This is a genomic window from Priestia sp. BR_2 (assembly GCF_041954005.1).
Classification (GTDB): domain Bacteria; phylum Bacillota; class Bacilli; order Paenibacillales; family Paenibacillaceae; genus Paenibacillus_AQ; species Paenibacillus_AQ lautus_A.
In genome coordinates this window covers 57,250-114,920 of record NZ_JAVFHM010000194.1, presented here as the reverse complement: position 1 = coordinate 114,920, position 57,671 = coordinate 57,250, and the positions used below count along the sequence as shown (strand labels likewise).

The window sequence follows — 57,671 nt, the reverse complement described above, 5'->3', positions numbered from 1 at the left end:
TTCGGTGCGGGACGTATTCCCATTTCCTTGAGCTGCCTGTGTACCGGCAAGAATAACAGGTTTAAATACGTCCCGTACGCCATATCCCCACCCTCGTTGTATGCCCTTTGCAGTTTTTCCCGGTTATCGGTAAGCACCTTTTCCCAGTTCTGTTCAATATGTTCGGAAATATAGCTTCCGATGGCTTCGATCGGTTTGTCCTGCTGTGCTTCCAAAAATGCTTGCAGCGGTTTCAATGGATTCATATTAACCCCTTTCCATTTCATGGATTTTTGGATGTACCTCTCCAGCTTACAACATTCATGCAAATTGTAAGATTTGCTGGATATATGGCCCATATTAGGGGTGAACCTTATCATGTGCTTTAAACCTTTAAAGCCTGAATCCCTGCAGCATGCCGGCAATCACATGCATGGTTTCCTCGATGCCCTTATCCGTTTCCGGCATTTGTGCCACCAACAACGAGCATTCGTTTAAGGCTCCGGACAGGGCATGCGTCAAGGCATCAACCGGAGCGGCCTTCATCATTCCCTGATGCTGCATCAAGGCCAACTGTTCCCTCAGGTGGCTCATCGAATTCTGCTCGTCCATCTCGCGCCATGACTCCCAGCCTGCAACACTCGGGCCGTCAATAAGCATAATGCGCTTATTCCGCGGTTCGACCACGGTCGCAATAAAGGCCCGACATCCAAACAGCAGCTGATCCCAAGGATCCACGTAACGGTCGGCTTCCGCCTCCACGCGCTGCCCAATTTCCGTCTGCACTAATTCGAGTACGGCGAGAAACAGCCCTTGTTTATTCTTAAAATGATGATACAGCGCGCCGCGGGTAACATGAGCTTCGTCGGCAATCTCTTCTAAAGCCGCATGGGCATAGCCTTTTTCCGCAAACTGTGCCCTGGCCACCTTTAGCAGCAGCTGTATGGTTTCGTTCGCTTCGCTTTTGGTTCTTCTCATGATTGCGTTATTCTCTCCTATGCATCATTCGGATGCTGTTCTCAAGGACGACGGAAGCCCCAGCATTTCCTGGTCTTACACCCTTCGCCATGGAGCTTAGCGAATGCTGACGGATCCATGGACGGTATTATCAGATGATTCCGGATGTAAAAGTCAGCGGCTTGCGGCTTTTAATAAATGCCCCCGAGGAAGCTCCGGTACATGCGGCTTACCTCAATCTGACAGAAAATCCGCAAGCTCTCTTACCGAAGTAATCCTTCTGCGCGAAAGGCTGTACTCATTCGCCGGTGCCGTCATCCTTCGTGGACCACACCTCTTCATTATACTGCTCCATAAAGGCTTGGGAAGGTGGAATGATCTTAATCATATCGATCAGCACCCCATTCGGGTCACTGATAATAAAATGCCGCTGGCCGAACTCCTCATCACGAATGTCCAGATGAAGCGGCAGCTTTTCATGGATGACCAGCCTTTCGTACTCGGCATCCACATCCTCCACCTCAAAATTGAGTATCAGCCCCTGTACACGCTGCTGATAAGCAGAGGGAACCGTCGGGTGATCTTTGGACAGGATCGCCAGCTCGTAAGCGACGGGTCCCTCGATTCCCTTCTTCAAGCTTACATACCAATCCGCTTCAAAAACAACCTCAAAACCAAACAACCGTGTGTAAAAGTCTGCGCTTTCGGCAATCTGTTCTGTCATGATGACGGGATAAAATCCTTGAAGTTTCATATGGAAAACATCTCCTTGTATATGGAATGATCCCAATTTAACATACATACAGCATGTATGTAAATAATATTTTTTGAAATTTTTCATAAAAAAAGAACCTGCGGACCGCAGGTTCTTCGTTGGCTACCACAACAAGCTGACTGCCAATAGATTGAACAATGCTAAAGGCAATACGACATTAGGATTGGGGCCGTACGGCACAAATGGAGGGTATCCCGGGTAGAAACCTCTGTTGCCTTGTTCTACAAGAATGTACACATTCTTTGCATCGACATTTATGACGATACCTTCAACGGCTTCATCATCCATCGTATGCACCCTTACCTTGCGATTCACCACGTTTTTCATGGCCGAATGGGCGCTTTCTCTATGTTTCTTCATGGAATGTACCAACTGGTGATCGCATTGAAACAGCATTTGCGGTTGAGTTGAATATTGGTTCATGTTGCTCCTCCTTCATTCTCTTCTACCCGCATTGTATGCAATTGCCCTCTCAAGGGTGTTCGCCTATCCGCAATCCGTTTAATGCACCGCCGATACGGGTATAGTACAACCAGATGAAGGAGGTTAGACATCAATGGACAAACGAAATATACAAACGGGGCCAAGCAGCTTTTACATTGAGGACAACGGCAAAAAAGTAGCCGAAATTTCCTACTCCCCACAAGGAAACGGAGTGATCAGCATCGATCATACCTATATTTCTCCAGGGCTACGGGGTCAAGGCATTGCCGATGAGCTCGTACGAAAAGTGATCGGATACGCCAGGGAAGAAAACTTGAAAATCATCCCCGCTTGCTCCTATGCCGGGCATTATTTTGATAAAAACCTCGACGATCGCGTACTTCTGCACAAATAAATATGCTATTAAACAACCTTGGCAAACATGCAATCAAAAATGAAGCATCTGTTAGTTTGAACTTGGCCAGCCATAAGAATGCTCCCCTTATCGGTTGGCTTTCGCGCGCCCGGATTTTCAGTCAGTATTTAACTTTGGTATTTTCTATTGCGATAGAGCGATCCTATCCTCTATGATCAAATGGTATAGCTTAGCTTAGGGAGGCAATTATTAACATGATGCAAACAGCGGAGAATTGGGTCTGGGAACAGATGTTTGACAAATTGCCTTTTGGGGCGATCCTGATTTCTGCGGTTGACGAGCCTGTTGCGATGGTGAACGACCGATTCTGCGAAATAACGGAATCCAAGCGTTCTGACCTGCTACAGCTCAAACCTTCCGAAATCCAAGTTCTATCCAACCTATCTTTTCAACAAATATTGCAATCATTGATATATGGCCCAACGTCCACTCTCTCAAGAGAATCTTATTTTATTCGCCAGGACGGGCGCCAAGTGCATGTCGCCGTGAGTATCTCCCTGCTGGAGCCCCCCTCACAAGACAGGACACCGTGGATCATGTGCTGCCTGGAACCCGGGACCGTGCAGGAGGGGACTGCTTTGCCGCCGATCATCAAGAATGACGAGCTGCTGGCACTGATTTCAAAAAGCGGACAAGACCTCATATCCATCAGCAGCGCCGACGGCATCATCGAATACATCTCACCTTCTGCCACTGACATACTGGGATACACCCAAGAGGAAATGTTGGGCCAACACCGCGGTAAATACTACCATCAAGTCGATTCCGAGCAAATGAAGGAACCAGGCAAACTATTTTCGGAGAAAGATAGTTTTGTTCGACGCATTCGCCATAAGGAAGGACATTATTTATGGTTTGAAACGTCGTTTCAGCTCATTCGGGGTGCTCAAGGTGAAATTGACAAGGTACTGGCCATAGGACGAAACATAACCAAACGTAAAACGGATGAGGATACGCTGGCCCATGCGCAGCGGATTGCCAAGATCGGTTCCTGGCGCTGGGACTTGATCACGCATACGCTTACCTACAGCGATGAAATGAGGCGAATTTACGGGTATCAGATCAATGCCATCGAGCCGAATCATGACGCGCTGATGTCCCTGGTCATTCCGGAGGATCGCGAACGGCTGGAACAGGTTGTGCGCACGGCCGTACAGGGTAAAGCAGACGAAATCATATACCGGATCCAGCTTAAAGACGGACAAATCCGAACCATCAGAGCCCAGTGGGAGGTCACCGTTACGAACGAAGGAAGACCTATGGAGATGGTCGGCATGGCACAGGATATTACCGAACAGGTGATGATCGAGCAGCAGTCGCTGGAGAATGAGAATAAGTACAAGCTCATCACCGAAAATTCGCTCGATTTCATATCGCGAAGCACCATTGACTGCTTTACGTTTCTTTACTGCTCCCCTTCCTGCTACGCCCTGCTCGGGTATCGCCCCGAAGAGATGGTCGGCACCAGTACTTTTGACTACGTATACGCTGAGGATATTGCGCCGCTACAGGACTATTTAGAGAATTGCCTGGAAGGCAAAATGCTCACACCGATCACCTTCCGCTATATACATAAGGATGGCAGGCACATCTGGTTTGAGGTCAATTGCAAATATATCAGCACGCAGGGTGATCAGAAGAATGAAATTATTTCGATTGCCCGCGACATTTCCGAACGAAAATTAATGGAATTTAAGCTGAAGGAAAGCGAGCAGCGCTACCGCTCTCTGTTCGAGTACAATCCATCCGCCGTATACTCCATGAATTTGGACGGTGATTATATAACGGCCAACCAGAATCTGCAGGAGCTGACGGGATATACGTTAGACGAGCTCATCGGAATGTATTTCGGGCCGATTGTAGCGGAAAAAGACATTGCTCGCACGCTGTTTCATTTTAATCAAGCGAAGGAAGGCATACCCCAAAGCTATGATCTGACCATCATTCATAAGGATGGACGCCCCATCGAAATCAATACCATCAACATTCCGATTTTCGTGGATGACGAAGTCGTCGGCGTTTATGGCATTACCCGGGACATCACCGAACGCATTCGGACGATGGAAGAGATCAAGAAGCTCAGCCGGGAGCTCACCTTGTTGCTGAATACGGTATCGGAGGGCATCATCGGTCTGGACATTCACGGGCAAGTCGCTTTCATCAATCCGGCCGGGGCAGCCATGCTTGATTACGAACCTGCAACGACCATTGGAAGACCGTGCGACCAGATCATCAAGGAAATTCGCCATGACGGTACTTTCTATCGCGGGGAAGATTCTCCTCTCGTTCAGGCAGTCAAACAAGGCGTACCGCTGTCCAGAGCCGAAATCGTACTCTGGCGAGGAGACGGTACCAGCTTTTTAGCCGATTATCAGGTTAATCCGATTTGGGATCAAGGAGAGCGCAAAGGCGCCGTCATGGTATTCCGCGATATTACGGACGAGAAAGAGATCATCCGCGCCAAGGAGAACGCCGAACGGGCGGATCAAGCAAAGACGGAGTTTCTCACCATGATGAGCCACGAGCTCCGGACGCCGATGAACGGCATTATCGGGATGATAGAGCTGTTAAGCACGACAGAGCTAGACGAAGACCAACAGAATTACATCCATATTCTCATGGAGAGCAGCGGCTCGCTGCTGCACATCCTGAACGAGATCCTCGATTTCAGTAAAATCGAGACCGGCAATATGACCCTTAATCATGAACCGATTGATTTGCGCTCCTTGCTCGAAGTCGTCGTTGATTTATTCTCGGCGAAAGCCAAGGAAAAAGGGTTGTCCTTATCGTTCAACATCAACAGCGCCAATGTCCCCGACGTGATTATCGGCGATGCCCTGCGGCTGCGGCAGGTGCTTGTGAATCTCATCAGCAATGCCATCAAGTTCACGCATGAAGGCAGCATAACGTTGAACGTGGAAGGACTTCGCAGGACGGGCACCCAAGAGTTCACGCTTGCTTTTCAAGTAAAGGATACGGGAATCGGCATAGCGCCCGAGCTCCAGCATCAGCTGTTCACTTCCTTCTCGCAGCTCCATCCATCTTTGAACCGTAAATATGGCGGTACCGGATTAGGGCTTGCGATCAGTAAAAAGCTGGTTGAGCTGATGGGCGGCGTCATTGGCGTCGAGAGCCGTGAAAATGTCGGTTCTTCCTTCTATTTTACGATTCCGACCCATACGCTGCAGGATGTTCACACGAACCCGTAACATTCGGTCACTTTTCGTTCTCAATTGATCTGCGTCAAAAAAAGGTGATCCATGGCTTCTTATGCTGTGGACCACCTTTTTTCTCGTTTTCGCACCGAGTGATCGGTTTCGTTCTATTGGTAGAGGGATTCCAGTTCGTCTACCAGTTTGCCTACATAAGCCACCGCTTTGGAAATCGGCTCCGACGTGGACATATCGACGCCCGCCATGGCCATCAATTCCAGCGGGCTCTTGCTGCCGCCGGCCTTGAGCACTTGAAGCCATCGGTCCACGGCCGGTTGGCCCTCCTCGCGGATCAGCTGCGCCGCAGCTGTTGAAGCGGTCAAGCCTGCCGCATAGGTGTAAGGGTATAGTCCCATATAGTAATGCGGTTGCCGCATCCAGGTAAGCTTCGCGCCTTCGTCCAGTTCCACGGCGTCTCCCCAAAAATCGGAAAGCACTGCGCCCTTAAGCTCGGACAGCTTGTCTGCCGTAATCGGTTCATCGGCCATCGCATGGCGGTATACCCTTCTCTGCATTTCCGCTTCCAGAAGGTGCGTCACGTAATTGTGGTAATAGGTGCTCAGCAGTTGGAGAATGATCCAGCGCCGCATCCGCTTATCCTCGGATTGACTCAGCAAGTGATCCGCCAAGAGAAGCTCGTTCATCGTTGACGGCGCTTCGATAAAATACATGGACGGACGGGCATTGGTGATGCGCTGATAGCGTGCAGCGAGCATCAAATGGCCCGCATGCCCTACCTCGTGTGCTAACGTGAAGGCATTGCGCATATTGTCCGCCCATGCCATCAGGATATAGGAATGCACTCCGTAAACCGATGAACAGAACGCTCCTGTAGATTTGCCGATATTATCGGCATAGTCCACCCAGCGCTTGGAGAACGCGGATTCAACGATCTCGCCGTATTCGGGACCAAGAATCGACAAGGCGCTGGAGATGGTGGCACAAGCTTCTTCATAGGTTACGCTTGGATTGAAATCCGGATCCATCGGCGCTTTCAAATCGCAGAACAGCATCTGATCCAGACCAAGCTCGCGTTTCTTCAGCTTCATCAGCCTGCGCATATGCGGAGCAAGCTCTTTCAGAATCGTATCGTGGATATGAGTGTACATATCCATTGTCACTTGCTGGGGCTTGAGCAGCATATCCGTAACGGAGTCATACCCGCGAAGCCGGGACAGCACCACCTGCTTCTTCACTTCCGTGGCGTACGCCTCGGCAAAAGTGTGACGCGCCCCCTGCAGCGACTTCGTAAAAGACGCATAGGCTTCGCGCCGAAGCTCCGTATCCTCGGACATTTCGTAGGAATTCTCGTACAGACGGAACGAGACCGGCTTGGTTTCATCATTCACTTGAATGTCATCAAAGGTCATATCCGACAGCTTGCTGCGCAAATAGATGCGGTAAGGAGAACCGAGCACCTCGCCCAGCGATGCAAGCACGCTCTCCGTCTCAGGACTCAAGCGGTGAGGCTTGGACTCCAGCAGCAGCGTCAAGCTTCGGGCATAAGGCGCCAGCCCTTCTTCCTTCGTTATGTAATGCTCGATGGTTCCGTCCTGGAGGTCCAGCAGCTCCGATTCAATAAAAGTTAAGGAGGACTGGATGCGGGACAACACATCGCCCGTTTTGGCCGAATTCGCCAGGTTGGACGGGTTGGTTCCGTCTTCCGACTGACGCAGTCTGGCATATGCCCCGACTCGGCCGATGCTCTCCATCAACGCTTCCTGTTCATTTAGGCATTCGAGAAGTACAGATGCACCATCGCCTAGCCTGCCCTTAAACCGCGTCAATTGAGCAGCTTGCGATTCAAGCGCTTTGAGACCCGCTTCAAATTCTTCTTGCGAGACAAACAAATCATCCAGATTCCAGGTAGCCTCGATTGGAACCTCACCTCGTGTCAGCAATTTCCCCATGGATACAGCTCCTCTCCTGTCTTAAGCGATCACTGGCTGCTGCACGGCTTAAGGATTAGCAGCAGCGTCACCCTTCCATCTTATCACAGTTTTTTACGGGAAACGCCTCCTCATTTAAGCCTTGACTTCCGACCGTGTTTATGGATATAGTTAATCCATACTCTTATCTAAAGGAGAGATTTTGATGTCGGTGGTCGTTCTTAACTAACCCAATTTCATATGGATCGAAATGTAAAATTCTGGGCATTTCCTTTTTGGGGATATGTTTATTTTTTGATGGATTCTCATTTCGTCCGTTGAATTAGTTAAGAACTGCGGATATCAATTGAAGCCCCTTTAGGGTTTATTTCGATATGATATGGTCATCCGTGCTGAGTTCAGCACGGATTTTTTGGGTCTCCCCTCTTTACTCAGCGGGGTTATTTGGAGATGTCCCACGCCATATCCATCGGAATAACGGTCTTTGGGCGGAAAGCGAACCTGAGTAGTTCGCTTTCCGCCTTTTTTGCGTTGTATTACCTCCCACCATTTTAGTCTAAAGGAGAATGTAACCCATGAAGCCATTGGCATTAAACAAATTGGAGTATGAGAAAATACGCACCGAACTCGAACGCTTTGCCGTATCCTATCTGGGCATTTCGCACATTCAGAAGATGGCCCCCCTCACCCAGATGAAGGCCATCCGTAATAAGCTCAATGAAACGGAGGAAGCCAAAACCCTGCTGCAAAGCGGGGCTAGCGTGCCTATTCCCTCACTGGAGGGCGTTGAGTTGATCCTGGATTTGCTCGGCACCGGATATGTCCTGTCCGAGCGCGATTTCGGCCATTTGGTCCAGTATCTCAGAAGCTGCCGTCAGCTCATTCAATATATGGCCGCCAAGAGCAGCATTGCTCCGACGATCAGTTCCTACGCCTCTTCCATGCATGAACTGCGCCCGCTCCTGTCCGAAATCGAACGCAGCATTCATGCCGGCCGCGTTGTGGATGGCGCCAGCAAAGACCTGGCGAAAATCCGCAAGAAAATCATCGTAACCGAGGAACGGATCAAGCGTAAGCTCGACAGCCTGATGAGCCGTTACAAAGGGATCATGCAAGAGCATGTCGTCAGCAAACGCGGAGGACGTTACGTGCTGCCCATCAAGAAGGAACACCGAAAAGCCGTGAGTGGCTCGATTCTGGATGAATCGGCCAGCGGGCAGACGGTATTCATCGAACCAGCCGATATGCAGGGGCTTCAGATGGAACTGAACCACCTGCAAGCCGATGAGGTCCGGGAAGAAACCAAAGTGCTGAGCGATTTGACGGCACTCGTCGAGCAGTATCAATACGAACTGAGAACCAACGCCGATACCGTCGGAATCTACGACTACATCATAGCCAGGGGCAAATACGCGATTTCCATCGGAGGGCGCAATGTGGATCTGAACCAGGAGGGATTCATCCATCTCAAATCCGCGGTTCACCCTTTAATCGGCTCCTCCATGGTACCGCTGGACTTCACCATCGGGAAACGATATAAAACCTTAATCATAACGGGTCCAAATACCGGCGGCAAAACTTCAGCGCTGAAGACGGTTGGGCTGATCACCATTATGGTTCAGTCCGGTTTGCTGGTTCCCGTAGCGGAGGGCAGCCATTGCGCCGTCTTTGACGAGGTGTCCGTCGACATCGGGGACGGGCAGAGTTTGGAGCATGCCCTGAGCACATTCTCGGCCCATATCCGCAACATCCGCGACATTTTGCAGACGGCCGGCAGGTCCACGCTGGTATTGCTCGATGAAATGGCTTCCGGAACGGACCCGGGTGAAGGCGTCGGGTTGTCCATCGCCATTCTGGAAGAGCTGTTTCAACGTCAAGCAACGGTCGTGGTCACTACCCATTTTACCGAAATCAAAAATTTTGCCGATCGCACGGCAGGCTTTGAGAATGCCCGCATGGAATTTGATGCCGACACCCTCGAGCCGCTCTACCGCCTGCGGATTGGTGAAGCCGGTCACAGTTATGCTTTTGTCATCGCTGCTAAGCTGGGGATTCCGGAAGCGATCATAGCCAGATCGCGGGAAATCACGGAGGCGGGGACGACAAGAGGCATTGCGGCCTACAGTCACGAGGATAGCTCGGACACCGAAGAACGGGCCGGAGAACCAACCCCGGGTGAATACGATTCCTTCCCTATCGAGGGTCCGGATCAACCCGTAGACGACAAGAATAAAGAAGACGAAGCCCCCGCCTCTTCCCTTTATCAGCTAGGAGATCGGGTCTATGTGCCATATTTGAAACGAAGCGGCACCGTTTATGAAACCATGGACGCTAGAGGTCATATCGGTGTCATGATTCAACAGGAGCGTTTGAAAATCAACCATAAACGGTTGAAGCCCTATATTGCGGCTAAGGATCTCTACCCGGAGGATTATGATCTGGATATCGTCTTTGAAAGCAAAGAGAACCGGAAGAAGCGCAATTTGATGAAGCGCAAGCATGTTGAAGGATTGCAAATTGAAACGAAGCCGGAGTAACGATGCCTGGATCGATAAGTCGGCCGAATGCACGAACACGAATAACGAAATAAAGAAACATGAACCATATATTGAAGGAGAGATAACGATGAACATACGAACCGAAACCAAGAAGGATTATGAGCAGGTCAACGAGCTGCTCATCCAGGCTTTTTCCGGTCAGGAAGAAGCGATCCTGGTACAACGATTGCGGGAAGACGGAGCTTTTGAAAGGGAATTGTCCATGGTTGCCGAAGAGGACGGGATCATCAAGGGGCATATTATGTTTAGCCGGGGGAGCCTTCTTGACGGCGATCATACCCATCGGGTAGCTGCGCTAGGGCCGCTGGCTGTGCTTCCGAAGTATCAACGGCAGGGGATCGGCGGGCAACTGATTGAAGAGGGGAAACGGCGGTGTCTCTCGCATGGCTATCCGCTTGTGTTTCTGTTCGGCCATCCTTCGTATTATCCGCGTTACGGTTTTGTCCAGGCCCGAAACCATGGAATCGATGTATCCCAATTCGCCGTTTCCGATGAGGCGTTCATGGTCGCCGGGCTTCAGCAAGGCGCACTTCATGACCTTCATGGCGAATTCCGTTTTCATTCCGCATTCGAAAATTTGGGGTAAGCCGAACTTCATAGACCGTGTCATCCGAGTGGTAGGGTTGAGGCAAGCAATCCTTGGTGGCATTCAGCTTTCAATATGTTGTACAATAAAGTCTAAATGACTATTTGAAGGATGGTTTTCAACATGTATGTAGCTCAAGGTTGGCAAGATTACGAGGTCATCGACACCGGTGGCGGTGAGAAGCTGGAGCGCTGGGGCGATGTCATTCTAAGGCGTCCGGATCCGCAGATCATCTGGCCGATTGAACGTGAAGACGGACAATGGCGCAATGTACACGGACATTATCACCGCAGCTCGTCCGGCGGCGGGCAATGGGACATGAAAAAGCAGCTGCCGGATCGATGGACCATCTCGTACGACCAATTGAAATTTCATATCCGACCGACCAATTTTAAACATACCGGCTTGTTCCCGGAGCAGGCTGCGAACTGGCGCTGGATGATGGACAAAATCGCTTCCGCCGGTCGTCCGATCAGCGTGCTGAACCTGTTCGCCTATACGGGCGGAGCTACCGTCGCTGCGGCCTCTGCCGGTGCTCAGGTCGTCCACGTGGATGCTGCGAAGGGGATGGTTCAATGGGCCAAGGAAAACGCGGCATTGTCCGGCCTGGCTGACCGCCCTATACGTTATATTACGGATGACGTGTTTAAATTCGTGCAGCGGGAACAGCGTCGGGGAAACAAATACGATGCGATCATTATGGATCCTCCCTCTTATGGGCGCGGACCAAGCGGAGAAACGTGGAAGCTGGAACAGAGCCTGTATCCATTCCTCGAAAGCTGCATGAGCATCGTATCGGATAACCCGCTGTTCATGCTGATTAACTCCTACACGACCGGCATCTCCCCGACCGTTCTGAACAACATGCTCACCATGACCATGAAGCCGAAGTACGGCGGATTGATCAGCGCAGGCGAAATCGGATTGCCGATTACCCGCTCCGGCATGAACCTGCCATGCGGCATCCTGGGCCGATGGGAGTCCTGATTCGATGAGCAGACGGGGACCAGCAACGTATCCGGCCGTGCCGATTCTTTTCGAGGATAATCATGTGTTGGGCGTAACCAAGCCGGTCAACATCCCCTCGCAGGAGGACGCTACCGGTGATCCCGACATGCTGACCATACTGAAACAGGACATCAAGGAGCGTTATAACAAGCCGGGGAACGTTTTTTTGGGATTGGTGCACCGCCTTGACCGTCCCGTGGGCGGAGCGATGGTATTCGCTAAGACGTCCAAAGCCGCCTCCCGATTATCGGAGGCCGTCCGGAGCCGCAGCTTCCGTAAGCAGTATGTAGCGGTCGTTCACGGTGTTCCAGCGAAAACTTCAGGCCGGCTCGTGAACATGCTGTACAAGGATGCGAAAACCAACACCGTCCACGTTACCTCCAAAGGGACGGACGGAGCCAAGGAAGCCATTCTGGATTATACGGTGCTACAAGCAGCGGAAGGCGTAAGTCTTGTCCTGATCGAGCTGCACACGGGCAGACCGCACCAAATACGTGTTCAGCTCAGCCATGCGGGTCATCCGCTGTTCGGCGATCAGAAGTATGGAAGCAAGGTGAACAAGGCCGGCCAACAGATTGCCTTATGGTCCGTGTTGGTCGGGTTCCCTCACCCTGTTACCAAAGAGGACATCTCCATTCGTTCCTTGCCGCCTTCCGTTTATCCTTGGAGTATCTTCAATATGGACCAGCTGGGATCGACATGACGAACCTATCAATGAGTGTAAAAAAAACGAAATCCATCATTGGATTTCGTTTTTTTGTATGTCTACGCCTAATGCTATGACTATGTAATTAATTACATATAATGTAATATTTTATCCCTCTATCATAATATATTATCCCTTTACTTTTAACAAAGAATGGAAAAGAATAGTAACCAGAATAGTTTAACATTTTTTAGTTGATTTGTACAATCATGGTATGAACCTCATCTTGGGGTTTATATAGATCACGGTTGCCGAGGAGGAGGATGATCAAGGATAATCCATGAAGGGAGTCGCTAGCCGGTTCGGTCCTGTTTAGTGCAGAGCAAGTAAACCCGCAGCATAAGGAGGTTTGATCAGCAGCAGGAGTCCGCTGAATTTCAAATTCAATATTCAAGGAGGTATTTGTTATGGATCAGGCTCAGTGTCAAACAAATCACCGCTTGCATTTGAAACCGTTGTGGATTTTTTTAGGAAGCACATTGTTGTTTTTCACCATTATGATCATTACGGCAAGCAGCGTTTCCGCTCATGGTTATATCGAATCACCGGCCAGTCGTGGTTATAAGTGCAAGCTCGGCGAGAACGTCAACTGCGGCAGAATCATCTATGAACCGCATTCCCTGGAAGGGAAAGGGAACTTTCCGATCGGCGGACCGGCGGACGGCCAAATCACCGGTGCCGGAATCTTTACCGAACTGTATGAACAGACGCCAACCCGCTGGAGCAAGGTAAACATGAACGGCGGGCCGAACACGTTTAAGTGGGTGCTGACCGCAGCCCATGCTACATCCGATTGGAAATATTATATTACGAAAAAAGGCTGGGATTCCAGCAAACCCCTCGCACGCGCAGATCTCGAATTGTTCTGCTCCTTCAATGACGGCGGCAAACAACCGCCGAACACCGTAACCCATACTTGTAACGTACCTACCGACCGCACCGGCTACTATCTCATCCTCGCCGTATGGGAAATCGCCGATACGGGAAATGCCTTCTATAACGTGATCGACGTGAACCTGAATAACGGCAGCGGCAATCAGGACACGCAGGCACCGACCGTGCCGGCGAATCTGAGAACCACAGGGGTTACAAGCAGCAGCATTTCGCTCGCCTGGAACGCCTCTACGGATAACGTAGGAGTCACAGGCTATGAAATCTATCGAGGCTCCAATCTAGTGGCAACGGTATCCGGATCCACCCTGAGCCACACCGTTACCGGCCTGCAAGCAGGCACCTCCTATACCTTTACGGTAAAAGCCCGTGACGGAGCAGGCAACGTATCACAGGCGAGCAGCCCGCTAACCGCCAGCACATCAAATCCCGTTCCGGACACCCAAGCTCCGACGGCTCCTGCCAATTTACGATCTGCGGGATCGACGTCCACAAGCGTATCATTAGCCTGGAACGCTTCCACGGATAACGTCGGAGTAAGCGGCTATGAGGTATATCGGGGCACCACGCTGGTTACGACGGTGTCAGGCAGCACGCTATCCTATACAGTTGGCGGATTATCGCCAAACACGACCTATAGCTTTACCGTAAAAGCACGCGATGCGGCAGGCAACGTATCCCCAGCCAGCAATGAGCTGCAAGTCACCACGGCGGACGGCTCTGTACCGGAAACTCCGGCCTGGGCTCCGAATACTTCATACCAGCAGGGAGCTTTGGTCACGTATGGAGGCAAAACCTATGAGTGCCGCCAAGCCCATACGTCCCTGCCTGGATGGGAACCCGCTAACGTGCCGGCTTTATGGCTGCTTAAGTCTTAACTTCTTTAAATTATGCCAAGGTTCGTTAGTGACCACGTGACTAGAAAGCAATATTAGCAAAACAATGAAACCGCCCCCAAAGTCGAAGCTGCCGCAGGCAGCCAGACATGGGGGCTTCTGTGCATTCCATGTAGGGTGCTGGGTCAAAAATGCCTACGCCTCGACCAGAACCTCCTGCGGAGCCGTGCTGATCTTTCCCAATAGATAGACAAGCAGCTGTTGATTATGCGAGGATATGCGGTTCAAGATCCGGGAAAGGTACTCCTCCCTAACCTGTAATCCGCGCGTATATTCCTCGCGTCCTTTATAGGATATCGTCACCCAGACGATCCGTCTGTCATTTGCGTCCCGTTCCCGTTTGATCAATTCGTTCTTCTCCATCCGGTCCAATAGCATCGTTACGGCAGCCGGACTTGTAGCCAGGTAAGGAATGAAATCGGAAGGTTTCATCCGCTTCTGCTCAGCGAGCACTTCCAGCACCATGAGTTGCGACTCCGTCAATGTCGGGGCCAGTCCGGCTTCCATATGGAGTTTATAATCCTTGGCCAGCTTGGACCACACCTTGGCGAATTCGGCAGTATGCATGTTTATCCCGTCCCTTCCGTTATGTCTGTCATGATCAAACATCGAAATACTATCTGAGTTTGCCGCACTGTAATCCGATGAATGAACTTCCGTTTGAGCCAGCGTCATGATTTTCCATAATAGTTTATAGGATTAACTTTTCGCTGGACACCAGCCAATATCCTTCTTTTTTCGTTAAAAAATATAATTTCCAATCAAGCGACAAAACCCGTCATGCCTTGTGTGACGGCGTTTCTCAACATTCAGCTTACTTCGACAGCGCCAGACATATGTCAAATAGTATAAATTTAAATATGCGTCATCCAACGCTAAATACAACAAAAGCACCCCGACAACCGTTCATCGAAGGTGCTTTCGTCCATTCATCTCTATTCAATCCATATCCGAATTAAAGGAAAGGCTCGCTCTTGCCTAACCTTCTTTGCCTAACTCTGCATGCGGGAGACTGACCAAATCGACAATTTGCCCGTTCTTGCCGACATCGGCCAGTAGTTTACCAATCGATTTACGCTCCATAATCGGAACCTTCTCCGTGTGAATCGGGAAAGCTTGCCCGTCTTCGCTATAAGCGTTAATCTGCAGCGGCTCGCGACAATAGAACGCGCCGACGATGGCGCTGCCGTTAGGCTTCACCCGCTTGCCTTCCTTGAACTCAAACGTGGCCATGCCTTTTCCGCCGCGGCTTTGGGCCGGATAATCCAACAGCAAGCTTCGTTTGCCGTATCCAAGATCCGTGATGGTCAAAATCTCGCCTTCATCGTTCTCCACCCATAATGCCGCAACGACCTCGTCCCCGTCTCGAAGCTGGATTCCCCGAACCCCGCCGGAAACGCGTCCCATGGCATTGACTTCCTGTTCATTGAAGCGGATGCTCATCCCTTCTTTCGAGATCAGCACGATATCTTTATTGCTGTCACTCATAACGACCTGGATGATGCTGTCTTCCGCAGCTACCTTCGCTGCCGCAACCGCGCCAGACCGTTTGGTTACGTACTCCTTGAGATCTGTCCGCTTCACTTGCCCTTTGCGGCTCACGAAGACAAGCGATTTGCCCGCTTCGTCAAAGTTCGAAACCGGGATGACCGATACGATATGGTCCTCTTTCGGTACCTGGATCACGTTAACGATGGCCGTACCGGCATCTTTCCACTTGTACTCCGGAACCTGATGCACCGGCAATAAGAAATATTGCCCGCGGCTCGTGAAGATCAGCAGATTCTCCAGGGTATTGACTTCAAACAACCGCGTGATGTAATCCCCTTCCTTGACGCCTGAGCTTTCCAGCTCACCGCCGCTGCGGGTGAAGGATAACATGCTGGTACGCTTAATATAGCCTTCATTCGACAAGGTTACGAGCACATCCTCGGCGTTGACAAGCACTTCAAGATTCACCTTGATCTCTTCCACTTCTTCCTGGATAACCGAACGCCGGTCGATGCCGTACTTCTCCCGAATTTCGATCAGCTCTTTGCGAATGACGCCAATCAGCTTCTTATCGCTGTCGAGAATCGCACGCAAGCCCTCGATTTTCTTTGTCAGCTCGTCCAGCTCTTTTTGCAGGGAATGAATTTCAAGGTTGGTAAGACGGTATAATTGCAGCGTCAGAATCGAGTCGGCTTGTCTCTCCGTGAAACCGAACATCCATTGCAGATTGTTCTGGGCATCCTGGCGATTCTTGGAAGCCTTAATAGCCGCAATCACTTCGTCCAGTATGTTGAGCGCCTTGACGAGGCCCTCCAAGACATGTGCCCGATCCTCGGCTTTCTCCAGCTCGAACTGCGTCCGGTGGGTGACGACTTCACGCTGATGGTCAATATAGGCCGACAGCATCGCTTTAAGCCCCAGCTGCTGAGGGGTTTTGTTCACGATGGCAACCATATTGAAATTGTACGTAATCTGCAGGTCGGTTTTCTTGAACAAATAAGCCAGAATCCCGTTCGCGTCGGCATCCTTCTTCAGCTCCACGACGATGCGAAGCCCTTCCCGTCCACTCTCGTCCCGAACCTCGGCGATGCCTTCGACTTTTTTCTCAAGACGAATGTTTTCCATCGCCGTAACCAATCTGGACTTAACAACCTGATAAGGAATTTCCGTGATGACGATCTGCTGTTTACCACCACGAAGCGATTCAATGTCCGTCTTGGATCGCAGATAGACCCGGCCTTTGCCTGTCCGATAGGCATCCAAAATGCCTTCGCCGCCCATGATGATACCGCCGGTCGGGAAGTCCGGGCCTTTTATGAACGTCATGATCTCGTCCAGCTCGATCTCCGGCTTTTGCATGACGGCGATGCACGCATCGATCACTTCCCGCAGATTGTGAGGCGGGATTTCGGTGGCGAAGCCCGCAGAAATCCCGCTAGCTCCGTTCACAAGCAGATTCGGGTACCGCGAAGGCAGCACAACCGGCTCCTTCGCCGTGTTATCAAAGTTGTCCTTAAACAGCACGGTACGCTTCTCGATATCCCGCAGCAGCTCCATGGCAATCGGCGACAGCCTGGCCTCGGTATAACGCATCGCTGCTGCCGGATCATCGTCCTGGGAACCCCAGTTTCCGTGACCGTCCACAAGCACATGTCCCATTTTCCATGGCTGGGCCATCCGTACCATGCCTTCATAAATCGATGAGTCCCCGTGCGGATGGTAGTTACCCATGACATCCCCAACGGTTTTCGCCGATTTGCGGTATGGTTTATCCGGTGTGTTACCCGAATCGTACATGGCGTACAGAATCCGACGCTGAACGGGCTTCAGGCCGTCACGAACGTCCGGGATCGCCCGGTCCTGAATTATATACTTGGAATACCGGCCAAATCGGTCACCTACAACCTCTTCCAGAAATGCCGGCAAAAATTGCTCCGATAAACTCATTCATTCACCTTCTATTCCTCAAACTCCGCGAAGTTGACATTTTCAACGATCCACCGCTTGCGGGGATCTACCTTATCTCCCATCAGCGTAGACACGCGCCGCTCCGCTTTGGCGGCATCTTCGATTTGAACCTGCAGCAAGGTGCGTGTTTCCGGGTTCATCGTCGTTTCCCATAACTGCTCCGGGTTCATCTCGCCCAGTCCCTTGTAGCGCTGCAGCTCAAAATTTTTGAATTCCTTCAAATAATTAGCCAGCTGCTCATCCGTCCAGGCATACCGCACGGTTTCCAGCTTGCCGGATTTGCTGGCGATTTTATACAGCGGAGGCTGCGCGAGATAGACGCGACCTTCATCAATCAACGGCTTCATGTATCTGTAGAAGAACGTGAGCAGCAGCACCTGAATGTGGGCTCCATCCGTATCCGCATCGGTCATGATGATGATTTTCGAATAATTGCTGTCCCCGGCAGTAAATTCCGTACCGATCCCTGCGCCGATCGCGGATACGATCGCACGGTATTCGTCATTCTTCAGGATGTCGGCCAGCTTCGATTTTTCCGGGTTCATCGGCTTCCCTTTGAGAGGCAGAATCGCCTGAATCTTCGAATCCCGTCCCTGCTTCGCCGAGCCGCCTGCGGAGTCCCCTTCGACAATGAACAGTTCGGTTCGCGAAAAATCCTTGGACTGGGCCGGTGTCAGCTTGCCGCCGAGATTGGAACTCTCGCTGCGCTTCTTGCCGCTGCGCATCTCATCCCTTGCCTTACGGGCCGCTTCGCGCGCTTTGGAGGCCTGAATGGCCTTCTTCAGCAGCGTTTGGGCAACCTGCGGATTTTCCTCTAGGAAAATTTGCATCTTCTCGGTAACGATGCTGTCCACCGCACTTCGCGCAGAGGCGCTTCCCAACTGGTCCTTCGTCTGACCCACGAATTCGACCTCAGCCATCTTGACGCTGATTACGGTCATCATGCCTTCCCGGAGGTCATTCCCCTCCAGATTCTTGTCCTTTTCCTTCAGTAGATTGTTCTTCCGGGCATAATCGTTCATGACGCGGGTATACGCCGTCTTGAAGCCCGTCTCATGCGTACCGCCCCCGCGCGTCGGGATGGAGTTAACGAACGAGGCCAGCGTTTCAGTGTATCCTGCATTATATTGAAGAGCGATTTCGACTTCGATGTCATCCTTCTCGGCATAAAAATGGATCACATCGTGCAGCACGTCCTTGCCTTCATTCAAGAATTGCACGAACTGGCTTGCGCCGCCTTCATAAAAAAATTCTTCCCCATTCCCGCTCCGCTCGTCTTTCAAGACGATCCGGAGTCCTGAATTCAGGAAGGCAATCTCCTGTAAGCGCTCTGCAAGCGTGTCGTAGTTCAGATGCGTTCCCGCGGTAAACACGCGCGCGTCCGGTTTAAACGTGATTTTCGTCCCTGTTTTGTTCGTATTGCCCAGCACCTCAAGACCGGTTACCGGTTCTCCGACATGCTCTTTTCCTTTTTTGTCCTGCCAGTACTCGAAGCGTTGGCGGTGAATTTTACCTTCGCGGTAAATCTCCACTTCCAGCCATTCGGACAGCGCATTGGTTACGGATGCGCCAACGCCGTGAAGACCGCCGGACTTCTTGTATCCGGAACCGCCGAATTTGCCGCCGGCATGCAAAATCGTGAAGACCACCTGCGGCGTGGGAATGCCTGTCTTGTGCATCCCGGTCGGAATACCGCGTCCGTTATCGTATACCGTCGCGGATCCGTCTTTATGCAAAGTAATTTCAATTCTCGAGCAGTACTTGGCCAAATGCTCGTCTACGGCGTTGTCCACAATTTCCCACACCAGATGATGCAGACCCGACGAGCTTGTGCTCCCTATGTACATGCCTGGCCGTTTGCGTACCGCAACAAGGCCTTCGAGCACTTGAATGTCGTCAGCATCGTATCCTGAACGGTTAGTACCGCCGTTCTTTGATGACTCTGCAAACATATCGATCTGTTCGACCATTCATGCTCCTCCTTCAATTTCACGTATCTCGTGTTTTCTATTTCTACATTCCAATATTTTAGAAGAACGCGGTTCTCTAAAAAATGCAAACAAATGTTTCATGCTTTGTCCATTTTAATTCAAGATATCCCTTCTCGTAAAGACACTGAATGCAACAATAACCGCACAAATCGCCCAGATGGCTAATACGGCAAGGGAAAAATTCAAGGTCATGCCCTCGATCGGCGGCAAATTGCCCGCCAAATAACTGGTCAAATTCAGGTTTACCATGAACAAATATTTCGCGCTGCTCCATGCCGACGCCATATTCGTCAGAATATTTCCGGCGATCAATGCCGCCATCATAATGACGATGCTGGCCGCCGTGCTTCGAACCAGGACGGATACCATAAAAGCCAGCATGCCGACGCATACGCCGACAAACCAGACCAAACCGCCCTGCATCAGCAAATACTTCCATTGGGGCACCGCATGAACGCCGGACATATCCACGTCTGACCCGACAATTTGGAAACCCGTGAATACCGGGATGTCAAACCCTTTGTAGCCGAAAGCGAGACCCGAGATCAGGTAAGCGATGACAAAGGTGGACACGATAATGAGCGACGTGAACATAATCAAGGCTACCAGTTTGCTCAGCAGCACTTTCCAGCGCTTTACCGGCCTTGTCAGGAGCATCTTAATGGTGCCGGTCGTCCGCTCTCCGGAAACGATATCCGAAGCAATGGCCATGATGAGCAGCGGAATAAACAAGGATATCGCATTGTTCAGAAATTCCCGCGTGAACGTTACCCCGTTTGGTTGATTAGGATTCACATCATGCTGCAAATAATACTGCATCTGCTGAATAAAGATTTGCCGATATCGTTTCCATTCATCCGGCACCCGGTCACTGCTAAGCGAATTCTCATTATCCGTGATCCGTTGCTGAAGCTCAAGCCGCCAGTCGCTGTTAAACTTCTCCCGGCTCCGTTCCGCGGACTTCATCTGGGCGTATGTAAACATGGGCACTAGGACGAGGAGAACCAGAAGAACCACATAAAACCGCTTACGCTTGATAATTTTGATGCATTCGTTCTTGATCAGGGGCAACAGGTTACTCAATGCTCTCACCCTCCGTCATCTGCAGGAACAGCTGCTCAAGCGTAGGATTGATCCGATGAACCTCCCGGACCTGCACGCCGGCGCCAACCAGCCTTTCCACAGCCCTTGATGCATGTGCAGCATGCATTCGGGTCACAACGGCATCCGGTGACATGCCTGCCAGTACATTATCGTCAAGCACATCCTCCGGGCGGTCCACGATCTCGCAATAATCCAGCTTCTGCAGAATTCGTTTGCCCTGCACGGCGGGATTCAGATCCCAGATGACATGATCGCTGCTGCCGGCAATCAATTCATCGACCTCGCCTACCGCAAGCACCCTTCCGCTGCTGATGATGGCTACCCGATCGCATAACAGCTGAATTTCGCTCAGCAGATGGCTGGAAACAAATACAGCCAAGCCCTCCTCGGCCAACTGATGGATGAACTGCCGCATTTCTTTGATTCCCTTCGGGTCAAGACCGTTCGTCGGCTCGTCCAGAATGAGCAGCTTCGGCCTGCCGAGCAAGGCCTGGGCGATTCCCAAACGCTGCCGCATGCCAAGTGAATAAGTGCTGACCTTGTCATGGATTCTTCGATCAAGCCTGACCGTATCCACAACTTCCTGTATCCGCTGATCGTCAATACCGGGCTGCATTCTCGCAAAATGCTCGAGATTTTCCCAGCCGGTCAAATACGAATACATCTCCGGATTCTCCACGATGGAACCAATATAGCGCAGCGCCTGCTCCTGCTGGCGATTCACATCGTAACCGCAGACCTCGATCCTGCCGGATGACGGCTTGATCAAATCCACAAGCATTCGGATCGTGGTTGTTTTTCCTGCTCCGTTCGGCCCCAGGAACCCGAATATTTCGCCCGCGCGCACATCGAACGACACATCATGTATAATCCATTTTCGACCGATTTTCTTTTTTACATGCTGGACGGATAGTACGATTTCCTGCACTTGTTCATTCATCGATTTCCATCTCCCCACCTGACATCCTCTTCATGCTACAGCATACCTTCTACAATTCGATCCGCGATGGCCTGATATCCTGCCCCGTTCGGATGGAAATGGTCCGTGGACAGATACTCGCCGAGCTTATGCTGAAACAGATCGAATGTAGGGACAAGCGTCATATTGGGATCCCGGTTTACGAGCTCCATGACCGCATGATTCCATGCTGAGACCACGACATTGCCGGGTATCAGCAATTCTTCCAAATCGGAAAAGGGATGATACAAGCCGATATAAACAATTCGGGCATTCGGATTAATGTCCCGAATCTTCTCAAGAATTGTCTGCAAGCGTTTGGAGGCCTGCGGCAATGCGCCCATCAGCATGGCTGGATCGAGCTCCAGCTCGCCGGCATCCGCCGCCCCCTCCATCAGCCCGCTTCCTTGAAAGATATCATTGCCCCCGATAGACAGCATAATGACGTTGGCTTCCTTCAAGGCATACTGTATTCCCTTGTCGTCCAGCTTAGGGAGAAGTCCCTCGGTGGTCATTCCGTTTATTGCCAGATTGGCCAGCAGGCTGGCCGTTCGTCCATCGCCGTTCAATTGTTCGACGCTTCGGCGGACAAAACCGCCCCCGGTACTGTCCCCCGTTCCCTTGGCAAGCGAGTCTCCGATCGCCGTCACTTTCACATCATTTGGCAGCACCGCTTCCGACGGAGCCCGTTCCGGCTTCGGCGGCGCAGTCTCTTGGCCTGGCTCGGCGGATTCGCCGCCGGTGAGCAACGGCTGACCTTGAGGATCATTAATATCCTTAAACGCATACACGAAACCGAATATAAGCACAATCGTTACGATAATCGACACGGAGGCCGTGATACGCCATATCCATGCAGATGACTTCATGACATTCCCCCTACAAAAATCCTCATGTACATTACCTTAAGACTTCTATAAAAAATTTGCAAATCAAAACACGCAAAGAAGACTGCCCCGGACGCAGTTTTCTGCGCGCCCGGGGCAGCCTATCATGTAAAACAACATCCGTGCTTATTGGCTGATGAATTCCTGAACCCAGTATCCGTTGTAATATCCCACACCGATCATGGTGAAATTAGGAGACAGGATATTTTCGCGGTGACCTTGGCTGTTCATCCAAGAGTTCATGACTTCCTGCGGCGTGCGCTGCCCTTTAGCGATATTCTCGCCGGCATAGCCGTAAGAAATGCCGTAAGCCTTCATCATATCGAATGGAGAGCCGTGCGTTGGCGAAGTGTGGCTGAAATAATTGTTATTGCTCATGTCCTTCGCTTTGTCCAGTGCTACCGTTGTCAGCTTGGCATGTACCGTGAGCGGCTTCAGGCCAGCTTTCGAACGCTCTTGGTTCACCAAGTTGACAACTTCGGAAGCAAAATTCGATTGCTCCGTTGTGCCCGCAGATTCGGAAGGCTGGGACGGAGTCGTAGACGGCTTGCTCACAGGCTTGCTGGCTTCTGGTTTGCTGGCTTCCGGTTTGCTTGCTTCCGGTTTGCTGGTCTCAGGCTTGCTTGTTTGAGGCGTCTCTGCAGGCTTGTCCGCCTGAGGCTTTTCCGTTTGCGGTTGTTGGACGACCACCCATTTAAACTGCGACTCCAAGCCTTGGCTCTCCAGGAATTTCTGGATCTTCTGTTGCCAGTTTACATAATTATTGCTATCAGCAGGTGCAGCCGAAGCCGTTGTCGGCAGCATGATGCCAACAGCCAATACAGCCGCGATACTGCCGCCTGCGATTTTCTTTATCCAATGGTTGTTCATGAATACTCATCTCCTATGCTCATAGTTGTAGAGTTTGCTTGACCGCCGTTCTAAGATGTTGAACTTGATGGGTGTGGGGCGGTCAGGCATTGGTTACATTTTTGTAATCAGGTACGAACACATTGTAACACATTTGATACCTTCGGCAATCCTACAATTGTTGGAAAGGAGTCCTTGAATTCCTACTTTATGCTCAGGACCCCAGAAACCAATCCCGGTCCTGATCGAATGACTTCGTTGTATCTGTGATAAGCGAGTAAAATCTTCTAAACTTCCATAGATTCTAGGTCATAACAAGAAAAAACCCACCCCGAAAACGGGGTGGGTTAATGAAAAGGCCCAGGCTACAGCTTTTTGCTGAACTGGTAACCAGCCTTTTCAAATCCAATATGTTCATAAAATGCATGTGCGGGAGCAAGTTCTTCCCGGTTGCCGCTTGTGAGAAACAAGAGGTGGCTACCATGCTGTCTTCCCCATGTCTCTGCACCGCGAATCAGTCGTTTGCCAATTCCTTGGCCGCGGTAGCTTGAGGTTACAATAACCGAAGTAATTTGAGTGACCGGTTCGGTCATAGTGAAGGATTTGACTTGACGAAGCATGATCATGCCGACGACGTCTCCATCAACCTCGGCAACCAGGTTGCCGTATAACGGGTTGTCGTTCATGGACTCCATCCGTTCACGCATGACGTTGAGCGTGGTCGGATAATTCAGTTCTCGCATCAAGGATGTGACAGCTTCCAAATCATTCTTCTCAAAGTTTCGAATCAGCAGTGCAGGCGCAGAAATTACGCTTTCGATGCTCATTATACCCTCATGCTTCCCTTCTTCTATGAATTCTGAGTAAACTCTACTTCTATTTTGTAAGTTTATGAAGAAGATTGCAAGTATCAAGCGACATTTTTTTTACATTTGTGTCCGTTTTGTTAAACCTTTGTTAAGCCGTTTTTACAAAAATCGGTATTGTGCTTCAATCAGCCCATGATATGTCCCCTGCTTCTGCATAAGCTGGTCGTGATTTCCTTCTTCGATGATCTTCCCGTGATCCAGCACGACGATATGATCGGCATGGCGGATCGTTGATAAACGGTGCGCCACGATGAAGGAGGTACGTCCCTGAAGCAGCACTTTAAGGGCACTCTGGATTTTTAATTCCGTCTCGGTATCGATACTTGCCGTTGCCTCATCCAGAATCAAAATCCGCGGGTCGGCAAGGAGCGCCCTAGCAAAGGATAGCAGCTGCCGCTGCCCCATGGACAGCATGTTACCGCGTTCCTCGACCTCGGTATCGTAGCCGCCCGGCATCTGGACTATAAACTCATGGGCGCCCACAGCCTTGGCCACGTCTTCAATCTCCTCATTGGTCGCATCCAGACGGCCAAAGCGGATATTATCCCGAATCGTACCCGAGAATATAAAGGTATCCTGCAGCACGATGCCGATCTGATTCCTGAGGCTTTCTACCGTCACCGATTGAATATCGTACCCGTCGATGGTTAACTTACCGTCCGTAATATCATAAAAGCGGCTGAGCAAATTAATGATGGTACTTTTGCCTGATCCGGTATGACCGACCAACGCAATCGACTGGCCTGCCTTCACGTCCAGATTGATGCCTTTTAGAGCCTGGCGTCCTTTTTCGTATTCAAACACCACATTCTCCAGCTTGATGTCCCCTTTAATGGTCGGCAATTTCTTCGCGCCAGGCTGATCATCGATGCTCGGCTTCTCGTCTATGAATTCAAAGATACGTTCGGACGATGCCATCGCGACAAGCAGCTGGTTATACATTTGGCCGAGCCGATTGATCGGCTCCCAGAAGTTCCCGACATATTGGGTAAAGGCAATCAACAGACCGATCGTGAGCTCGCCTTGCTGAATCAATACGGCACCAAGCCAGAACAAGATCAGGGAACCGAACCCCCCGGTAATCTCGATAAGAGGCCCAAACCCTTGGTTCATGGCTGACGCCCTATCCCAGGACTTTTTGCTGTCCAGGTTCATGTTATCAAAAAATTTCATATTTTCTTCTTCTTGCGTATAAGCTTGGGTAACGCGGATTCCCTGAATGGATTCGTTCAAGTGGGAGTTAATCCGCGAGTTCCGGATCCGTACTTCCTGCCATGCACGCCGGATGCGCACACGGAGTTTCGTAGAGATAAAGAACATGATCGGAACGGTAACGATAACAGCTAGACCAAGCTTCCAGTTAATTAATAGCAGGATGACTACGATACCGACAAGCTGCACGCAGTCGATGATCAGATTGACAACCCCGTTCGTAAACAAATCCTGCAGGGAGTTGACATCGTTCGTAACGCGAACCAGCACGGATCCCGCCGGACGCTTGTCAAAGAAATTAAAGGATAGGCGCTGTATATGCTGGAACAAATCTGCTCGAAGGTCATAGATAACCCGCTGACCAATGATATTCGTAAACTTGATCCGGAATATCCCGGCAACCCATTGAATGATATACATCGCCAGAACGGCGATCGTAATCTGATACAGCAGGGTCAGGCTCGGATTTCCTTCCTTCGGGTCAATGGCCTGGTCGATAGCCAAACTCGTCAGGAATGGAATGGCAAGCTTCGTAATCGTGCCGATAATCATCATGAGGCCGATCAACGGGAGAATCTGTTTGGCATATGGTTTCATATACGAGATCAGACGCGTCAGCTGCGTCCAGTTAAACGGCTTCTCGATCGCATCGTCGTCCTTGTATACAAAACGTTCATTGGTTTCTTCCGAAGGCTTCCGCGGCCTCGGAATCTTTTGCTTCTGATGCGGTTCAGTATTTACGTTGGCGTTCATGCTTGCACCTGCCCTGGCGTACCTCCTGCTTGAGCTTGCTTTGCAATCAGGTCCGCATATTGTATTTTGTACACATCCTGGTAAGGTCCCGGCACCGCAATCAAATCGTTATGCTTGCCGCGCTGCACGACTCTACCTTCATCCAGAACGAGAATTTCATCCGCATGACGCAAGGAAGAAATACGGTGAGCGATAATAAAGGTCGTTCTGCCGTTCATGACTTCCTGGAAACCGGATTGGATTTCATGCTCTGTTTCCATGTCCACTGCGCTGGTGGCATCATCCAGGATCAGGATTTTCGGGTCCTTCAGAAGGGCACGGGCAATCGCGATCCGCTGCTTCTGTCCGCCGGAAAGACCCATCCCCCGTTCACCGACAATGGTATCGTAGCCATCCTTCATTTCCATAATGAAGTCATGTGCCTTGGCCAGCTTGGCTACCCGAATGATTTCATCCATGCTAACGTCCTTCATCCCGTAAGAAATATTGTTGCGGATGCTGGACGAGAACAGGAAAGTCTCTTGGAAGACCGTTGCAATCTGGCTGCGCAGACTCCGGACCTTAATATCGTTGATGTTCACGCCGTCTAATTTGATGCTGCCCTGATTCACGTTATAGGCATGCATCAAGAGCTGGATAATGGTTGACTTCCCTGAACCTGTTCCCCCCAGCAAACCGATCACGGAGCCGGGACGAGCATCCAGATTGATATCTTTGACAGCAGCCATCTTGTTGCCGTAAGCAAAGGTGACATTGTCGAACACGACATGACCCTTCACCTGGCTTGGCACCAAATCTACCGCACGCTCACGGTCTTCGACATCAATGGGCTGATTCAACAGCTCCAGCACCCGTTCACCCGAAGCCTTCGACTGCGTATAGTTGTTAATGTGGAACCCGATCCCCCAAAGAGGTCCGATTATGTACCAAATTAAGGTGAAGAATGCTGCCAGCTCCCCTACCGTCATGGAACCTTGGATAACCATGGCGCCCCCGACGGCAAGCAAAATGACGACGCTGACATTCGCAAAGAGCTCCATCATCGGGAAATAACGGGCCCACAGGGAAGAGGCGAATATCTGATTGGTTTTGTAACGCTCATTCCGTTCGGAGAATTTCTCCACTTCGTGAGGCTCGCGAGCAAAGGATTTAACGGTACGAACACCCGTAATATTCTCCTGCACCGCGGTAGTCAGCGAGCTGAGCGCCAGGCGCATCTCCTGGAACGCCGGATGGATCTTGGACTCGAATTTCAGAGCTGCGAACACCAGAAATGGCATCGCTACCAAAGTAACCAGCGTCAATTTCCAGCTGATGGTGAACATCATGATGGAACCGAAAGTCACCATCAGTACGAGGTTGAGGAGTTGGGCAAAACCGAAGCCGATAAACATCCGGATTGCTTCCAAATCCCCCGTCAGCCGCGACATCAAATCCCCTGTCCGAGCCGTGTCGTAATAGCGGAACGATAGAAATTGCAACTTTTCATAGCAGGCGTTTCGCAACGAGTAAGCCAGGTAATTCCCCAGCCTCCCTCCAAAGAATCCATGCAAAAACTGCATGAAAGCTTTAAGGATGACCACGCCCAGCACGGTGAGTGCCAGCTGCGGTACGATGCCGTAATTCTCCAGTTTGATTGCATCGTCAATCAGCACTTTTAACAGCTGCGGATAGACAAGACCTAAAGCGGTTGCAATCGCCAGACACAGAATGGAAAGAAAAAGATAACTTCGTTTCTCCCAAAAGAAGCCCTGCAGTTGCCTGAGAACATTCATGTTTATCCTCCTTTGGATTTTTTACGTTCAGGTTATGTAGCATTTATGAAGTTTATCATCGACCCGAACCCGCGGCAAAGAGAGAAAACCGTCATAAATGAGCCTAAAGGACCTAAAGGGGGCAAATAGTATAACTTATCATTGTTTCATGATGAAATCATCGGGAATTCTCATCATTACTAGGGGATATAATCACATTGTCAGTCCCTTCAACCGTTAGGCTTTATCCGCTATTTTCGACTTTTTTGAACATGCTTGAAAAAGGGTAATATCCTAAGCTGGTTTCATCCTATTCACGTTCGCTGCAGCGGATAAAAATATGCCATATCGTCCTATGCCGCTTTCATCAGGAGAGCGGTCCATCGATAATAATAGGACGAAAGACGCCCCGCCACGGATGGCATATGGGACGTCTTTCGAGGGTTCAACATGTGATTGGCGTTCATTCATCCGGTAAAAAGGGAACGGACCTTACCGGAAGCTCGCACCGTGCTGCTATTCTATTGCAACTCTTGCTTCATGCTAGACGGGGATGTTCCGTCTTTACTGCGCTGACTTTATCATGGCTTCCAAATCATCCGCCAGCTGGCGCCACATCAACGGAGACTGGCCGTCCTGCAGCGAACCCAGTATGGCAGCCATGGATTCCTTCAGCTGTTCCTCCAATGCGGATACATGATGCTGCAGTGAACGTTTGCTCATTCGAACATAGTGGTCCGTCAGCTGCTCTTCCCGCAGGCCGACCACACCCGCCACGGCTTCCTTCACTTTCGGCTCAGCCGCTTCGCGCAGCTTGGAACTTCCGCCGCCCTCAAAGAAATGCTTGGGATTCTTAAAGGTCGACCAGAAGGTTAACCAATCCCCTTGGATTTGCAGCTCCGTTTCGTCCAGCTCCGGCGGTGCCCAGTCCGGATCCCGGCGTATGGCCAGTGACAGGCCCTCGGCCATGCCGTTGATATCGGCTGCGGCCTTAAATGCCGCGGCTTCGGTTAATTTGCGGCCGGCCGTCTCCAAACGAAGCGTGGTGGCCCATAGTTCCTGATCCAGCTCTACGGACATCGTTCGCATCAAATCACGTCCGCAAGCCGCAAATGCCGATTTCAAATGCCCTGTATCCTCCCGAAGCACGGAAGGATTAAACGACTCCTGGAAGAAACGGTTCATGGCATAATCCAGCCGCTTCCGCACGTGAAACAGCAGCTCGCTGCTTTCTTGACCGATGTCGCGTGCCATTTCCTGCTCCGCCAAAGCGTTAAGGCGGGCCATGGCTTGGTTTTGCACCTCTTCCAGCTCCCCGATTTTCCGCTTGCGCGTGGTCTCATCCTGAGCGGCCATTTCTGCCCACCCCCGGATACGGTCCCTCACAGAAGCGATCTCATCATAACCGGCACGCTGGGACAGCCTTGGCAGCTCTTCCACCGCAAATCGGCCCAGCGCTTCTTCGAAAACAGGGAATCCCGATGCCTGCAATTTTTCCTCGTCCCCTTGCCGCTTATTGTCCAGCGCAGCCAGACTGGAGACGGGGAAGATATGCGGGCTGCCTACGCCGCTGGCTGTAAGATTGGTGCGCACATGCTTCACCACCTCATTCAGCTCGTCTTCGGACTGAGCTAGATCAGCCGCATTGACGATAAAGAACATTTTATCCAAGGCAAAGCTGTCTTTGACCCGGCCCAGCTGGGACAGGAATTGCCGGTCCGCTTTGGAGAACGCATGGTTGTAATACGTTACGTAAACAATCGCATCCGCATTCTTAATATAGTTGAAGGTGACGCCGGTGTGCCGGGCATGCAGGGAATCCGCTCCCGGCGTATCCACCAGCACGATCCCTTGCTCCGTCATCGGACAGCTGTAATACAGATCGATCCCGTCGACAAAGCAGGATTTGGTTTCGTCCGCCACGTATCCCCGATATTCGGCCAATTCTACCGTTTCCGTGGTGCCGAGCCTGGACTCCATCTCATCCCAGCCGGAGGCGGCGGCCTTTAGGAAGCCGTAATGCGGCAGGCCTGCCGGGTGAATTCCGGCCGGATTCAAACCTTCAGCCACGCTCCGCCAATTGGCCGGATTCGGTTCTTGGAGACCCAGCACGCCGAAGGAATACTTCAAATCGTCCCACCACATATCGCGGCTCTTCATACGCACGTCTGCGGTACCATGTGATCGTCCTTCGGCCGGTGCCAATATGCGGTTCACCGCCGCCGTTGTCGGATGCGGCGATACCGGCAGGACCGACTCGCCAAGCAGTGCATTGGCGAAGGAGGACTTTCCGGCGCTGAACGCTCCGAACAGCGCCAGGGTGAACGAGCCGCCCGCAAGCGCATCCGCGCGGGCGGTCAGATCCCGCGCGGCCGACGCCAGCGCGGGGTGCGGCGCCAGCAGCGCCGCCGCTGCGCGCAGCTCGGCTGCCGCGGCCTCAAGCCGCTGGCGCCGCTGCGGTGCCGCCTGCGCAGCGGCGGCCCGGGGCGCCGTGCGCCCTTGCCCCGGCTGCGCCGCCGGGGCGCCGCCCTGGGCAGCCGCATGCGCGGGCTGCCCCTCCGGCTCCCTCACCTCCGGCAGGAGGCCGGGGGTGAGGGAGGTGCGCGGCGGGAGCAGCTCGGCCAGCTCGGCCGCGCGGGCGGCTTCCGCCTGCTGCAGGGCTGCGTAGCTGGCTGAAGCCGCGGATTGCGCCAGGAGCTCGGCGCCCTGGCGCTTCAGCTCCTGCAGACGGACGGCCGCAGCGTCCGTCAATGCCGCCTTCAGCCGGTCGGCAAGCACCAACACGGCCATGCGGTAGCTGCCCTTGATTTCCTCGGCCAGCTCCCGGTTATAGTTCAATACATATTCGCCTGACACCGTGGCTTCCGGATTCACGGTTCGCGTAATCATATCCTCCCGCACGCCCGGAAGTTCGGCGTCCATTAAACGTTCCCATTCGGCATTCCATTCCACATGCTGCTCGACGCTATTGCGGAACAGCGAACGCAGATGCCAGTCGACCTGCGAAGAGGTCTGCTCCTCCAAACGATGATGGAAGGCCTTCAGACGGCGGCGGCGCTCTTCCTCCGTCTTGCCGCCCGAGAAGAGGAACCCGACCTTAAAGCCAGATTTCCGGCTCTCCAGGAAAGACAGGCTTAAATCCCGAACATCCGCCGGCGTCAGATTGGCATTGGCCAGCAGCTTATCGGCTTCCTTGCGGAGTTCTGCGCGAACCGTTTCCGGCAGCCCCGCTACGGTTCTTTTTTGTTCTTCCAGCTCCTGCAAGCGCGCTTGCAGCGCCGCTGCGGCCTCCTCGCCGCCCATTTCCTCCAGCAGCCGTTCCTTCTCCTCCTGATGACTGCGGGTATAGGCTTCTACATGCTGATCCGCAGCATGACGAATGGAGCAGGAAACGCTATGGCGCAGCAGCGGCTCCTTCCGGGATATCAGTTCGCCGATCAAAGACTTCAGCGTCTCCCATTGGTTATAAGGATGGTCCTGCACTTTTAGCGAGGTGCATAACAACCCTTTGTACGTGATCTTCCACTGGGCGAATGCCTTCTTGACGTCGTTCAGGTAAGAGGACAGCGTCAGCTCGTCATCACGATGCTTGTCGATCTGATTCACGATCAAATATAGCGGCTTCCCCCAATCCGACAGGCTCTTGGCAAACATCAGATTACTCTCCGACTGCACATGATTGTAATCCATGACGTAAAACACGATATCCGCCATATGCAGAGCGGAATGGGTCGCTAGCCGATGCCCGTCGTCGGTCGAGTCGACGCCGGGGGTATCCATCAATACTCCGTCCGCGCCAAGCAGCGGCACGTCATCCCACACTTCAATCGCGGAATACTCCCGGCCCTCCTTGCAGTATTCCGCAAGTTCGTCGATCGTTACCTTGATAGGCTCCCCATGGTCCGCGACAGTCCGGTGAATCAATGCCCGGGGCTCGCCGCTTCGAATCGTGACCACATTGGCACTCGTCGGCACCGGACCCGAGGGCAGCACCTTTTTGCCGCAAAGCGCATTGATCATGCTTGACTTCCCAGCTGAAAAATGACCGCAGAAGGCAAGCGTGAGCTCGCCGCCAGTACCCTTGCGTATCAAATCCTCGGTCAATGCGGAGGAAGACTCGTCATTCCAGTCCAAAAAACGGTCCCGGACTCTATTTAGTTCCGTCATGCTGTATCCGATTTCATCAGTCATCAACTTCAATGTCATTTCTCGCTCCTGTCCATTGATCTCTCCATCTCTGACACCATCTGTTCACATCATTTTATTTTATCACCGCTTGCGCCGTAAAGGAATCATTTCATGATCCGCCGTTTGTCCCGCTCTATGCAAAATGGCAGGCCAAGGAAGAAACGCTTCCTTGCCTGCCATGGGTTCAACATCTCATTTTTTAAAACATCAAATTTGAAGAACTTAAGATACGACGGTGTTCTCTTCTGCCGGAATCAAAATTTCGAACACGTTTCCGTGCTGCAAAATGGTTAAACCGCGAGACTTATCGCGCATCACGACCACTTCCGGCTTCTGAGACATACGCTCCAAATAATGCTCGGGAGCATCCCCGGAGTGGCTGAACGTCACGCCTTCCACTTCCTGCTCTTCATTCTCGCTCAGTTGGTTCTGGCTCTCCACCACATGTTCAAAAATATCCGAGAACAATTCAAAATTGTCGGTGTAAACAGAGATGCATTTCATGTGTAATCCCATCCTCTTTTAAATTTAGCTCCTGCTGATCCGGGGTGCATTCCTTATTCACCTTGCGAATATCCGGCATTTCTATTCGGTCACAGTTGTTTCCAGATTTCCATTCGCCCATGCGGCCGAAATAGAAATCCGGAGACAAAGGCAAGCGCGCTGGCTTGCTTGCAATGATGCCCATTCGCCGGCTGTCAAAGTTCGGTGTTCTCCCGAATCAGATGAACTGTTTCTTTTTTTTGTCTGTTTCTTGCTGGTGTTACGGTTGTTCCTTATTCTTCCTGACTGCTAAGGTTTTCATACGTTTCTTTCCTTCGCGGCAAACATCCAGCAGCGGGCATACCGGGCATTGCGGATTTTGAGCTTTACAGTGGTACCTTCCGAAAAAAATGATCCGATGATGCGTCATCGTCCATTCTTCACGCGGCACCCGCTTCATCAGCTTTTTCTCCACTTCCAGCACGGAATCTTTCCAAGCAGCCAGTCCAAGCCGTTTGGATACCCGCTCCACATGCGTATCCACCGCAATGGCAGGCACGCCAAAGGCGTTGGAAACGACGACATTGGCCGTCTTGCGTCCAACCCCGGGCAATTTGACCAGCTCGTCATGAGCCTCCGGTACTTCCCCGCCATACTGTTCGATCAGAATCCTGCACAAGTTCTGAATATGTTTGGCCTTGTTCCGGTATAACCCGATCCGTCTGATATCCTGCTCAAGCTCCTCGATCGGTACCGATACGTAATCCAAAGGCGTTTTGTATTTCTGAAACAGATCCTTTGTTACTTTATTTACCGTTTCATCCGTGCACTGGGCGGACAGCAGCACGGCGATGGTCAGCTCAAACGCATTGCTGTGATTCAGTTCGCAATGTGCATCCGGAAACATGCTCTCCATCGTGTCCAAAATATGCCGCACCGTTGCCGCATTCATATGATTTCCCTCCCGCAAAAAAAAATCTTGATGCGGAAATCCCCGCATCAAGACGGTGTTTCTCGAGCAATCCCAGGTCGATAATTTACTGTTTTACGATCTCAACAACGACACCGTTGTTTAAGTACAGTACAATATTATCATTTTCCTTAAGGGATTGCACGGACAAAGTCGTGTCACCTTGATGAACAAATACTTTATCGGATAACGTAAATCGGTAATTATCGTTAATCGATTTGCGTTTCACTTGAATTTCGGTGTTGTTCGCCTGCCAGAACGCACGCTCGATTTTCTCCAGGACTTGGATGATCGTTACGCCTTGAATGTCTTTTCGAATCTCTACGCGATCTCCCTGCGTCAACGTGCTTAAGTTCGAAGCCGTCGAACCATTCTTGACGACCTTGACGCCGCCGCTTACGCCTAGGGTCTGGCTGTTGCCCGAATGATCCTTCACGGTCAATACATTGCCCGAAGCATCCAAGCTGGTGACTTCGCCAAGCGTCAATTTGACTTCCGCAACCGAAACAGCCGTTAAGCCTTGAAGCGTAATATTAACGAGAGTTCCGGGACGCAGGTCTGCAAGCAGGATCGCTTGTCCGCTATCGCCGGTCAATGTTGCTTTGTCCGTGTAAATATCGCTTGTAGCGCCATTCGCTTTCACTCGAATACGGTTTTTCGCCGGTTCGGTGAATACGACCTCGAACTGCGCGGATGTCTTGAGTTTCAGGCTCTGCAAGTAATCCTGGTTGGTCGACAGCTGCGCCGAAACCTCGTCGCCGACACGCACATCCGCCAGGGAAGCGTTCGATTTGCCGAAGATTTCTACAAGCAGCGTGCTGTTGTATGGAATTTCCTCCACTTTTCCGTTGGCGGTCACAATCGATATCACTTTCTTGGCTGTGTTAATACTGCTGATTTTACCTTCAACTTTATAAACCACTTCCAGTGAAAGCGCACGGGTGCCAATGAGCGATACGCTGACCTTGCGTCCTGCTCCGAGCAGCGGCTCCACTTTATCCAGCGTTGTTCCGTTGCTCGATTCCAGCTTCGTCTTATCGTCCAGGATGATGACGCGAGGCTGATTGTTAGCATCCTTGACGGTCAGCCAGTGCGTCTTCGCATCGTAATTGACGATGGTGACGGCATCCAGCTGTTCCATTTGACGGCCCGTTACTTCGATCTTCGTGATTTTTTCCTCGCCATTGATGGTCAGTGTCACTTGATCGCCGGATACGGCGTCAGCGAGCAAATCGGACAAAACGGGCTTCGCCACGCCACTCATAATAATTTCCGGCTTCTCTGCCAGAAACTTCGTTTCGAGCTGCGTGCTTCCGCTGCGCTTATACGTGATGGTTTTTCCGTTCTCTTCAACAGAATACAGCATCGCCTGTATCGTACGGTCGACGCTTTGCGTGACCTCCACCGATTGAAGAATGCTGTTTTTTACCGTGAAATTCACGGCATAACCATTCTTCAGCTCCGCCGGTGACAGAATTTGATTCTGATAGCGAATGACGGTAGCATCGTCCCACGTGTACGTGTCCTCATAACCGGTGCTGTCCTTAAGGGTTACTCTTTTGTTCGCCGTGTCCACGTTTTGGACGACGCCCGCTCCCGTCTTGTTCACCAAGCCGCTCTTCACGCGGATCGACACGATTTTTTTCTGCGGGCTGTAGGTTTCGCGCTCAATGGTAAGCAAGCTGCCTGCAGCAAGCGTCTTCGGATCGATTTGGATACCGTTCTGGTCCAGGAAAACCGTGCTTGGCTCGTAACTCAGCTCTTCAAATGTACTGCCTGTATCAAGCCAAATCACGTTGTTCGGAGACAAACGGGCATAGGTGCGGTCAAACCGCTCCACCTGCTGGGTTGAATCCGTAATTTCCACGTAAGCAGCGGTTCCGTTATTCGCGACGACCACCGCTTGCGTGTATGGATTGATGTCCGAAAACTGCAATCTTTTCTCCGAATCGGACGCAAAATAAGCCGTGGAAGAATCCAGCTTGAATGAGTTCAGCTTGCCGTCGGCATACAGCTCCAGCTTGCCGTTCTCAATCGAAGCGATGGAGCCTTTGTACTGATTCTCGTAATTCGTGGTAATGTACGCTTGAGCCCGGCTGAAGAACGTTGCAAGCTGGGCACGGGTAACCGCCCCTTGCGGATCGAATTTGTTTCCGTTCACGCCTTTGGCAAGGCCCAGCTCAACCGCCACATTAACGTATCCCAAACGATCCGGGGATATCTTGGCGTTGTCCGCAAAGCCTGTCGCTTTATTTTTGGCGGCATTGGCCTCCGCGGTACGTCCAATGGAACGGACAAGCACTTCGGTTATCCATTCCCGGGATGCTTTCTGCGCGCCCCAGATGACTTTCTCGTCCGTGTATCCGGATTCTTTTTGCTTGTCGAGCAGGTTTTGCTGAAAAGCCAGTTCAACATACTTCGTAAAATAATCGTTCACTTTAACATTTGTCGGTAATGTCGCAGCGCCGCTGCTTAATTGATCCTGCATGCTTAAGAACCGGATCGCCATCGTCACAGCTTCCTGCTGCGTTACAGGATCGTTCGGACGAAACTTTCCGTTATTCCCGGTCACGATCCCCTGTGCTGCTAATTGATAAATGTACTTTTCTCCCCAATAACCGGCATTCACGTCGCTGAATACGTTAATGGCCGTTTGGGGTGCATTTGCCGTTGTCGCATTTGCTGCTTCTTCATCTGCCGAGACGATCGAAGCTCCGCCTCCGAATGCTATAAGTCCGGCCATGACGGCGGAGACCACTTTTTTGGAATGAACATGTTTGCTGTGTCTAAGTACCATTTTCTTTCCCCTCTCAATTACTACTGCTTCATCATATACTAATATTCGACAGCAGATCGTGATCTCCTTCAACCATCATTACCGAGTCATTGGATTTTCTAAATCGACATGCCCCATCAACGATTCGGTCTGCTGACCATCGACCAGAATTTGAAGTGATTTTACTTCGTCAAACTGGAAGAACGTTTTCTTGATGGCTTCGACGGCAAACGACTCGCCGCCTGCACCCAAGTTGGCTTCGTCAGGGACCGTCACGTCGAGCGTCAGAGCGCCGTTCTCGAATTTCAACGAATTCAGCTCGATTTTCTCCCATAGGGGAACCATGTCGGCCTTATCGCTCTTTTGCAATGCTTGATATGCGGCTTCGTATTTTTCCTGATCTTCCTTATACGAGATCTCTGCCGAGCCTTCAACCAGCTCCATCAAATCCGGGTCCGTATAGTAAGCTTTAATGCTCTCCGTTTTGGATTCCGGCGCTGTCGCTTCATTGCCGCCGTTCCCTGTTGATGTGCCCCCCGAACCGTTCGATGTTCCCCCATTGCTCTGTCCTGTCTGATCATCAGGAGCAGGTGTCACTTGCTCCGGCGTATCGTCCGGTGCTGCTCCGGGTTTCTGTCCGCAACCGGCACCAATCAGCATAACGGCTGCCAAAAGTCCGACTGCCCAAATTTTTCTATTCAAAATAGCCACCTCCTGCAATCACGATCACTGTCGTATCGTTAATCAACCTTCAAATAATTTTTGATGCCTCTGACAATTGCCTCGGCTACCCGATCCTGCGTTGCAGGATCAAACAGCTTGCTCTCATCGGTCTTGTTGCTCAGGAACCCGACTTCCAGCAGGGCGCCAGGCATCTTGGTCTCGCGAATAACATGGAAGTTGCCGTATCTCACTCCGCGGTCTTTTAAACCCATGGCCTTCACGATTTCTTTATGAAGGGCATTCGCCAGCGCTTTGTCAGATTCATTGTAATAATACGTTTCGGTTCCGCTTGCAGTGGATGGGCCGCTATTAGCATGTATCGATATGAAAACATCAGCCTTCAGATCATTCGCAATCTTCGCGCGATCCTTCAGCTCGAGGAAAGTATCGTTACTGCGAGTCAAAACGACTTCGATATTCTTTTCTTTGGCCAACAACTTCTCAACTTTCAGCGCCATCGCGAGGTTGAAATCCTTCTCCCTCTTCTTCGTTACCCCGATCGCTCCCGGATCATGATCTCCATGACCCGCATCAATGACCACGAGTTTCTTTCCGCCCGTACCGGGTTCCGGCGCAGGGTTAGAGGTCGTGTTCAGATCCACAATGAACAGGCCCGATCCGTTCTCAAGGCCTGATACGGTGTAGTTCTTGGCATAGTTCAGATCAATGACGATCCGCACGGTCATCGGGTTGCTGTTATACAGGGAGTAACGGACGGCTTTGACGTCCGGGTAACCCGACACCGTCATCTGGCCGCTCTTCGTCACGTCATCGAAATCGGCGTTGCTGCTGAACGTCTCGGAGAAATTCGTGTTCGCCATATCAATGACGATACGGTCCGGACTGCTGAGCTTCGATACCTTTGGCTTCGCATTGCCCGTAACGGCGACCATCAGCCTGTTTTCGCTGAAGCTGAGGCCGTCCACGGTCGACGTAGCGACGCCGGGTTCTTCGCCAGGGTTACTGCCATCGTAAGACGAGGTAAGATAGACTGCCTTCTGCGTGTTATCCCATCTTACTTGAAGGCCCATTTGCTCACTTACAAAGCGAATCGGAACGAGGGTCGTTCCGCCTCGAAGAACAGGCGCCTTCGTCATTAGAACACGCTGGCCGTTTATGTCGGCATACTGACTTCCAATCACCATCGTCACTTTTTGCCAGGCGTCTTCAACCGTTACCGTCTTCGCTGCCTTGTTCCAATTCACGTTAAAACCGAGATTTTCGGAAATGACGCGGATCGGGACCATGACGGTACCGTTGTTGTTCTCCACCTTCACGCCAGATGACAGATTGATTTGTTGACCATCCAGGTAAATCCTTGCGCTGTACGAACTCGCATCCGCCATTTTAGGAAACGCAATCATGATGACAACGAGAAACATTAAAAAACCGAACTTCTTCATCCTTCACCCCTACCATCCTATTATTTTGCCATAGATTGGCGTTTCTGCACTCGGCCTGTCCGACATTACCTGACAACCTATAGACGCTTAGACTCACTGAAAGTTGCGAAATTGTTCCCTATTTACCAAAAAAACACCTATTTCGACAAGCGAAATAGGTGTTTAGTCCTTCATATGAAATTCAGAATTAGTTCCTTTGTTCTATTTTCGAGTCATAGGATGCTCCAGCTCAACATGCCCCATTAAACTCTCAATCTGATTGCCGTCTACAAGCAATTCCAAGGACTTCACTTCATCGAACTGGAAGAACGTTTTTTGCAAGGCATCAATCGCAAACATTTCCCCTCCAGCTCCAAGATTCGCCTCTGCCGGCTTGGTGATATCCAGCGTCAATGCTCCGTTGTCGAACTTAAGTGATTTCAGCGTGATTTTATCCGACCATAATGGATTCAGTTCGGCATCTCCGCTCTTTTGAAGACCTTCAAAAGCTTTCTTATATTTATCCTCTTCGCCCGTGTACGTGATCTCTTTGCTGGCTTCTTTCAAATCCATGATCTCCGGGTCCGTATAATAGAGTTTAATATTCGCTTTCTTCGCTTGATCCTCCGCAGCGTTCACGTCCTTCGTATCGACTGGCGTACCCGTACTTCCAGCGGATGTTTTCTCCGGCGGCGTGCTTGTTCCTTCGCTCGCGTTCACGGTAGTTGCTTCGGCTTCGCCCTGCTTCTGATCGTCCGCCGCCTTGTCATCGCCCGGTTCGTCCTGCGGCGTCTGTACTTGTCCAGCTTCAGTATCCGGGCCCGTCTCGGCGGGGGCCGCAGTCGGCTTTTGTCCGCAGCCGGCACTAAATGCAAGCAGAAGCGCCAGCAATCCGGTCATCCAATATTTTTTGTTCATGGCTTGTGTCCCCCTCTAAGTTACATCAAATCTTGTACACATTATTGTACTTTAAGATATTCTTTAATACCCTCTACAATACCTTGTGCAACACGATTTTGGAAATCGTCTTTAAACAACTGGGCTTCGTCACCCTTGTTGCTCAAAAAGCCAATCTCGAGCAGGACAGCCGGCATCGTCGTTTCCCTCGTAACATGAAGGCTACCGTATTTAACTCCACGATCTTTGAGACCTGTCGCTTTTGCAAGATGTTTATGGATCACATCCGCCAATGACTTGCTGGAATCTCTCGTATAATACGTTTCCGTACCGCTGGGACTGCTGGACGCGTTGCTGTTTCCATGAATAGACACGAAAATATCTGCTTTTAAATTATTTGCGATTTTCACGCGATCGCTGAGCTCAAGATGTGAATCGTCGCTGCGAGTCATCACTACATTGATATTCTTTTCTTTTTTGAGCAGTGCTTCAACCTTAAGGGAAATATCCAAATTAAAAGATTTCTCCGTTTTTCCCGTAAGGCTGATCGACCCCGGCTTGATACCACCGTGACCGGGATCAATGACAACCGTTTTCTTGCCATTCCCGGTAACCGGCGGCACCGGCGGTACGAGAATTTCGCCCTCTGCGTTCAGATCAACGATGATGATGCCCGATTCCTGGGTCACCGCATAATTCTTAGGTCCAGTCAAATCCAATACGATACGCACGGTTGGCGGGTTGTCGCTGAACACGGCATATCGAATATTCGTAACGTCGGAATAATCCGCAGCTTCCATACTGCCGCCGTTCTGCGCGTTCACGGCATGTCCGCTTAGGAATGAAGCAGAGTAGACGGTGTCCGGAAGATCGATAACAATCCGGTCAGGCCCCGTCATGCTGAACACTTTCGGCGTCACAGCGCCTTCCGTTGCAATCATGAGACGGTTATCGCTAAAGCTGAGCCCCGTCAATGAACCCTTATTTCCAGATTCCGCAGGCGGAGGCGTTTGACTGCCCGGATTGGTTCCTTCACCTGGATCAATCTCGGCTCCGGTTGTAGGCAGCGCGGCGCTTGAAAGGTACACCGCCTTCGATTGGTTGTCCCATTTCACGTCAAGCCCCATCTGCTCGCTTACAAAACGGAGGGGCACAAGCGTGGTCGGTCCATTCAAGACAGGCGCCAAATTCAGATCGACCTGGGCCCCGTTCAGCTCGGCCTGCTGGCTGCCTACCACCATGCGGACCGTCTTCTCGCTGTTTTCAACCGTTACGGTTTGGCTGGCCTTCTCCCAGCCCACCTTGAAACCGAGATTCTCGGATACCACGCGTATCGGAATCATCACATTGCCCTTCATGTTGGCGACCTGGACGCCCGAAGACAAATTCAATGGTTCCCCGTCAAGAAATATGGTCGCACTTGAAGAACTGGCCTCGCCGCTCTTTGGAAACGCCAGCAAGAAGACTATCAACACCATTACAAACCCTAACTTCTTCATGAATCCACCTCGATCATCCCATGATTGAATTTGAAAAGCAAATCTAGCAAAAAAACTTAAACTATGTAAATCAGTATTCCCGTATGCATGCTTCCGGACAAATACTGACATCAAACGTAGATCTATCTTGGCTGCTTCTGCATATTAATTCCATAATACCAAAAAAAACTTCCATTTCCTACACAGGAAATGGAAGTTTAATAATCTTGTAAACTTTTGAAGCCTGATTGCGAAATTAGGCGAACAAGCGCTCCCCATGTTTTTTCTCGTAAGCATCGATTGCACTTTCATGCTGCAGCGTCAAACCGATATCGTCCAATCCTTGAAGCAGGAATTGACGGCGGTGCTCGTCGAGGTCAAAGTCGATGTGCAATCCCTGATCATCGGTAATCGTTTTGTTCTCCAGATCCACGTTCAGTTTATAGCCTTCGCTTGCTTCCGTCCGCTGGAACAGCTCTTCGACCTGCTCCTCCGACAATTTGATCGGCAGAATTCCGTTCTTGAAGCAGTTGTTGTAGAAAATATCAGCAAACGATGGAGCGATGACCACGCGGAACCCGTAGTCGAGAATCGCCCAAGGCGCATGCTCGCGGGAAGATCCGCAGCCAAAGTTGGCACGCGAGATCAGGATGGTCGAACCCTGGTAGCGAGGCTGGTTCAGCGAGAAGCTGTCGATGTTGCCTCCCTCTTCATCAAACCGCCACTCGTAAAACAGAAACTGTCCAAATCCCGTGCGTTCAATCCGTTTCAAAAACTGTTTAGGAATAATTGCGTCCGTATCTACATTCACCCGGTCGACAGGTGCGACAATACCGTTTAATTTCGTAAATGCTTGCATAAACTTCTCCTCCGTCCTTCTTAGCTCACAACTTCTTCGGCTGCAAAGTTCCAATCACGTACATCCACGAAGCGTCCTTTAACCGCAGCTGCCGCTGCCATTGCCGGCGATACGAGATGCGTTCTGCCCCCGCGGCCCTGGCGACCTTCGAAGTTCCGGTTGGATGTTGAAGCGCAGCGCTGTCCAGGCTTCAGTACATCCGGATTCATCGCAAGGCACATACTGCAGCCTGCTTCGCGCCATTCGAAACCTGCCTCGACGAAAATTTTGTCGAGCCCTTCTTTTTCGGCCTGAATCTTCACTCGGCCCGATCCCGGAACGACGATGGCGGTCACATTGCTGGACACTTTATGTCCCTTCGCTACAGCTGCTGCTGCCCGCAAATCCTCGATGCGTCCATTCGTGCAAGAACCGATGAAGACATAGTCGATCGGAATCTCGGACATCGGAGTCCCTGGCACAAGCGCCATGTATTCCAGCGCCTTCTCCGCTGCCTTGCGCTCGTTCTCGGTCTTGAAGTCTGCAGGGTTAGGAACCGTCGAGGAAATGTCGGTACCCATTCCCGGGCTCGTTCCCCAGGTTACTTGAGGGATCAGCGTTTCCACGTCGAATTCAACCACCACGTCGAACTCGGCGCCTTCGTCTGTCACAAGCTCTTTCCAAGCTGCTACAGCGGCATCAAAAGCTTCGCCCTGCGGAACATATTGACGTCCGCGCAAATATTCAAACGTCGTTTCATCCGGAGCGATCATGCCCGCTCTGGCTCCGCCTTCAATGGACATGTTGCACACCGTCATACGCTCTTCCATCGACAACTCGCGGATGGCTTCGCCCGTATATTCGATGACATAGCCTGTTGCAAAATCGGTTCCGTACTTCGCAATGACGCCAAGGATCATGTCCTTCGCCGTTACGCCCGGATTGCGGCGGCCAACAAAACGAACTTCCATGGTTTTCGCTTTAGCCTGCTGCAAACATTGGGTTGCCAGGACGTGCTCAACCTCGCTCGTACCGATACCGAACGCCAGCGCACCGAATGCGCCGTGAGTGGATGTGTGGCTGTCGCCGCACACAATCGTTTTGCCGGGATGCGTCAAGCCAAGTTCAGGGCCCATAACGTGCACTACGCCTTGGTCAATCGTGTCCAGATCATACAGGGTAACGCCAAAATCCTGACAGTTCTTGGTCAGGGTGTCGATTTGCTGCTTCGAAATCGGATCCGTGATGTTAAAACGGTCTTTCGTTGGTACGTTGTGATCCATCGTGGCGAAGGTAAGTTCCGGGCGGCGCACTTTGCGGCCGCTGAGACGCAGACCTTCGAATGCCTGAGGGGAAGTCACCTCGTGGACCAAATGCAGGTCGATATACAAAATACCCGGCTTGCCTTCTTCCTGATGAATCACGTGGTTATCCCAAATTTTTTCGAACATTGTCTTCTTACTCATCATAATCACCCCATTGTTCTTTACGTCCATGAGAAGATAATTGCTTGAGTCCCTTATCCCTATTGGGAAGGCCTGCAACGCATCATCTTTACGTTGATAGTAATATATCATTTCCTTCTTCATTGTTCCAAGATATAATATCTATAGATGTAATAGGATTCAGCTATAACGGAGTGATGCTTACATGGAATTAAGACAACTGCAATATACGCTGCAAATCGCGGCGGACAAAAACTTTTCGCGTGCCGCGGAGAAGCTTCATATCGCCCAGCCTTCCCTGAGCCAGCAGCTCTCCAAGCTGGAGAAAGAGCTCGGGGTGCTGCTGTTCCAGCGCAATACGAGCAACGTCGAGCTTACCCATGCCGGTGCCAGCTTTGTCGAGCATGCGCAGAAGATCATGGACGCCGTCGAGCAGTTGAAACAGGAGATGTCGGACATCTCTCAGCTACGCAAGGGGAAAGTCGTCGTCGGCAGCATGCCGATAACCGGCTCTCATCTGCTGCCCCGAGTTTTGCCTGCTTTCAAAAAAGGATATCCGGATATCGAAATCACCCTTTTGGAGGACTCCTCCATGAATCTGGAGAAGCTGACGGCCAGCGGCAAGGCGGATCTCAGCCTGCTTGCGCTGCCCCTGGCGGAGCCGTCCTTGTCCTGGATTCCGATCGGCGAGGAAATGATCGATTTGGCGGTTCCTCCCCAGCACCCGCTTGCGCTGCGGGCGGCCTCCGATCCCGTACAGCCCATTACGATCGACGAAATCCGGAACGAAGCGTTTGTCGTGCTCAAGAAGGGTCAGGGCTTCCGGAAGCTAACCTTCGATATATGCCGGGAGGCCGGCTTCGAGCCGAACGTTGTATTCGAGAGCAGCAACATCGAGACCCTCCAGTCTCTGGTCGCTACCGGGATGGGGATCACGCTGGTTCCCCGGTTCATTGCCCGTGCGAAACGCAGCGAGTTTATTCCGGTATATCTGCCGCTCGCGGATCCGGTGCCGAGCCGCACGCTGGTCGTCGCTTACCGAAACGGCCGGTATTTGTCCAAAGCGGCGGATGCGTTCATCGACACGTTCAAGCAGGTCATGGACAAGCTTGTGGTAGAAGGCGTTCAAGATAAATAATCGCAAATGGATGCAGTTTAAAACGAATAATTAGCAAAGAGGCACAGCCATCGTCGAACGACAAACGGCTGTGCCTCTTTTTCTTTTTTACCTGAAAGCCAAAAGATTACCCATGATCATCATAAACCGAACCCTATTTGCGCAAATTATGCTGGTCGATCATTCGGTTCTGTTCGTCCGCGGTACGGGACTGATCCTGAATTGATTCGTTTTTCCCGTTCCCGCCTCCGGCTACGCTCTCAACAAAATTGCGGAACTGCTCTTTCTGTTCTTGTTCCTGTTCATTGTTTCGGCTGTCGAATTGGTTGTTCTCTGCCATGATTCAAAGCCTCCTCTCAGACGGATTACCCATAGTATACCCGCCGCTGCCCAGTTGAAACTTCATATTTGGAGGTTTGGATCTTACATGTTCTATTGGAAATACAAATGAGGCCGACGGTCCTCAAAAACCGGTATGCGTCCTCTCACTTCATCCGTGAGCTTGCAATCCAGCATGCCTGTCACGATCGCTTCCCGCTCATCCCCTTCGGCGATGATCTCGCCCCATGGGTCAATGATCAAGGAATGACCGAAAAAGTCCGTTTCGCCGCTGGTTCCTACGCGATTGCAGGCAACGACATACATTTGGTTCTCGATCGCCCTGGCGATGAGCAGCGTTCTCCAATGATGCAGCCTCGGATGGGGCCATTCCGCAGGCACGAACAGCACTTGAGCGCCGCCGAGCGCGAGGGTGCGGGACAATTCCGGGAACCGGATATCGTAACAGATCGACGCGCCCGCCTTCATTTCTTCCAGATCAAAGGTTACGGTATGCTGTCCGGCTTGCAGGAACTTCTCTTCGTCCATCAGGCGGAACAAATGGATTTTGGAATATTTGGCGATCTGCTCCCCGTTCCGGTTAAAGACGTACATGCTGTTATAAATCCTGTCTTCGATCCGTTCGGCTACGGAACCGCCGACGACTTGGATGCGGTGCTTTCGAGCAAACTCGCTCAGCATCGAAGAGGTTTCTTGCCCCACAGGGTCGGCGAGCTCTTGGATCCGGTCCAGCGCATATCCGGTGTTCCACATCTCCGGCAGCACGATCACGTCCGGCTTATGGTTCGCCGCTGCCGCCTTCTCCATCATGCCGAGCATGTTATCCATGTTGGCCTGGACGTTGCCTATTTCAATGTCAGCTTGAATAAGTGCGATATGAAGCTGAGCCTTTGTTTCTCCAGTCATCTTGCAGCCTCCCGTTGTTTGAGTTGAATCCAAGGGCGGCCTCCATGCGATCATGAAACGCATGAGCCGATTCTTCTATCCAGGGTTCAACCTTCTCTTATATGTCATCATCATAGCCTCTCCAGCGCCGCTGCTGCAACACCCTAGCCCCATTTCCCTCTATACACCCCTGATAAATCGTGTTAAATTAATCCTAATTGTTTTCCATTATAGACGTATTTAGAGTGTAATCAGATAACGGAGTGATGAACCAGCAATGAACAAAAAGCCAGACGTTTTCCACATAGAGCCGGCCGAGATCATGGCCCAGCTGCCTACGCAATTTTTCGCGACCCTGGTCTCCAAGGTAAACCGCCAAGTGTCTCAAGGGCATGATGTAATCAATCTCGGGCAGGGAAATCCCGATCAGCCCACGCCGCCTCATATCGTATCGAGCCTGAAGGAGGCGGCCGACAATCCGCAGTTTCACAAATATTCGCCTTTTACCGGCTTTTCCTTTCTGAAGGAAGCCATCGCGCATCGATACAAGGAGGACTATAACGTCGATCTGGATCCGGAAACGGAAGTCGCCATTCTGTTCGGGGGAAAAACCGGGCTGGTGCAGCTGCCGCAAATCCTCCTGAATCCCGGGGATGTCTGTCTTGTCCCGGACCCGGGTTACCCGGATTACTGGTCAGGCGTTGCTCTCGCCCGCGCGCAAATGAAGTTCATGCCGTTAACCGCAGATAACCGCTTCCTTCCCGACTATGGCGCTATATCGCCTGCAGACCGGGAAAAAGCGAAGCTGATGTTCCTGAATTACCCGAACAACCCGACATCCGCCGTCGCTCCTTTATCCTTCTACGAGGATACGGTGGCATTCGCCGCCGAACACGGGATCGTGGTAGCCAGTGACTTTGCATATGGGGCGATCGGTTTTGACGGAGACCGTCCGGTCAGCTTCCTGCAAGCGGAAGGCGCCAAGGAGGTGGGCGTGGAATTCTACACCCTCTCCAAAACCTACAATATGGCAGGATGGCGCGTCGGCTTCGCCCTGGGGAACCGAAACATCATCTCGCTGATCAATATGCTGCAGGACCATATCTATGTCAGCCTGTTCGGCGGCATCCAAGCGGCTGCTGCTGCGGCTCTCACCTCGTCGCAGGACTGCGTCGACCAACTGGTGTCGCGCTACCAGTCGAGAAGGGATGCCTTCTTCGGCGCCCTGTCCGAAATCGGGTGGCAGGCCCCGAAACCGGCCGGCTCCTTCTTTAGCTGGCTGCCCGTGCCGAAGGGATACACCTCGGTATCCTTTGCCGACTTGCTGCTGGAGGAGGCCAAGGTGGCCGTCGCGCCTGGCGTAGGCTTTGGGGATCACGGCGAGGGGTATGTCCGCGTCGGCCTGTTAAGCAGCGAGGAACGAATGCGGGAAGCCGCCTGCCGGATCGGCAAGCTGAACCTGTTCGGCTAACCTAATTCCTTTTGAAAAATCAAAAACGATGTGCTATTCTTGCAATAACAATCGAATGCAGTTTCCCAAACGCAAAGACGGGACCAGTACGAAAGCATGCGGCACGATGATCAGAGAGCAAATTCCATGGGCTGAAAGAATTTGCCGTGACCCCTTTCCGAATCCTACCCCCGAGCGGCCTGGCTTGCCAGGACAGCGCCTTCTGTTACAGGGCCAAAGCCGGATGAGCTGCGCTCATCAATAAAGGTGGTACCGCGGAAGTCCAACTTTCGTCCTTTCTCATACAGGACGAAAGTTTTTTTATTTTCAGGGAAATGGATTCGTAACAGCCGTTCCTACCATCATAAATACAAGGAAGTGATCACGATGCTCTCGCGCATCGTCGTAAAGATTGGAAGCAGCTCCCTAACGACAGACGAAGGCGGACTTAATCTGGATTCGGTCGCGTTTTTTGCCGGGGAACTTGCCGGGCTCCGCGAGGCCGGCCATGAAGTTCTCCTCGTGACCTCCGGAGCCGTCGCAGCAGGGTTTAGGGAGATCGGGTACGAGACGAGGCCCAAGCTGCTCCATGAGAAGCAAGCATCCGCTGCATTGGGCCAAGCGCTGCTCATGCGGGCTTACCAGAATGCGCTGGCCTCCCATCAACTGAAAGCGGCCCAGATTCTGTTGACGAGAATGGACTTTGCGAACCGCAAACGCATGAACAACGCCAGCATGACGATTACGGAGCTTTTGAAGCAAGGCGTCATCCCCATCATTAACGAGAACGACACGGTTTCGATTGACGAGCTGAAATTCGGCGATAACGATACGTTATCCGCACTGGTCGCCAACCTGGTCCGCGCTCAGCAATTAATCATCCTGACCGATACGGACGGCTTATACACGGCCGATCCGCGCAAGTCGCCGGATGCCATAAAATACGAGGAAATTCATGACATTACCGATGAAATTTACAGCATGGCGGGAGGGGCCGGCTCCAGCGTCGGAACCGGCGGCATGCGCTCGAAAATCGATGCCGCCAAAATCGCCACCCGCGGCGGCGTTCCCGTATTCATCGGCAAAGCCAACGAGCCCGGCGATCTGGTGAAAGCATTGGGGCACAGCGGCAAAGGTACGTATTTTTCCACTCACCTGTCGGCCCTGCCTGTGAAAAAGCAATGGCTCGGCTTTATGTCCTCGCCGCTGGGTCGGATCGTAGTCGATCCCGGTGCCGAGAAGGCGCTGATCCACGGGGGTCACAGCCTCCTTCCCGTTGGCGTTAAACGGATCGAAGGCAGTTTCCATGCAGGCGATGTGGTTGAAGTCGTCAATATGGACAACGTAAGGCTCGGCAGAGGCATCGTCAATTACGACGAGGACCAGTTGCAGGCCGTGCTCGGATTGCCGAGCAGCCAAGTCATCGGTATTATCGGCGAAATCCATCGGCTCGAGGTTATTCACCGCGATGAATGGATTACGTTAAAATAGTCCGTATCGCATTCCGAAGTTATTTCTTTTAATCACCTATACGAAGGAGGAATCATTATGAGTGAGGTACGCAATAAAGCTCAGCTCGCCAAGCAGGCTGCATTTCGTCTTGGCAGACTGAGCACGGAGGAGAAAAACCAGGCGCTGCTGATCATGGCCGACGCCCTGATCCAGCGGACGGCAGATATCATGGAAGCCAACGCAGAGGATCTTCGGCGCGGGAAGGAACTTGGCACCTCTGCTTCCCTGCTGGATCGGCTGGCACTGAACGAAGCCAGAATCGAGGGCATTGCCGAAGGGTTGCGCCAAATCGTGGAGCTGCCGGACCCGATCGGCGACACCTTGGAAACGATCGATCGTCCGAACGGACTGAACATCGTGAAGAAACGCGTTCCCCTTGGCGTGATCGGCATCATATATGAAGCACGTCCCAATGTGACGGTCGATGCCGCCGGGCTGTGCTTGAAGACGGGCAATGCGGTCGTCCTGCGGGGCGGATCATCCGCCCTCTCCTCCAACCGCAAAATCATCGAAGTGCTTCACGAAGCTATGGAACGCACTGCGCTGCCTAAAGAAGCGCTTCAGCTTATCGAGGACCCGAACCGCTCCTCCGTGGATGAAATGCTGAAACTGAACGGACTGCTGGATGTCATCATCCCGCGCGGCGGCAGCTCCCTGATCCAGAACGTCGTGATGAACGCCACCGTGCCGGTCATCGAAACCGGGGCGGGCATATGCCATACGTACCTGGACGCATCGGCACGGCCGGACATGGCCGCCGCCATCAGCATCAATGCCAAGGTGCAGCGTCCTTCGGTCTGCAATTCCATGGAAACCCTGCTCGTCCATGCGGAGTATGCCAAATCGCACCTGACTTCGCTGGCCGAAGTTTTCCGTGAGCGTAACGTCGAGCTGCGCGGATGCGAGCGAACCCTGGAATATATTCCTTGGGCTGCCGTCGCAACATCCGAGGATTACGCGACAGAGTATAACGACTATATTTTGAACATTAAAATCGTGGACCGCTTGGATGAAGCCATCGAGCACATTTCGGTATATGGCACGAAGCATTCCGAATGCATCGTAACGGAGAACGAGGATCATGCGGAGCGTTTCCTGCAGGAAGTAGACGCAGCGGCTGTCTATCATAACGCTTCGACCCGCTTCACCGACGGCTTTGAATTCGGCTTCGGCGCCGAAATCGGGATCAGCACCCAGAAGCTGCATGCCCGGGGACCTATGGGGTTACCCGCGCTTACTTCCTCCAAATATGTTATTATCGGTAGTGGTCAAATACGCGAATAAATCATTCATCCCAAGCCATGAAGGAGGAACAAAACGATGTGCCAATCCCCGCAGAACCGACCTTTAATAGATAAAGCAATCACCTTCTACGGCGCAGGCTCGATGGCCGAAGCGATCGTACGAGGATTAGTGAGCCGTTCTGTCGTGCTTCCCGAGAATATTACGATGCTGAACCGTAGCAACGCCCAGCGCCTTCTGGAACTGAGCGAACGGTACGGCGTCCAGATCAACAACGACGAGGCCGCCAAAATCGAAATTTTGAAAACCTCGCCGGTGATCGTGCTGGCCATGAAACCGAAGGATGCCGCCAAAGCGCTGAAAGAACTGGGACCCAAGCTCTCCAGCGACCAATTGATCATCTCCGTGATCGCCGGACTTTCGATTTATACGACGCAGACGCTGCTGGGAAACCAGCAGCCCATTGCTAGAACGATGCCGAATACATCCGCTTCGATCGGGCTTGGTTCAACGGGCATTGCGTTCTCGAAGGAAATCAGCGAAGAACAGCGTCAGCTCGTGCTGACTTTGTTCGAGGCAGTCGGCCACGTGACGGTCATCGAAGAAGAGAAGATGGACATCCTGACCGGGATATCCGGCAGCGGCCCGGCTTACTTCTATTACATGATGGAAGCCATGACCGCAGCGGGAATCCGCGGCGGCCTGACGCCGGAGCAAAGCCGCGAGCTGACGCTTCAAACCATTTTGGGCGCCGCCCGCATGGTCCAGCAGACCGGGGAACAGCCGTCGTCGCTGCGCGCGAAGATTACATCGCCGAACGGATCGACGCAAGCTGCCCTGGAAACGCTCGACAAAGGCGATTTCTTCGAAACGGTCATTGCCGCCGTAAACCGCTGCGCTGAGCGCTCCAAAGAAATGGGCGCCATGCTGAAGGAGCAGATCTCATGAGCCGCTGTATTGCAACGTACCGAATTTATGACGACCAGGCGGATTTCCGTAAGAAAGCGACCTCCATTGCCGTTGGCATGACGGTTGGCAGCTGGACCGAGCTGCCGCAGGCCAAACGCGAAGCCATGCAGGAACATCTTGGCGAGGTCGTTGACATTCAGGTTCACGAGGGCTGGGAGCCGGGCAGCCGTTATGCGGATGTCAGCATCGCTTACCCGGACATCAATTTTAGCCGGGATATTCCTGCCCTGCTGGTGACCGTGTTCGGCAAAATTTCCATGGACGGGCGCATCAAGCTGACGTCCCTGGAGCTGTCTCCCGACTTCCTGAGTGCATTTCCCGGACCAAAGCATGGCATCGACGGAATCCGAAGCCATCTCGGCGTCCATGACCGTCCGCTGCTCATGAGCATCTTCAAATCGGTGATCGGACTGAATGCGGACGAGCTCAGAGCCCAATTTATCCGCCAGGCGCTCGGCGGCGTGGATCTGATCAAGGATGACGAAATCCTGTTCGAGAACGACCTCACCCCGATTGAAAAACGGGTCAGCATGTGCATTCAAGCCGCTGCGGACGTCGAACAGCAGACGGGCAAAAAACTGCTGTACGCAGCCAATTTGACCGGCCGTACATCGCAGCTGCGCGAGCAAGCATTGCGCGCGATCGATGCAGGCGCCAATGCCCTGCTCTTCAATGTGCTGTCCTACGGGTATGACGTCCTGCACGAGCTGAGCAGCGATCCGGAGATTACGGTACCAATCGCGGCTCACCCAGCGCTTGCCGGCGCCATCTATCCTTCTCCGCACTATGGGATTGCGGCACCTGTGCTGCTCGGCCAGCTGATGCGGATCGCCGGAGCCGATCTGGTGCTCTTCCCTTCTCCTTACGGCTCCGTCACGATGCCGAGGGAAGAGAATCTCGCCATTCGCGACGAGCTGCATAGCGCTAAGCTTGGCGTAAAGCGAAGCATGCCGGTACCGTCCGCGGGAATTCATCCGGGACTCGTTCCGCGCATCATCCGGGATTTCGGCACCGATGTGGTCGTTAACGCAGGCGGCGGAATCCACGGTCATCCGATGGGAACCGAAGCGGGCGGCAAAGCCTTTGTACAGGCGATTGAGGCAACGATGAAATCCGTGCCGCTTGCCCACTATGCCGAAGAGCACGAAGAACTGAAAGCCGCACTGGACATCTGGGGAGGAGAAGCATGACATCAGGAGCAAAACAGCCGATTATTTTTTGCGATTTCGACGGAACGATCACGAACAACGATAACATCGTTGCCATCATGAAACACTTCAAACCGGAAGGCTTCGAGCCGATCATGCAGGATACGGTTGACCGCACCATTTCAATTCGGGAAGGCGTTGGCCGCATGTTCGCCCTCTTCCCTTCCTCCATGAGAGAAGAAATTACCGAGTATGTGCTGAGCCATGCCGGGATACGGGAAGGCTTCGCAGCGTTCCTTGACTATTTGAAATCCGAGCAGATCGAGTTCTATGTCACAAGCGGCGGCATCGATTTCTTTGTCGATCCTCTGCTGAAGCCTTTTGGCATTCCGGCGGACCATATCTTCTGCAACGGTGCCGATTTCGAAGGGGATCGCATTGAGATTACCTGGCCGCATCCTTGCAAGGAATCCTGCCATAACGACTGCGGCATGTGCAAGGTTACGGTGATGGACCGTTTTCCAGCCGACCGATATTACCGGATTCTCATCGGTGACAGCCTTACCGATTTTGAAGGCGCCAAGCAGGCCGACCTGGTCTATTCCCGCTCCACGCTCACCGAGCAGTGCAAGAAGCTTGGCGTGTTTCATGTACCATTCGAGACATTTACCGATATTCAGAACGACATGAAAGACAAGTTTACGCAGGAGGTGCTGTAAGTGGCATTTTCAGATATCCAGCTCGAACAGAAGCAGGCTGCGCTGCAGGAACTTAGAGGAATCAAGGAACTGTTTGCATCCAGAAACTGGTTCCCGGGTACCAGCGGCAATCTTTCTGTCCGTGTTGGCGAATTCCACCCGGAGCAGTTTTATTTTGCCGTCACGGCCAGCGGAAAAGACAAATCCGTACATACGCCGGAGGATTATCTCTTTGTGGACCAGAACGGCGTCCCTTGCGAAGCAACCGGCTTAAAGCCCAGCGCGGAAACTTTAATCCACTGTGAAATCTACCGGAAAACCGGCTGCGGCGCCATTTTCCATGTGCACACCATCGACAACAACCTGATAAGCGATTTGTATGGTGAACAAGGTTACGTGCCTGCCCAAGGAATCGAGCTGATCAAAGCCTTTAACATTTGGGAAGAGGACGCGGCGATCCGCATTCCGATCCTGCCGAACTATGCGGACATTCCGCGGATTGCAGAGCTCGTTCCCGGCGCGCTCGATCCGGCGGTACCCGGCATTTTGCTGCGTAACCACGGCATCTATGCCTGGGGCAAAAATGCATTCGAAGCCAAAAAACATCTGGAGGCTTTTGAGTTTATATTCGAATACTCCTACCGCCGTTTGCTTCTGAATGCAGCCGGTTCCAAGTAATTTCAGCCTTGCGGGGATTGAGCTTAATCAGCCGGATATCCCGCGCGACAGGTCCTGGCACCCTGAAATCCGAACGCTTCGGTTCGGGGTGCATCCGGCTTATCCTTCCAGAGGAGTGTGTAGGGTGCTTGAAAGCTTAGCCATCGGCGTCGTGTTTATTTTGTACGGGTTGGTCCTCTTTTTGATTCCGCCTAAAAGCTCCACAAGTTTTTATGCTTACAAAACGACGTCTTCACTCAAAAATGAACGGAATTTTAAAGTTGCCAACGCCTACGTCAGCTTGCTGCTGATGATTTTCGGAGTCATCCTGCTGTTGATCGCCAGGCTTACCGGCCACTTCATGACGACCGTCATTTCAACCGTCATCGTTTTTATCCTGATTTATATTCTCGTTGAACGAAAGCTAAAAAACCTGTAAAACGATCACAATCGTTTTACAGGTTTTTTCTTTGGAACGCTAAACGCTAGGTGAATCATAGCCGATTCTGATCCTGCTCCGATAAAGAGATCGAAGGCGACGGTACCGGATCCGGCGAGGAGTAGGCATTGACGACAAACAAACAGGTCCCAACAAACAGAGCAATATACAACAAATAATACAGATTCTTGGCCACAATATCTCCCCCCATGTCTCGTTCATCAATACTGGTTGATTTGCGCACGCTTGATCATCGGTTGGAATCTTTCAGGTGATGATCAGACATTTCAATCGTTGTCGGAATCATAAAATGGACGATTTCCACTCCGTGAATCCTTCTTCGAGCCTGTCATCAGCTTGATTCCTCCTCCGATGAGAAGCACCGCTACGATCACGGTTTTCATGTAGGTTCGGATCCGGTAATCCAGGTGCAAATCCGGAAACAGCGTTTCAACATAAGGCATCACTACGCTCGTAAATACGAAATAGATGCCAAGGATGAGCAGGCCAAGCCCGAGCCAGCGCTGCTGATTTCCAAGGCCCGAGATGATCGGCCGATCCCGGAGCGGCTCCCGGCCATAGCGGCTGACTTGCTGCAAACCATCGAAAAAGGCATAAAACCAGATCAACGGGATCAAAAACAGGAATACCGAGAGCTTAAGCACATCCAGTACATAGATGCTGCCAAGAAATAGAACCATGAGTTGCAGTCCGCGTTTTTGCAAACCCAAATACATTTGACCCGCTCCGGGAAACGCCGATAGCAAGGTGGCAAACACTTTGCTGCGGCGCCCGCTCTCCCGGCCGCTCTCCAGCTCATCAAACAGCGTGCGGTCTATGAGCAGGTCCCCGGCTTGCTTGCGGTGAACCAGCTGTACCACGTCAAACATGCAATAAAGCCATATGATCGGCAGCATGCCCAAAAACAGCAGGAACACCGATTCATGAGTCAACCCCGTCAGGAACACCAGAATCGTTCCAAGTCCGAAAAAGGCGATCAGGAATGACAGCCCGCGCTGCATCAAGCCCAGTTGAAAATGGCCAAGGCCGGGAATGAAGGACAGCAGGATGGTATAAAAGCGCTCGGACTCATCGCTCTTGTCCTGGCGAATCTCCATCGGCCGCCCGAATTCATCATGAATAATCGTGACGGGGGTATAACGGATCAACGCAATGAGCAGATCGAGCATGCTGATCCCCCAGATCATTAAAGCACCGAGAAGTCCCAGCGCAAATACTGCGTCGGAAGCCGACATGATTCCAAGCAAAATCCCGCCGAACAGGCTTCCGAAGAACAGCAGCGGATATAACAGCGCCCGTCCCTTCCTCCCCCAATAATAATGGCCGAGACCCGGAAGGATATTGAGTATAAAGGCAAAACCTTTACTTCGTTGCGGTTGCACTAAGCATCTTCCTTTCATTTTTCTTATCTGGTTAATAGCCGGTCCAGCCAGCCCGTTGTTTTTTCCACCCATTGCTCACTATAGGAAGGCGTATCGGATAAAGGGACCTGACCGCTAATCTCACTGGGAAGCAGCCGGTCGAATGCCCCGGTGAAGAGGAACAGCATCGTAATGGACGCCGCTATGGCATAATGGACGATGGCGCGTTCGTACCAGCGCTTGGGCCGTTCCTGAATCCGCAGCGGTGCTTTCGGGGTGTAAGGCTTAATCTGTTCATGTTCCACCACCTGTTCGGCAAATGCTTCAGGATCTGCCATACCGGGAAGTTCGGCATCAAGCTCCGACAGAACCTGCATATAGATCTCCAGCACGCCGTCATCCGTTAGCATGAGCTCTTCATAAGAAGTTCGTTCTTCGGGCGAGCCTTCCCCTCTAACATAACGTTCGGTCAGCAGCTTGAGCTCGTGATCCTTGGCGTTCATTTCCACTCCTCCTCCTTCCACGATTTCCGAATCCATTGTCTGGCCCGGTATAATTTCGATTCAACCGTCTTGACCGTGACATTCAGCTCGGCAGCGATTTGTTCGTAGTTTTTCTCTTCCAAATAAAAAGCCGTAATAATGGCGCGGTGATTGTCCGGCAAAGCTTCAATTTTCTCTCGAAGTTCCTCTCTTCTCTCCTTATGTATGAGCAGAGAAACCACATCCTCGTCCCGGGAAGGGAGTTTATCCAGCACTTCTTCATGTTCGCCGGGCAGCTGCTCCGGCGGTTTACGGGAAAGCTTCCTCTTCATGTCAATCGCTTTGTTCAAGGCGATACGGGTAATCCAGGTCTTAAAACCTTCAGCTCTGTACTGGGGGAGAGCTTTGTATACTTGTATGAACACTTCCTGCGACGCATCCTCCGCTTCCTTGGCATCCCGCAGGACCGAATATGCCGTATGGAACACGTGCTGGCTGTATTGGTTCACCAGTTCCCGAAAGGCTTCTTGCTCACCTTGCAGGATGCGCGCAATTAACGTTTCTGCATCAATAACTCTCCCCTCCTTCCCAAATACATAGACGTCAGCTTTATGAGCTGCCCCTGCACTTTTTTCAAAAAAAATATGGATGAATCTAAAAACAAGACCAACACAGCTTGTCCCATAATTTGCCCGTACCGGCCAAAACAAAAAAGAACGTCTATCGACGCCCTTAGGAAGGGTACAGAATCATACCGCTAAGGACGAATAGAACGTTCATCGCAAAATGCATGACCATGACGGGAGCCAATCCTTTCGAACGAATAGCTACGCCCCCCATCATGATACCAAAGATGGAAAACAACAGGCAAACGGGCCATGAAAAACCGAGGTGGTAATGGTATAAACCAAAGGTAACTCCGGCGATGACAAGCCCTTTCAGCTCCCCAAACCGACTTGCAAAATGACTAAGTATGTAACCCCGCCATAACAGCTCCTCCAGCACTGCATTGATCAGCGCAAAAGAAAGGGCATAACCGGCAAGAGCCAGGAGTTCAGGCTGTCCCCAGTCCATAAAAAATGAAAATACGGCACAAACCATAACCAGGAATATCAGCATAAACCGCCAGATCGGGTCCTTGAGCGGGCCCTTGAAAATCCATGGAAAATAAATCGTTGACCTCCAGGTGCCTTTGGCAAGATAAAGCGGTTTTTCTCTCGTCCGCATTGCCGCGAGCGCAAAGGGCATCACGAACAGAATCAGGCCCAGCCTCGATAGAATAATTCCCCAGGCTTCGTGATCGGCCAACCCATTCTGTATGATTTCACCAAAGGTACGATAAAGGATGTACCCCATGATCATGTTCAGCGCCAGCATGGCTGTATCGCTTATCCGTTTCGAAGGGTTGAACAGACTGACCCTCCTGCACGCGATATAAGCCAGAGTCAAAACGGCCCCCCATATAAAAACCATCGGAAATGAAATTAGCTGAACCCCAATAATAGCCGTAGCCAGAAGCATGTAGCAAACTGTAAAGTCACTTGAGCATTTCCTTACGGACAAACTTTTCTCTCCCATCCCACACATCGTCTTTTCATTTCATGATACCTGATTCGAGCCGCTTTTTACACAAGAAAAAAGTCACATCAGAATCAGTTCCAATGTGACTTGCTTTTACTTGTTTTTGGTATACACGATTTTTTTGATGGAATCGCAGGATAAACAATACTGAGAAGAAAGCTGGTCAATCGTGGCGCCTGAAGCAAACAGCTGCCGGATTTCCAGGTTTCTTTTTTTCAAATACACCCGGCTGCCCGAGTTTTCTCCCCATTTCTTGCGCAATCCTTCGGGTTTCGGGATGTATACCATCCCGCCCTGTACATATTTTTGCACTTCCTTCAGCAATTCCTCGGGAAGTATAATATCCGCGTTTATATATTTCATGGTAGCTCTGCTCCTTAAAATTAAAATAAAGGTTTTAAGGATGCAAAGTCCAATAGATAAACGGCCCTCTCTACG

General features: G+C 51.7%; 49 protein-coding genes (1 of these 49 running past the window's edge). 16 read left to right on the top strand and 33 right to left on the bottom strand.

Annotated elements, in window-relative coordinates:
• From RB298_RS15025 to RB298_RS15010, 4 genes are all read right to left on the bottom strand, one after another.
• On the bottom strand, positions 1-245 hold the beginning of the coding sequence (locus RB298_RS15025) for a DUF6022 family protein (protein WP_486047470.1). Its footprint begins 298 nt before the window's first position; only the first 245 of its 543 coding nucleotides appear in the window; it begins with the start codon at positions 243-245; its stop codon lies beyond the left edge, outside the window.
• Between the two features lie 127 nt (positions 246-372).
• Positions 373-957 (bottom strand): TetR family transcriptional regulator, encoded by a 585-nt coding sequence (locus tag RB298_RS15020; protein ID WP_375119440.1) that lies wholly within the window; start codon positions 955-957, stop codon positions 373-375.
• A gap of 277 nt (positions 958-1,234) precedes the next feature.
• On the bottom strand, positions 1,235-1,690 hold the full coding sequence (locus tag RB298_RS15015) for a VOC family protein (RefSeq protein WP_192572434.1): 456 nt from the start codon (positions 1,688-1,690) through the stop codon (positions 1,235-1,237).
• Between the two features lie 123 nt (positions 1,691-1,813).
• The gene (locus tag RB298_RS15010) at positions 1,814-2,134 is read right to left on the bottom strand and encodes a hypothetical protein (protein ID WP_015734614.1); all 321 of its coding nucleotides are present in this window, start codon (positions 2,132-2,134) and stop codon (positions 1,814-1,816) included.
• A gap of 133 nt (positions 2,135-2,267) precedes the next feature.
• Between RB298_RS15010 and RB298_RS15005 the strand changes: the two genes are divergently transcribed.
• Both RB298_RS15005 and RB298_RS15000 read left to right on the top strand, forming a co-directional pair.
• Entirely contained in the window at positions 2,268-2,549 is a 282-nt protein-coding gene (locus tag RB298_RS15005; protein ID WP_192572435.1) for a GNAT family N-acetyltransferase, read from the top strand.
• Between the two features lie 215 nt (positions 2,550-2,764).
• Complete coding sequence (locus RB298_RS15000; RefSeq protein WP_486047469.1) at positions 2,765-5,779, top strand: PAS domain S-box protein; 3,015 nt, start codon at positions 2,765-2,767, stop codon at positions 5,777-5,779.
• Between the two features lie 113 nt (positions 5,780-5,892).
• Here the strand turns inward: RB298_RS15000 and pepF are convergent, their stop codons facing one another.
• Positions 5,893-7,692: an oligoendopeptidase F gene (gene pepF / locus RB298_RS14995; protein WP_096773328.1), complete on the bottom strand. Its 1,800-nt coding sequence runs from the start codon at positions 7,690-7,692 to the stop codon at positions 5,893-5,895.
• A gap of 554 nt (positions 7,693-8,246) precedes the next feature.
• Here pepF and RB298_RS14990 point away from each other — a divergent pair.
• The 5 genes from RB298_RS14990 (at position 8,247) to RB298_RS14970 (ending at position 14,298) form a co-directional block, all read left to right on the top strand.
• Complete coding sequence (locus RB298_RS14990; protein ID WP_192572438.1) at positions 8,247-10,208, top strand: endonuclease MutS2; 1,962 nt, start codon at positions 8,247-8,249, stop codon at positions 10,206-10,208.
• Between the two features lie 88 nt (positions 10,209-10,296).
• Complete coding sequence (locus RB298_RS14985) at positions 10,297-10,815, top strand: GNAT family N-acetyltransferase (protein ID WP_486047468.1); 519 nt, start codon at positions 10,297-10,299, stop codon at positions 10,813-10,815.
• A 123-nt stretch (positions 10,816-10,938) separates the two neighbouring features.
• Positions 10,939-11,802 (top strand): class I SAM-dependent methyltransferase, encoded by an 864-nt coding sequence (locus tag RB298_RS14980; protein WP_015734608.1) that lies wholly within the window; start codon positions 10,939-10,941, stop codon positions 11,800-11,802.
• A gap of 4 nt (positions 11,803-11,806) precedes the next feature.
• Positions 11,807-12,526, top strand: a complete 720-nt coding sequence (locus RB298_RS14975) for an RluA family pseudouridine synthase (protein ID WP_096773326.1) — start codon at positions 11,807-11,809, stop codon at positions 12,524-12,526.
• A 410-nt stretch (positions 12,527-12,936) separates the two neighbouring features.
• Entirely contained in the window at positions 12,937-14,298 is a 1,362-nt protein-coding gene (locus tag RB298_RS14970; RefSeq protein WP_213577836.1) for a lytic polysaccharide monooxygenase, read from the top strand.
• A gap of 153 nt (positions 14,299-14,451) precedes the next feature.
• Here RB298_RS14970 and RB298_RS14965 read toward each other — a convergent pair whose 3' ends face one another.
• From RB298_RS14965 to leuC, 20 genes are all read right to left on the bottom strand, one after another.
• Positions 14,452-14,883, bottom strand: a complete 432-nt coding sequence (locus RB298_RS14965) for a MarR family transcriptional regulator (protein WP_036671860.1) — start codon at positions 14,881-14,883, stop codon at positions 14,452-14,454.
• 411 nt (positions 14,884-15,294) lie between these two features.
• Positions 15,295-17,754: a DNA gyrase subunit A gene (gyrA, locus tag RB298_RS14960; protein WP_036665571.1), complete on the bottom strand. Its 2,460-nt coding sequence runs from the start codon at positions 17,752-17,754 to the stop codon at positions 15,295-15,297.
• Positions 17,755-17,765: 11 nt separating this feature from the next.
• Positions 17,766-19,745 carry a DNA topoisomerase IV subunit B gene (parE, locus tag RB298_RS14955; RefSeq protein ID WP_096773323.1) on the bottom strand — a complete coding sequence of 660 codons (1,980 nt, stop codon included), beginning with the start codon at positions 19,743-19,745 and terminating at the stop codon, positions 17,766-17,768.
• A gap of 114 nt (positions 19,746-19,859) precedes the next feature.
• On the bottom strand, positions 19,860-20,849 hold the full coding sequence (locus RB298_RS14950) for an ABC transporter permease (RefSeq protein WP_486047467.1): 990 nt from the start codon (positions 20,847-20,849) through the stop codon (positions 19,860-19,862).
• Positions 20,842-21,810, bottom strand: coding sequence for an ABC transporter ATP-binding protein (locus RB298_RS14945; RefSeq protein ID WP_036665573.1), 969 nt, complete (start codon positions 21,808-21,810; stop codon positions 20,842-20,844). Before RB298_RS14945 ends, RB298_RS14950 begins: the two co-directional genes overlap by 8 nt.
• Positions 21,811-21,845: 35 nt before the next feature.
• A complete protein-coding gene (locus tag RB298_RS14940; RefSeq protein ID WP_486047466.1) occupies positions 21,846-22,697 on the bottom strand; it encodes a GDSL-type esterase/lipase family protein in 852 nt (283 codons plus the stop codon).
• Between the two features lie 144 nt (positions 22,698-22,841).
• The gene (locus RB298_RS14935) at positions 22,842-23,585 is read right to left on the bottom strand and encodes a CAP domain-containing protein (protein WP_015734600.1); all 744 of its coding nucleotides are present in this window, start codon (positions 23,583-23,585) and stop codon (positions 22,842-22,844) included.
• A gap of 344 nt (positions 23,586-23,929) precedes the next feature.
• On the bottom strand, positions 23,930-24,391 hold the full coding sequence (locus RB298_RS14930; RefSeq protein ID WP_009591358.1) for a GNAT family N-acetyltransferase: 462 nt from the start codon (positions 24,389-24,391) through the stop codon (positions 23,930-23,932).
• Between the two features lie 141 nt (positions 24,392-24,532).
• A complete protein-coding gene (locus RB298_RS14925; protein ID WP_009591381.1) occupies positions 24,533-26,398 on the bottom strand; it encodes an ABC transporter ATP-binding protein in 1,866 nt (621 codons plus the stop codon).
• A complete protein-coding gene (locus tag RB298_RS14920) occupies positions 26,395-28,173 on the bottom strand; it encodes an ABC transporter ATP-binding protein (protein WP_015734598.1) in 1,779 nt (592 codons plus the stop codon). Before RB298_RS14920 ends, RB298_RS14925 begins: the two co-directional genes overlap by 4 nt.
• Positions 28,174-28,716: 543 nt before the next feature.
• Positions 28,717-32,358: a dynamin family protein gene (locus tag RB298_RS14915; protein ID WP_486047465.1), complete on the bottom strand. Its 3,642-nt coding sequence runs from the start codon at positions 32,356-32,358 to the stop codon at positions 28,717-28,719.
• Positions 32,359-32,562: 204 nt separating this feature from the next.
• On the bottom strand, positions 32,563-32,844 hold the full coding sequence (locus tag RB298_RS14910) for a hypothetical protein (protein WP_015734596.1): 282 nt from the start codon (positions 32,842-32,844) through the stop codon (positions 32,563-32,565).
• 259 nt (positions 32,845-33,103) lie between these two features.
• Positions 33,104-33,775, bottom strand: a complete 672-nt coding sequence (nth, locus tag RB298_RS14905) for an endonuclease III (RefSeq protein ID WP_009595169.1) — start codon at positions 33,773-33,775, stop codon at positions 33,104-33,106.
• 85 nt (positions 33,776-33,860) lie between these two features.
• The gene (locus tag RB298_RS14900) at positions 33,861-36,590 is read right to left on the bottom strand and encodes an S-layer homology domain-containing protein (RefSeq protein ID WP_486047464.1); all 2,730 of its coding nucleotides are present in this window, start codon (positions 36,588-36,590) and stop codon (positions 33,861-33,863) included.
• 78 nt (positions 36,591-36,668) lie between these two features.
• Positions 36,669-37,271: a GerMN domain-containing protein gene (locus RB298_RS14895; RefSeq protein ID WP_277748586.1), complete on the bottom strand. Its 603-nt coding sequence runs from the start codon at positions 37,269-37,271 to the stop codon at positions 36,669-36,671.
• Positions 37,272-37,309: 38 nt separating this feature from the next.
• Positions 37,310-38,695: an N-acetylmuramoyl-L-alanine amidase family protein gene (locus RB298_RS14890; RefSeq protein ID WP_096773317.1), complete on the bottom strand. Its 1,386-nt coding sequence runs from the start codon at positions 38,693-38,695 to the stop codon at positions 37,310-37,312.
• Positions 38,696-38,896: 201 nt separating this feature from the next.
• Positions 38,897-39,592, bottom strand: coding sequence for a GerMN domain-containing protein (locus tag RB298_RS14885; protein ID WP_486047463.1), 696 nt, complete (start codon positions 39,590-39,592; stop codon positions 38,897-38,899).
• A 41-nt stretch (positions 39,593-39,633) separates the two neighbouring features.
• Positions 39,634-41,070, bottom strand: coding sequence for an N-acetylmuramoyl-L-alanine amidase family protein (locus tag RB298_RS14880; RefSeq protein WP_486047462.1), 1,437 nt, complete (start codon positions 41,068-41,070; stop codon positions 39,634-39,636).
• A 235-nt stretch (positions 41,071-41,305) separates the two neighbouring features.
• On the bottom strand, positions 41,306-41,908 hold the full coding sequence (gene leuD / locus RB298_RS14875) for a 3-isopropylmalate dehydratase small subunit (protein ID WP_486047461.1): 603 nt from the start codon (positions 41,906-41,908) through the stop codon (positions 41,306-41,308).
• A gap of 20 nt (positions 41,909-41,928) precedes the next feature.
• Positions 41,929-43,353, bottom strand: a complete 1,425-nt coding sequence (leuC, locus tag RB298_RS14870; RefSeq protein ID WP_036665580.1) for a 3-isopropylmalate dehydratase large subunit — start codon at positions 43,351-43,353, stop codon at positions 41,929-41,931.
• A 184-nt stretch (positions 43,354-43,537) separates the two neighbouring features.
• On the opposite strand from leuC, the gene RB298_RS14865 reads away from it, so the two are divergent.
• Positions 43,538-44,470, top strand: coding sequence for a LysR family transcriptional regulator (locus RB298_RS14865; RefSeq protein WP_486047460.1), 933 nt, complete (start codon positions 43,538-43,540; stop codon positions 44,468-44,470).
• 133 nt (positions 44,471-44,603) lie between these two features.
• Here the strand turns inward: RB298_RS14865 and RB298_RS14860 are convergent, their stop codons facing one another.
• Both RB298_RS14860 and RB298_RS14855 read right to left on the bottom strand, forming a co-directional pair.
• Positions 44,604-44,789, bottom strand: coding sequence for a hypothetical protein (locus RB298_RS14860; RefSeq protein ID WP_009595149.1), 186 nt, complete (start codon positions 44,787-44,789; stop codon positions 44,604-44,606).
• Between the two features lie 92 nt (positions 44,790-44,881).
• Positions 44,882-45,694 carry a carbon-nitrogen family hydrolase gene (locus RB298_RS14855; protein WP_486047459.1) on the bottom strand — a complete coding sequence of 271 codons (813 nt, stop codon included), beginning with the start codon at positions 45,692-45,694 and terminating at the stop codon, positions 44,882-44,884.
• Positions 45,695-45,950: 256 nt separating this feature from the next.
• Here RB298_RS14855 and RB298_RS14850 point away from each other — a divergent pair, with 256 nt between their 5' ends.
• From RB298_RS14850 to RB298_RS14815, 8 genes are all read left to right on the top strand, one after another.
• Positions 45,951-47,144 carry an aminotransferase class I/II-fold pyridoxal phosphate-dependent enzyme gene (locus RB298_RS14850; RefSeq protein ID WP_486047458.1) on the top strand — a complete coding sequence of 398 codons (1,194 nt, stop codon included), beginning with the start codon at positions 45,951-45,953 and terminating at the stop codon, positions 47,142-47,144.
• A 366-nt stretch (positions 47,145-47,510) separates the two neighbouring features.
• The gene (gene proB / locus RB298_RS14845; protein WP_486047457.1) at positions 47,511-48,614 is read left to right on the top strand and encodes a glutamate 5-kinase; all 1,104 of its coding nucleotides are present in this window, start codon (positions 47,511-47,513) and stop codon (positions 48,612-48,614) included.
• 57 nt (positions 48,615-48,671) lie between these two features.
• Positions 48,672-49,919: a glutamate-5-semialdehyde dehydrogenase gene (locus RB298_RS14840; protein WP_096773311.1), complete on the top strand. Its 1,248-nt coding sequence runs from the start codon at positions 48,672-48,674 to the stop codon at positions 49,917-49,919.
• A gap of 36 nt (positions 49,920-49,955) precedes the next feature.
• Complete coding sequence (gene proC / locus RB298_RS14835) at positions 49,956-50,825, top strand: pyrroline-5-carboxylate reductase (protein ID WP_015734583.1); 870 nt, start codon at positions 49,956-49,958, stop codon at positions 50,823-50,825.
• Complete coding sequence (locus RB298_RS14830; RefSeq protein ID WP_486047456.1) at positions 50,822-52,036, top strand: 2,3-diketo-5-methylthiopentyl-1-phosphate enolase; 1,215 nt, start codon at positions 50,822-50,824, stop codon at positions 52,034-52,036. The genes proC and RB298_RS14830 overlap by 4 nt, the downstream gene beginning before the upstream one ends.
• Entirely contained in the window at positions 52,033-52,713 is a 681-nt protein-coding gene (locus RB298_RS14825) for a 2-hydroxy-3-keto-5-methylthiopentenyl-1-phosphate phosphatase (protein ID WP_096773310.1), read from the top strand. Before RB298_RS14830 ends, RB298_RS14825 begins: the two co-directional genes overlap by 4 nt.
• A complete protein-coding gene (locus RB298_RS14820) occupies positions 52,714-53,370 on the top strand; it encodes a methylthioribulose 1-phosphate dehydratase (protein WP_096773309.1) in 657 nt (218 codons plus the stop codon).
• A gap of 124 nt (positions 53,371-53,494) precedes the next feature.
• Positions 53,495-53,788 (top strand): SdpI family protein, encoded by a 294-nt coding sequence (locus RB298_RS14815; RefSeq protein ID WP_015734579.1) that lies wholly within the window; start codon positions 53,495-53,497, stop codon positions 53,786-53,788.
• 55 nt (positions 53,789-53,843) lie between these two features.
• Here RB298_RS14815 and RB298_RS14810 read toward each other — a convergent pair whose 3' ends face one another.
• From RB298_RS14810 to RB298_RS14785, 6 genes are all read right to left on the bottom strand, one after another.
• A complete protein-coding gene (locus RB298_RS14810; protein ID WP_009595238.1) occupies positions 53,844-53,984 on the bottom strand; it encodes a hypothetical protein in 141 nt (46 codons plus the stop codon).
• A gap of 91 nt (positions 53,985-54,075) precedes the next feature.
• Positions 54,076-55,191, bottom strand: coding sequence for a hypothetical protein (locus tag RB298_RS14805; RefSeq protein WP_096773308.1), 1,116 nt, complete (start codon positions 55,189-55,191; stop codon positions 54,076-54,078).
• A 23-nt stretch (positions 55,192-55,214) separates the two neighbouring features.
• Positions 55,215-55,673, bottom strand: coding sequence for a hypothetical protein (locus tag RB298_RS14800; RefSeq protein WP_096773307.1), 459 nt, complete (start codon positions 55,671-55,673; stop codon positions 55,215-55,217).
• On the bottom strand, positions 55,670-56,161 hold the full coding sequence (locus RB298_RS14795) for an RNA polymerase sigma factor (RefSeq protein WP_486047455.1): 492 nt from the start codon (positions 56,159-56,161) through the stop codon (positions 55,670-55,672). Before RB298_RS14795 ends, RB298_RS14800 begins: the two co-directional genes overlap by 4 nt.
• A gap of 223 nt (positions 56,162-56,384) precedes the next feature.
• Complete coding sequence (locus RB298_RS14790) at positions 56,385-57,101, bottom strand: CPBP family intramembrane glutamic endopeptidase (protein WP_486047454.1); 717 nt, start codon at positions 57,099-57,101, stop codon at positions 56,385-56,387.
• A 225-nt stretch (positions 57,102-57,326) separates the two neighbouring features.
• Positions 57,327-57,596, bottom strand: a complete 270-nt coding sequence (locus RB298_RS14785; protein ID WP_009595112.1) for a CD3324 family protein — start codon at positions 57,594-57,596, stop codon at positions 57,327-57,329.
• Positions 57,597-57,671 lie beyond the last annotated feature (75 nt).

Bases quoted from the DNA above. Each gene is read 5' to 3' on its own strand.
- RB298_RS14860 (WP_009595149.1), bottom strand. From the start codon at position 44,789: ATGGCAGAGAACAACCAATTCGACAGCCGAAACAATGAACAGGAACAA.
- RB298_RS14975 (WP_096773326.1), top strand. From the start codon at position 11,807: ATGAGCAGACGGGGACCAGCAACGTATCCGGCCGTGCCGATTCTTTTC.
- RB298_RS14825 (WP_096773310.1), top strand. From the start codon at position 52,033: ATGACATCAGGAGCAAAACAGCCGATTATTTTTTGCGATTTCGACGGA.
- RB298_RS15015 (WP_192572434.1), bottom strand. From the start codon at position 1,690: ATGAAACTTCAAGGATTTTATCCCGTCATCATGACAGAACAGATTGCC.
- RB298_RS14900 (WP_486047464.1), bottom strand. From the start codon at position 36,590: ATGGTACTTAGACACAGCAAACATGTTCATTCCAAAAAAGTGGTCTCC.
- RB298_RS15000 (WP_486047469.1), top strand. From the start codon at position 2,765: ATGATGCAAACAGCGGAGAATTGGGTCTGGGAACAGATGTTTGACAAA.
- RB298_RS14890 (WP_096773317.1), bottom strand. From the start codon at position 38,695: ATGAAGAAGTTCGGTTTTTTAATGTTTCTCGTTGTCATCATGATTGCG.
- RB298_RS14985 (WP_486047468.1), top strand. From the start codon at position 10,297: ATGAACATACGAACCGAAACCAAGAAGGATTATGAGCAGGTCAACGAG.
- RB298_RS14830 (WP_486047456.1), top strand. From the start codon at position 50,822: ATGAGCCGCTGTATTGCAACGTACCGAATTTATGACGACCAGGCGGAT.
- RB298_RS14970 (WP_213577836.1), top strand. From the start codon at position 12,937: ATGGATCAGGCTCAGTGTCAAACAAATCACCGCTTGCATTTGAAACCG.
- RB298_RS15005 (WP_192572435.1), top strand. From the start codon at position 2,268: ATGGACAAACGAAATATACAAACGGGGCCAAGCAGCTTTTACATTGAG.
- RB298_RS14880 (WP_486047462.1), bottom strand. From the start codon at position 41,070: ATGAAGAAGTTAGGGTTTGTAATGGTGTTGATAGTCTTCTTGCTGGCG.
- RB298_RS14990 (WP_192572438.1), top strand. From the start codon at position 8,247: ATGAAGCCATTGGCATTAAACAAATTGGAGTATGAGAAAATACGCACC.
- RB298_RS14980 (WP_015734608.1), top strand. From the start codon at position 10,939: ATGTATGTAGCTCAAGGTTGGCAAGATTACGAGGTCATCGACACCGGT.
- RB298_RS14865 (WP_486047460.1), top strand. From the start codon at position 43,538: ATGGAATTAAGACAACTGCAATATACGCTGCAAATCGCGGCGGACAAA.
- leuD (WP_486047461.1), bottom strand. From the start codon at position 41,908: ATGCAAGCATTTACGAAATTAAACGGTATTGTCGCACCTGTCGACCGG.
- nth (WP_009595169.1), bottom strand. From the start codon at position 33,775: ATGAATGCGGCAACGGTGCGGCATATTTTGGACACGATGGAGAGCATG.
- RB298_RS14925 (WP_009591381.1), bottom strand. From the start codon at position 26,398: ATGAACGCCAACGTAAATACTGAACCGCATCAGAAGCAAAAGATTCCG.
- RB298_RS15010 (WP_015734614.1), bottom strand. From the start codon at position 2,134: ATGAACCAATATTCAACTCAACCGCAAATGCTGTTTCAATGCGATCAC.
- parE (WP_096773323.1), bottom strand. From the start codon at position 19,745: ATGGTCGAACAGATCGATATGTTTGCAGAGTCATCAAAGAACGGCGGT.
- proB (WP_486047457.1), top strand. From the start codon at position 47,511: ATGCTCTCGCGCATCGTCGTAAAGATTGGAAGCAGCTCCCTAACGACA.
- RB298_RS14855 (WP_486047459.1), bottom strand. From the start codon at position 45,694: ATGACTGGAGAAACAAAGGCTCAGCTTCATATCGCACTTATTCAAGCT.
- RB298_RS14800 (WP_096773307.1), bottom strand. From the start codon at position 55,673: ATGAACGCCAAGGATCACGAGCTCAAGCTGCTGACCGAACGTTATGTT.
- RB298_RS14920 (WP_015734598.1), bottom strand. From the start codon at position 28,173: ATGAATGTTCTCAGGCAACTGCAGGGCTTCTTTTGGGAGAAACGAAGT.
- RB298_RS14915 (WP_486047465.1), bottom strand. From the start codon at position 32,358: ATGACATTGAAGTTGATGACTGATGAAATCGGATACAGCATGACGGAA.
- RB298_RS14840 (WP_096773311.1), top strand. From the start codon at position 48,672: ATGAGTGAGGTACGCAATAAAGCTCAGCTCGCCAAGCAGGCTGCATTT.
- RB298_RS14935 (WP_015734600.1), bottom strand. From the start codon at position 23,585: ATGAACAACCATTGGATAAAGAAAATCGCAGGCGGCAGTATCGCGGCT.
- RB298_RS15020 (WP_375119440.1), bottom strand. From the start codon at position 957: ATGAGAAGAACCAAAAGCGAAGCGAACGAAACCATACAGCTGCTGCTA.
- RB298_RS14940 (WP_486047466.1), bottom strand. From the start codon at position 22,697: ATGAAGTCATCTGCATGGATATGGCGTATCACGGCCTCCGTGTCGATT.
- RB298_RS14850 (WP_486047458.1), top strand. From the start codon at position 45,951: ATGAACAAAAAGCCAGACGTTTTCCACATAGAGCCGGCCGAGATCATG.
- pepF (WP_096773328.1), bottom strand. From the start codon at position 7,692: ATGGGGAAATTGCTGACACGAGGTGAGGTTCCAATCGAGGCTACCTGG.
- RB298_RS14785 (WP_009595112.1), bottom strand. From the start codon at position 57,596: ATGAAATATATAAACGCGGATATTATACTTCCCGAGGAATTGCTGAAG.
- gyrA (WP_036665571.1), bottom strand. From the start codon at position 17,754: ATGAGTTTATCGGAGCAATTTTTGCCGGCATTTCTGGAAGAGGTTGTA.
- RB298_RS14910 (WP_015734596.1), bottom strand. From the start codon at position 32,844: ATGAAATGCATCTCTGTTTACACCGACAATTTTGAATTGTTCTCGGAT.
- proC (WP_015734583.1), top strand. From the start codon at position 49,956: ATGTGCCAATCCCCGCAGAACCGACCTTTAATAGATAAAGCAATCACC.
- RB298_RS14965 (WP_036671860.1), bottom strand. From the start codon at position 14,883: ATGCATACTGCCGAATTCGCCAAGGTGTGGTCCAAGCTGGCCAAGGAT.
- RB298_RS14945 (WP_036665573.1), bottom strand. From the start codon at position 21,810: ATGAATGAACAAGTGCAGGAAATCGTACTATCCGTCCAGCATGTAAAA.
- RB298_RS14885 (WP_486047463.1), bottom strand. From the start codon at position 39,592: ATGAACAAAAAATATTGGATGACCGGATTGCTGGCGCTTCTGCTTGCA.
- RB298_RS14930 (WP_009591358.1), bottom strand. From the start codon at position 24,391: ATGAGCATCGAAAGCGTAATTTCTGCGCCTGCACTGCTGATTCGAAAC.
- leuC (WP_036665580.1), bottom strand. From the start codon at position 43,353: ATGAGTAAGAAGACAATGTTCGAAAAAATTTGGGATAACCACGTGATT.